This is a genomic window from Enterococcus sp. FDAARGOS_375 (assembly GCF_002393265.1).
Taxonomy (GTDB): Bacteria; Bacillota; Bacilli; order Lactobacillales; family Enterococcaceae; genus Enterococcus_D; species Enterococcus_D innesii.
The window spans coordinates 1,348,186-1,405,856 of record NZ_CP023515.1 but is presented as its reverse complement, the minus strand read 5'-3'; the positions used below and the strand labels follow the sequence as shown (position 1 = coordinate 1,405,856).

Here is a 57,671-nt window from a genome sequence, read left to right as displayed (position 1 = left end):
GTTGGAAATGGTGATGTCTAGTGTTGATCTAGCCGACCGTCTGATAATGGAAGAGATAGCAGAAGATAAGATCATTGTAGAAACCAACAAAGCTTTTTTACCAATCGATAAACGCAATAATGTCTATCAGGCCGCCAGTATTTTAAAAAAACGCTATGGTATCAAAAAAGGCATCCGCATTCGCATCACCAAGAATATCCCGGTGGCAGCTGGGTTAGGTGGTGGCAGTACGGATTGTGCGGCAGCGTTGCGGGGGATGGTTCGTCTTTGGGACTTGGATCTTTCCATGGCAGAGCTGATCGATATTGGTATGGAAGTTGGTACTGATGTTCCCTATTGTCTGTATGGGACCACTGCTCATATTGCAGGAAAGGGGGAGCTAGTGACGCCGCTGCGGCCGATGCCGCAATGTTGGGTCATCTTAGTCAAACCTCGTCTGAGTGTTTCAACGGGGAAAATCTTTCAAGAAGTCGAGCTAGACCAACTGCACCATCCAGATATCGCAGCATTGTCTGCCGCCGTCTTAGCCGAAGACTACTCGGCTATGATCGCTGCCATGGGCAATAGCCTAGAAGCCATCACGATCCCAAAATATCCGATCGTCCAACAGATCAAAGATCGCATGATGAAATATGGTGCCGATGTTGCCTTGATGACCGGCAGCGGACCGACTGTTTTTGCTCTTTGTCAAAAATATTCACGGGCACAGCGGGTCTACAATGCCTTAAAAGGGTTCTGTGACGAGGTTTATCTTGTACGTACATTGAAATGAAGGAGTCAAGGACACAGGCAGGAAGTGCCTGTGTTTTTTCGTTCCTTCGATAAAAATCAGTCATATAGCGAAGAAAAAGGCAGCTGAGGTAGGGAGGAAGCATCTAGAAGCTGCCCTACACAAAAGTCCCCGACGAAAAAAAGGCGTCGGGGTCTGATTCTTTACCTAAAGCAAAGGCTATTCTTTTTGGTGCTGCTTCTTTGCGGATTTTTTCTTTTTGTCTTCTTCATACAATGGTTTGTCGATCGTTTTGCGGATTTCTTCGGTTTGCTGCGATGCAGGATCTTCTGGTAAATCAACTCGATTCAGCAGTTCACTGTTGTTTACAGTTGGCGGCACAGTCACAAATTCATTCATCTTCGTTTCCTCCAAGTGCTTTTAGCTTATTATCCTACATACTCTCTAATTTTTCAAGCTGACACAGTAGGGGCGCATGGCGAATGGTGTAAAATATAACTAAGTTTCTGAGAGAAGAATCCGCTTCAAATGAACGTTTTCTCCTATGTTTTCCGATTTATCTCGAAATAAAAGTTTTAAATCGTAAAACGTACGATTTGTCTTGACGAACCAGAAATCATTTGATAGAGTAACTTTTGCTAACAAAACGGAGTTGTTCCGTTTTAAAATAAAAAGAAGAGCCAGCAAATGGAAGGGGAAATCCCGATGAAAAAAATCTTACTTACTACAGCACTCCTTTTAGGGGGTGTGCTTCTTGGCGCTTGCGGGCAGCAAGAAGCAACAAGTCAATCGAGTGACACCGAGAAGCTGTCGATCGTCACGACGTTTTATCCAATGTACGAATTTACGAAAGAAGTTGTAGGCGATGCAGCAGAGGTCTCCTTGTTGATCCCTGCAGGAACCGAGCCTCATGACTATGAGCCAAGTGCCAAAGATATGACAAAAATCATGGATGCAGATGCCTTTGTCTACAATAGTCCTGAGCTAGAAACTTGGGTTGCTAGTTTGACGGATTCCGTCGATCCTGAGCAAACAGCAGTGATTGAAGCGGCCAAAAACATTCAGTTGGTGGAAGGCACAGAGGAAGAGGATCATGACGCGCATGATCACGAAAGCGAAGACAGCCATGAAGGCCATGATCATACGTATGACCCTCATGTTTGGACTGACCCAGTCTTAGCGATCCAAGAAGTAGAAACGATTCGCGATGACCTGATTGCGAAGTTTCCTGAGCAAAAGGCAACCTTCACGGAAAATGCGGCTGCCTATATCGAAAAACTTTCTGCTTTAGATGAAGCCTACCAAGCGGCGTTAAAGGATGCGACTCAGCGGACCTTCGTTACGCAGCACGCAGCCTTTGGCTATTTGGCACGGCAGTATAATTTAGTCGAAGAATCGATTTCGGGCATTTCACCCGATCAAGAACCAACACCAAGTCGTTTGGCTGAGCTGAAAGAATATGTAGAAGAAAAGCAAGTCAAAGTTATCTATTTTGAAGAAAACGCGTCATCGAAGGTGGCTGAGACCTTAGCCTCTGAAACAGGAGTGGAGCTGGCGGTCTTGAATCCATTAGAAAGCTTGACGCAAGCGCAGATGGATAACGGCGAAACATACCTGTCTGTAATGGAAGACAATTTGGCAGCATTACAAAAAAGTATTCACTAAGGAGGCGCCTGCGTGCGTTATATCGATGTAAAAGATTTGACCTTTTATTATGACGATGAGCCCGTCTTGGAAGACATTTCCTACTTTGTTGAAGACGGCGAATTCGTGATTTTGACCGGCGAAAATGGGGCGGCAAAATCTACTTTGATCAAAGCAACCCTTGGTTTGTTGAAACCTTCTAAAGGAGCAGTCACCTTGGCGACCAAGAATGCCGCTGGTGAAAAATTAAGCATCGGCTACATTCCTCAGCAGATTGCTTCCTTTAATGTGGGATTTCCCAGCACCGTTTTGGAATTGGTCCAATCAGGCCGCTACCCAAGAGACCGCTGGTTCAAGCGCTTGACGAAACGAGACCATGAACATGTCCGCCGTGCATTAGATGCCGTCGGGATGTGGGACGTGCGTCATAAACGGATCGGTGAGTTGTCCGGTGGCCAAAAACAGCGGATCAGCTTGGCACGGGTCTTTGCCACGGATCCTGATTTATTTATTTTAGATGAGCCGACCACGGGGATGGATGAACAATCCCGCAATCTGTTTTATGAGCTGCTGCGACACAATGCTCATGACCATGGCAAGTCGATTTTGATGATCACCCATGATCACGAAGATATCAAAGAATATGCGGACCGTCAGATCCGTTTAGTGCGGAAGGAGGATTCACCATGGCGCTGCTTTCATATGAATTCATGAGAAGAGCTTTTCTTGCGGCGATTTTTATTGCCGGTATCGCCCCGATGCTGGGGGTCTTTCTGGTGATTCGACGACAGTCATTGATGGCTGATACGCTGTCCCATGTCTCTTTAGCAGGGGTGGCACTAGGCTTCTTTCTAAATCTAAATCCCAGTTTGACGACGCTATTGATCGTAGTCATTGCCGCAATCATTTTGGAATACTTGCGAACACTGTACCGCAGTTATTCAGAGATCTCGATCGCCATTTTGATGTCCGGTGGCTTAGCGTTAGCCCTCGTCTTGATGAACCTTAGCGGGGGGAGCTCCGCAACGAGTATCCAATCGTATTTGTTTGGTTCAATTGTTACGATCACACAAGAACAAGTCTGGATCTTAGGCTTTTTGTTTTTAGTCGTTTTTGCTTTATTTTTCTTATTCAAACGGCCCATGTACATTTTGACCTTTGATGAAGATACCGCCCATGTCGATGGCTTGCCTGTGCGAGTGATGTCGATGCTCTTTAATGTCTTGACGGGGGTGGCAATCGCCATGATGATCCCGATTGCGGGCGCATTGCTGATCTCTGCGATCATGGTTTTACCAGCTGCCATCAGTATGCGTTTAGGCAAAAGCTTCAACGCGGTGATTTTGATCAGTGTCGTGATCGGCATGATTGGGATGATGTCTGGTTTGACCAGTTCCTTTTATTTGGACACACCACCGGGAGCGACGATCACGCTGGTTTTTATCGCTCTTTTCTTAGTGATCAATTTGATCAAACGCATCGTGATCCTCGTGCAACGAAAACAGCGCCTCAAATAAAGGGCTTTATGAAAAAGAAACGAAGAATTTTCGTTTCTTTTTTTTTAACTCTAATCAAAACCGAACAATATAAGCAATATTTCAGATAATGCTCGCATTTATCCCGAAAAAGCCTTATAATAAGGCGAATAAACTAAAGGAGTTGTCCGGTGTGAAAATACGTCGAAGTGAACGACTGATCGATATGACACATTACTTGTTGAATCATCCCCATGAATTGATTTCATTGTCCTTCTTTTCTAAACGATATGCCTCTGCAAAATCATCGATTAGCGAAGATTTATCTATTATCAAAAAGACCTTTAAAGAACGAGGAACAGGCATTCTTGATACCGTGCCAGGCGCTGCTGGCGGTGTTTTTTTTGTGCCTGAAATTTCTGAAGAAGAAGCGTATGCGTACGTTGAAGGGCTGGCAAAACGCTTGTCTGAGCAAGACCGTTTGTTGCCTGGCGGCTATGTCTATCTATCTGACTTATTGGGCGAACCGGAATTGCTGCGCCAAGTCGGCCGCATCATCGCTTCCAAATATTTAGGCGAACAAATCGATGCGGTGATGACCGTTGCTACTAAAGGAGTTCCGATCGCTCAAGCAGTCTCTTACTACTTGAATGTTCCCTTCGTGATCGTGCGTCGTGATTCCAAGATCACTGAAGGCTCGACCGTGAGTGTCAATTATGTCTCTGGTTCTTCAGAGCGCATCGAAAAAATGGAATTATCCAAACGCAGCTTAAAGCGCGGCTCTAGAGTATTGGTGGTTGATGACTTTATGAAAGGCGGCGGCACGGTCAATGGGATGAAGAGCTTGATTGAAGAATTTGAGGCCGAATTAGTCGGTATTACGGTTTTTGCCGAAACGAAATTCAAAGGCAAGCGGGCCATCAGCGATTACAGCTCTCTGCTTTATGTTGAAGATGTCGATACCCAGACCAAAACGATCTCGGTAGTACCGGGAAATTATTTTGAGAAAAAAGCCTGATTTTTGTGGCTCTTAGACTGGCGCAAGCAGCTGTTTTTAAAACGGCGGCTGCCAGTCTTTTTTTGATTGGTCTAGGTGGCGATTCCTTAAATCGTTGAAATTTACAAGTACTTGGGCTAAACTGTTTATAGGAAATTCAATGAATAAAAATCCTTCAGATTGATAGGAGTGGAATACGTGGACGCACGTTTTGCAATAATTTTAGCGGCTGGAAAAGGCACGCGCATGAAATCGAAGTTATATAAAGTGTTACATCCGGTTTGCGGTAAGCCAATGGTGGAGCACATCATGAACCGAGTGGTGGAAACAAATCCTGAAGAGATCGTGACGATCGTTGGTCACGGGGCGGAAATGGTCAAAGAGCAGCTGGGGGATCGCACCAACTATGCCTTACAAGCCGAACAATTGGGTACTGGCCATGCTGTCGTTCAAGCCGAATCATTTTTAAAAGGCAAAAAAGGGACGACCTTAGTGATCAGTGGGGATACACCGTTATTGACGACGGAAACCTTGAATAACTTGTTCGATTACCACCAAGGGAAAAATGCGTCGGCGACGATCTTAACGGCGCAAGCGGCAGACCCAACAGGCTATGGCCGAATCGTGCGGGATCGTGTCGGTATCGTGGAGAAAATCGTTGAGCAAAAAGATGCGTCGATCGAAGAAGCGCTGATCCAAGAAATCAATACAGGCACGTATTGCTTCGACAATGAATTGCTATTTGACGCCTTGGCAAAATTAGATACGGACAATGCCCAAGGGGAGTACTACTTGACTGATATTATCGAGATCTTAAAGGAAGACGGCAAAATCATCGCTGCTTATCAAACCGAAGATTTTCATGAATCATTAGGAGTCAATGACCGCATCGCCTTAGCCGAAGCCAATCGCTTGATGCGTCAGCGGATCAACCGTCAGCACATGCAAAACGGCGTGACCTTGATCGACCCTGCAACGACTTATATCGACGAAGGCGTTGTGATCGGTTCAGATACCTTGATCGAAGCCGGTGTGATTATCAAAGGGCAGACGACGATCGGAGAAGATTGTGTCATTACGGCAGCTTCTGAAATTGAAGACAGCAAGATCGGCAACCAAGTGACGATCAAGGCATCGACGATCGAGGAGAGCATCATCCATGATGGCGCCGATGTCGGTCCCAATGCCCATCTTCGTCCCCATGCGGAAATTTTGGCCCATGCCCATATCGGGAACTTTGTGGAAATCAAAAATGCGACGATTGGTGAAGGCACCAAAGTCGGACACTTGTCTTATGTTGGCGATGCGACCTTAGGCAAAAACATCAATGTCGGCTGCGGCGTAGTCTTTGTTAATTATGACGGCAAGAGCAAATTCAAAACGACTGTCGGCGACAATTGCTTTATCGGCTCTGGCTCCAATCTAGTTGCGCCATTGACCATCGAAGAGGAAACGATGATCGCTGCTGGCTCAACGATCACCAAAGATGTTCCTAAACACAGTATGGCGATTGCCCGCGCCCGTCAGGAAAATAAAGCGGATTACGCGAAAAAGTTACCTTATCTAAATTAGAAATAGCGAAATGACTTGATTTCTTAAGGAAAAATGACTACTATTTATTAGGAAGAAGATTCTAGTAAAAGGAGTCATTTTTTTCTAGATGAACGCAAAGAAAGTGGAGGTTCTCATGTCAAATCATTATTTTGATCCAAGATTGAAGATTTTTTCTCTGAACTCAAATCGTCCTTTGGCGGAAAAAATCGCAGCTGCAGTAGGTGTTGAATTAGGTAAGTGTTCAGTCAAACAATTTAGCGATGGTGAAATCCAAGTGAATATTGAAGAAAGTATTCGTGGTGCCCACGTCTACGTGATTCAATCAACCAGCAGCCCTGTAAACGATAACCTAATGGAATTGCTGATCATGATCGATGCTTTGAAGCGCGCCAGTGCGAAGACGATCAATGTAGTAATGCCTTATTATGGTTATGCAAGACAAGACCGCAAAGCGCGATCAAGAGAACCAATCACCGCAAAACTTGTAGCAAACATGATCGAAAAAGCCGGTGCGAACCGTATGGTTACACTGGATTTGCATGCTTCACAGATTCAAGGGTTCTTTGATATCCCCGTTGACCACTTGATGGGTGCACCATTGATCGCCAACTACTTCTTGGAAAGAGGCATTCAAGGCGATGACGTCGTCGTCGTTTCACCAGACCACGGGGGCGTGACTCGTGCCCGCAAATTAGCTGAGTTTCTTAAGTCACCAATCGCGATCATCGACAAACGTCGTCCGAAAGCCAACGTAGCGGAAGTCATGAATATCATTGGTCATGTTGAAGGCAAAACTTGTGTCTTGATCGACGATATGATCGATACTGCGGGTACCATCACATTGGCTGCGAATGCGTTGAAACAAGCAGGTGCCAAAAGTGTTTACGCCTCATGTACTCACCCTGTCTTGTCAGGACCTGCCTTGGAACGAATCGAAGATTCGGCCATTGAGCATCTAGTTGTGACAGATTCGATTCACTTGCCAGAAGACCGCAAGTCGAAAAAAATCGATGAGATCAGTGTCGGTGCCTTGATGGGCGAAGCGATTAAACGAATCCATGAGAACAAACCAGTAAGTCCACTGTTTGAATCAAAATTATCAATTTAATCATGCCTCATAAGCATGAGAACAACAGCCAATGGTCGGTCTTTAACCCCTCATTGGTTGTTTTTTTCTGAGGAGTTTCAGGATGTTTTTAGAAAAAACGATCGCAGTCATGTTTCTTTTCACCAATTTATGGTATTCTTGAAAGTGACTTGCGAAACGCAAGCAAAAAATAAAATAGAATCTAATCACAAAGGGGAGTCTGCAAAGGCTGAGAATGAGAGTACTCTAAACCCTTCGTACCTGTTTCGATCATGCGAACGTAGGAATTGTGACGAGTTGAAGTGTCCAACACTTCTCCTTTGTGAATTGTGATGATTCTAAAGGAGGAGTTTTTTTTGAAACGAAAAATGTCGCTGCAGGTCTGGACGGAAGGAACGATGATCGCTGCTATCGGGGTCGTCTTGTCGTATATCCCGATCCAGACAGCCAATTCCAGTATCGACTTGTCTCTAGGGCTCGTGCCCTTGGTCTTGTATTCGTATCGTCGCGGGGTGCTGCCGGGAATGACGGCGGGATTTATGTGGGGCTTGCTGAATATTTTGATTGGTAGTGCGATGCGTAACTTTATCACCGTTCCACAGATCATCTTTGAATATCCCTTTGCCTTTGCTTTTGGTGGGATGGGCGGCTTGTTTGCTAATAAAATCCAGCAAGCGATCCGTCAAAACAGCAAAACCGTTACGTGGTATGTCGTCTTAGGGGGCATCGTGGCGGTGATCAGCCGTTGGTTTTGGCATTATTGGGCAGGGGTTTTTGTCTGGGGAATGTACGCACCAGAAGGACAAAGCCCGTATCTGTATTCCTTGATCTTCAATGGAACATCGGTCATCATCAATATCGTTTATGTAGGGGTCGTCCTAGGTCTCTTAGTCAAGGCCGCTCCAAAATTATTTGTGCCTAAAGCTTAGTTTTAGAAATGAAATCATAAAAAATGTCTTGATGCTCTTTGAAAAAGAGAAGCATCAAGACATTTTTTTGTCGAAAAAGCCAAAAGCCAGATCTTCTTGATCAATTTCCAACGACCAGTTTTTTTTGCTGGCTGAGTAGCGCAAAACTGCAATTTGATCTAACTCTTTTTGATTGACTAGCGTGTTTTTTAAGCCAGCATCTTCTGACAGATAGATCGGGATCGTATAAGTTTTATCGATCAGTTGCTCTTGTGTCAGACAGAAGACGATGCCTTCTTGCATGATTCCCCGTAATTCTTTCAGCAAATTAAAGTCGAGCTTTTCCACCGGTGTCGCTTTTTTAAAAAAGGAGAGACGATCATTGATTTTTTCTAAGACGATACGGGTGATCCGATCCGCCAAGATCCGGTAATATTCATCTAAATAGCGATAATAAACGCGGGAACGTGCATCTTTTAAGTCAAAGAAAACAAAGTTATTTTGCAGTTTGTAAAAGAAAGGGGAGTGGAGGTGTGTCTTCATGTGGCCAAAATATAACAATTCGGAGATCTCTAAAGGCGTCAATTCTTTGACCATCTCGTAATCATTAAAATCGATCCACTTCATTTCTTCGGCAATGCGACCTTTGTTGATCTGCTGAAAAAACAGTTGGACATCTTCCATTCCACGGATGACTTTTAAGCCCGTATGACCGTCGAATTCGCCGAAATCACTGGAAGGATCAAGCAAGAGCAGATTCTTGGGCTGATGGACAATGCTCTTGTTAAAATCTTGGGGGGCAAGCCCGCGGGTCAAGACGGCATTGCTGGTTGTATCAATATGTACGTAAATCGTGTTAGACATGCCGATCGATCCCTCCTATCTACTAAGTTCATTCTACAACAAAGCGCTGAAAATTGCTTGTATCTTTTCGTTTAAAGTTATATTACAAAATAACAGAAAAAACAATTTTTAAGTTCCCTTTTTCGACAAAAAAAGGCAAATCTTGTCTTTTCGTAAAAAAAATTGCCCAAATTGGCGTCTTTATGAGGATTTTGGTATGATAAAAGAAGAAACTAATGGAGACGAGAACCTATGAGAAAAAAGAAAAGTAGACTTTCCAATTGGCTGAGCAATCTCTTTTTGCTTTTGCTGTTATTGATTGGTTTAGCATTGATTTTTAATAATCAAATCAAAAATTATTTTATTAAACAAACAGGTGAAGCATACGCATTCGGAACCATTGATCGTAGTGATGTGGAAAAAAACATGGAAGCGGAAGCGACCTTTGATTTTGATGCCGTGGAGCCGGCAAGTTCAGAAGCAGTCTTACGGGCGCAGCTGAGCAACAAAGCTTTGCCAGTGATCGGCGGCGTGGCGGTTCCCAGTGTGGGGATCAATCTGCCGATTTTTAAAGGCTTGGCCAACGAGGCCTTGCTGTATGGTGCTGGTACGTTAAGTCCCACCCAAAAAATGGGGGAAGGCAATTACGCGTTAGCTAGCCATCGCGCCCAATCACCAGAGCTTTTGTTTACACCATTGGATGATGTCGCCATCGGGGCGGCTATCTATGTGACCGATCTGGAAAATATTTACACGTATACCGCGACTTCTTCTGTGCGGGTCGATCCGACCGATGTCTATTTGCTTGACGAAGTAGAAGGCCGCAAAATGATCACGCTGATCACCTGTGGGGAAATGGGCGGTGTCACCCGTCGTGTGATCCAAGGTGATCTGGAATCTGTAACGCCGGTCGACGAAGCAACGGATGAGATGTTGGCGGCATTCAACATGGCACAACGAACATTTTAATCAAAAGAATAGCTCGAGTGGTACGGCAGCTGGCGTGTCATTCGTCTATTCTTTTTTGCTTAAGGAGGCGTCTTGATGAAAGTGAAAAAACTGACTTCGATCGATTTTCTTGCACAAAGGGCAGGGTTTCAAGAAAGCCGACTGGTCTTTTCCTTTTTTGAGTCGCACTCAAAAGCGCGACGAGCCTTTCTTGCCGACATGTCGCAGAAGGGCTGGCAGATCGACAGCCGTTATGGCCGCTTTTACCTTGCCGGGCAGTTTGATTTTGACCAAAAGACACTGACTATCACCAATCTGCTGGTGGAAGCAGCCGCTGAGTTTACTTGGAAACAACTGCTAGCTGTGACAGAAAGCTTTGCCCGCAGTCGTTTTGTAGCAGCCGTCTTGTGGCAGCTCCCTCATCGGACCCCCTTGGCTGAGTGGTTTATCCAGCAAGGGTATCAGGTGCTCCCTCAAGGGTATCAAAGAGTGCTAGCATATCAGACGGCGCTGGTTTTAGGCGGTGGCGGTGCTCATGGGGCGTATCAAATCGGGGTTTGGCAAGCGCTGCAAGAACGGGGCATCACCTTTGAATGGATCACGGGAACTTCCGTTGGTGCGTTGAATGGCGCCTTGATTTTAATGAACGATGTGGAAGCGGCCGTCGATTTATGGGCAAATATCTCCAGCGAGCAAGTATTGCACTATCCGCTTGCTTCGGTACGAGCCCAAACACTGCGGGATTTAATGAATCAAGCCAACTCGCTGGTCCGCGAAGCGGTCAAAAGCAACGGCGCCAGTACCGAACCCTTGGCAAAGCTTTTGCAAAAGACCTTTGATCAAGAAAAATTCAGCCAAACTGCTTGTCATTTGCTGATCTGTACGACTCGTCTGCCCGACTTCAAGGAGACGGTCTATGCCTTTGATCCATCCGCAGTTGAGGAAAATCTGCATTGGTTGTTGGCATCCGCCTCATTTTATCCAGCGATGCAGGCGCAAAAAATTAATGATGCTTATTATATCGATGGAGGCTATCGCAACAACCTGCCCATCGATGTCGCTCTCCAGCAAGGGGCAACGGAATGTATCACCGTGGATGTCCAAGGACCTGGCATCAATAAAAGGACGGTTTTGACGGAAGAAACTGCGCAACTTTCGTTAGGGTCTCCTTGGTCCTTAGGCAGCTTTTTGGTTTTTGATGCCCAGCGTTCGCTGGATAATATGACCTTAGGCTATTTGGAAACCTTGAAAGTGTTCGGCAAATACCAAGGCCATTGGTATACCTTTGAAAAGACGGTTGATTTTCAGCCGTTATGGCGGGGCTTTTTGAAAGAGCTACGCCAGACAGACCCGTTGCTTTATCAGGAACTAAAGAAAAAAGAATTTTGGAAAAAAATGCGTAAATTCTATCAACAGGATGTGCCATTTGAGCAGTGGGGGCGTATACTGATAGAGTGTTCCGCGAAAGTATTGTATCTGGCGCCTACGGTGATTTATGAGCAGGAAACGATCCTAACGGCTTTAGCTGAAAAAATTGCGCTAAAGGCAGTGGAAGAAGCCGATGCCTGGTCGATCACCGAGTGGCTGAGTTATTATCGCGACCGTTTTTTTGTCTTGTCCGAGCAAAACCGCTTTTTCTTTTTTTATCGGACGCAGCAATTGAATCTGCCCGCCCTTCAGCTGATTCGTCGGCGTTACCCGCTGACTGCTTTGATGGCAGCGTATAGTCACTATCTTTTGAAAGGAGCAGAAAATGGATAAATTTTCGTATGAAATCGTTGAAGAGATCGCCGTGCTTTCGGAAAATCAAAGAGGCTGGCGCAAAGAATTGAATTTGGTGAGCTGGAATGGGCGTCCGCCAAAATTTGATCTGAGAGATTGGGGCCCAGAGCACGAGAAGATGGGCAAAGGCGTGACCTTATCCAATGAAGAATTTGCAGAACTTAAAAAAGCCTTGCTTTCCATGTAAGAAAGCAAAAGGGTGAGGAGTGATCAAATGAAAAGTATGACTGGTTTTGGCAAAGGCAGTGCAGAAACGCCAGATGTGCAGATCGAAATTGAGATCAAAAGTGTCAATCAGCGCTTTTTGGACCTGCAGCTGCGAATGCCCAAACAATTGAATCCTCTAGAAGGTGCTTTACGGCAGTCGATCAAGCAGACCCTCCAGCGAGGACGAATCGAATTGTATGTTACTTTAAAAGAAAAAACCGCACATACGAAACAGATCGAGATCCAATGGGACCTGCTGGAACGTTTCATGCAGGAGATCGATACCGAAGCCAAAGACCGTTTTGACCTAGCAGAGCTGCCAAAAGCAGCATTGCTGGAACAATTCCTGCTCCATGAGGCCTTCCTAACGATCTCTGATCAAGAGCCAGAAGAAAGCACCTTAGCCGATGGCGTGATGGAAGCATTAGATCAAGCGCTGGCAGCGATCGATCAAAGCCGCTGGGTGGAAGGGCAAGGCATTCTGCAGATCTTGCAAGAAAACCAGCGACAGCTGCAGGAAAAGCTGACAGAACTCAAACAATTCGTGACCCTCTATGAGGCGGACTACCAAGAACGCTTTGAAAAGAAACTGACTGCCTATCTAGGGGAAGAAGTCGATCGCGATCGTTTACTGACAGAGTTGGCGATTTTATTGGAACGCGGCGATATCCACGAAGAACTGGATCGTTTAAGTATCCATTTAACGACGATGACGGAGCTGCTGGCAGCCGAGACACCGATAGGTCGAGAGCTGGATTTCTTGATCCAAGAGATGAACCGGGAAGTCAATACGATTGGCTCAAAATCGAGTCCGATCCAAATCAAAAACGGTGTCGTCCAAATGAAGACGATCATTGAAAAAATCAGAGAACAAGTTCAAAACATCGAGTAGGAGGAATGAACCAATGAAATATTACGATATCACCTTTCACGAACTAAGCGGAAAAAATGTCATCAAGCGCAGTATTCCCTCTGATAAAGAGAATTTCTCTGCGTGGGAAGATGCCTGCGTAGCCATCGAGCCGGATTTTCTTCATCTACTAGTTGATGGTGTAGCTGTTTCTTTGAATCGTCGGTACATCGTGCGTATCGATTGCCAAGAAGTGACGGATCCTACCGAAAAAGCGATCACTGCCAAAGACGAATTGGCAGGGGTCATCAATACCTTAAGCAACATGGGCTTTTAAGAAAGCAGCCGAAGTGTAGACTAGCAATTTCATGAAATTCCCATTATAATAAAGTAGTTCTTGAAAGTTGCTGAAAAAAAGTGCAAAATAGACGTTAAGCAAATGTCAGTGAAAGGACGTCATTATGTCAGAGCGAGGATTACTTATAGTTTTATCAGGACCTTCCGGAGTAGGGAAAGGGACCGTGCGCAAAGCAATTTTTGAGAGTGACGACAACGATTTTCAATATTCCGTTTCAATGACCACTCGTCAAAAACGCGAGGGGGAAGTGGAAGGGGTCGATTACTATTTCCGCACGCGGGAAGAATTTGAAGCCTTGATCGAAGCCGGTGAAATGCTGGAATACGCCGAATATGTCGGCAATTATTATGGCACCCCATTATCTTATGTCCAACAGACATTGGATCAAGGAAAAGATGTGTTTTTAGAGATCGAAGTGCAAGGGGCAAAACAAGTAAAAGACAAAGTTCCCGATGGTGTGTTTATTTTTCTGACGCCACCTGATCTGGCAGAATTACGCTCTCGTATTACAGGAAGAGGAACCGACTCTGCCGAAGTGATCGATGAACGGATGCGTGTCGCCCGTGAAGAAATCGAAATGATGGCTTTGTATGATTATGCCGTTGTCAATGATGAAGTACCTAAGGCAGTCCAACGAATTCGCGAAATTATTTCAAGTGAACATTTTCGCGTTGACCGAGTGATCGGAACCTATATCAAAATGTTAGAGGAGCTGTAAGAAATATGATGTTAAAACCTTCAATCGATTCTTTGTTGGATCGTGTCAATTCAAAATATTCATTAGTGATCTTAGCAAGCAAACGGGCGCATGAACTTGATGCCGGTGCGCAAGCAACACTAGAAAACTTTGATTCAGTGAAAAGTGTGGGTCAAGCACTTGAAGAAATCGAAGCGGAATTAGTCGTTAATGATCCGCATCCAGAAATCAAGCGGGCCCGCTTGAAAATGGAACAAGAAGAGCGCAAAGCGCAAAAAGACCAAGAACAAAAAGAATTAGAAGCGCGTATCCGCGACGAACAAAAGCTATAGACAAAAGCAAGCTAGAGCACGCCTGTGTTCTGGCTTTTTCTTTTGAATGGTGATGGTTAAATTTTTGTAAGGGGTACAGACAAACCCCCACCCATTTAGTAAAATAGAACCTAAAAGGAGGAGAAGAAATGGCGTACATAGCAGAAGTGATCGTGGATGTTCCCACGATGCAGACCGATCAGCCTTTTACCTATCTGATCCCATCAGAATTACAAGCCGCCATTGAGACAGGGATGCGGGTCGAAGTGCCATTTGGCAAGGGCGACCGCCATATCCAAGGGTTCGTCGTCGGCCTTTCAGAAGTTGCCGAACCGCAGCAGACCTTAAAACCAATCGTTCGTTTGTTGGATTTGTCGCCTGTCGTCAATGAAGAACTTCTCCAATTAGCCGACTACATGAAGGAAACGACCTTTGCCTTTAAGATTACTTGCTTGCAGACGATGCTGCCTAGTGTGATGAAAGCCGAGTACCAAAAGCAGATCGTTTTGCTGGAAGGAAATCATCCCATCAAAGAATATTTTCCCGAAAACGGCATCCTCAGCTGGCAAGACGCCGAAAGTGCAGGGCTGCTGCCGCAGTTGAAGCCTTTGCGGGAAGCCGCAGTAGTTGAATTGCAGTATCTCGTGAAAAATAAAAACAAAGCGAAAATGACCCGTTACATTGAACGCAAGATCGAGCCAGCAGAAATCTCCGCCGTCCAGCAACAGCTGCGCAAAGGGGCCAAACGCAAGCTGGAAATCTTACAGATTTTGACAGAGGAAGCCCGCTTGCCGGTTTCCTTTTTTACCGAACAAGGGATTTCCACCGCGGCTTTGAACCAAGCGCAAGAAGCTGGCTGGCTGACCTTTACGGAAGTTGAAGCCTACCGTGATCCTTACAAAGACCGTCAATTTCAAAAAACGGTCCCCCTTGAATTAAATGAAGAACAGGCAGCTGCAGTAGCGCAAATCACTGCTTGTGCGGATAACCAAGAGGCACAGACTTTTTTACTGGAAGGGATCACCGGCAGTGGAAAAACAGAAGTCTATCTACAAGCGATCGCCCAATTGCTGAAACAAGGCAAAACCGCGATCATGCTCGTACCGGAGATCGCTTTGACCCCGCAAATGGTCGAACGCTTTAAAAGCCGTCTCGGCGACGCAGTGGCTGTTTTACACAGCGGCTTGTCCCAAGGTGAAAAATACGATGAATGGCGTAAGATCGAACGTGGGGAGGCGCAGGTGGTGGTTGGCGCCCGTTCGGCGATTTTTGCTCCGTTGAAAAACATCGGGGTCATCATCGTCGATGAGGAGCACGAAGCCTCCTACAAGCAAGAGGAAGCCCCTCGTTACCATGCGAGAGATTTAGCGATTTGGCGCAGTCAGTACCATCACTGTCCAGTGGTGTTAGGCAGTGCGACGCCATCATTAGAATCTCGTGCTCGGGCCCAAAAAGAAGTTTACCGCTTATTGAAACTGAATCAACGGGCAAAAACCAGTGCGCAATTACCGCAGATCGAAGTCGTGGATATGCGTACCGAATTTGCCAACAAAAAGTATCAAACCTTTTCTCGTCCGTTACAGGAAAAAATCACAGACCGATTGGCCCGCAAAGAACAGATCGTCTTGCTGCTGAATCGGCGCGGCTACTCTTCCTTCGTGATGTGCCGCGATTGCGGGTATGTTTTGCCTTGTCCAAATTGCGACATCTCCTTGACGCTGCATATGGATACCAAAACGATGCGCTGTCATTATTGCGGGCATGAAGAACACATCCCCCATCGTTGCCCCAACTGCAATGCAGACAAGATCCGTTATTACGGAACGGGCACGCAAAAAGTGGAAGAAGAGTTGAAGGAACTGTTTCCTGAAGCGCGGGTCTTACGGATGGATGTCGATACCACCCGAAAAAAAGGCGCCCATGAAAAAATCTTGACCTTGTTTGGGGAGAAAAAAGCGGATATTTTGTTAGGGACTCAAATGATCGCCAAAGGCTTGGATTTTCCTGATATCACACTGGTAGGGGTCTTGAATGCCGATACCGCCTTGAATTTGCCAGATTTTCGTTCGAGTGAACGGACGTTCCAGCTGCTGACTCAGGTCAGTGGTCGGGCAGGTCGGGCGGAAAAAACCGGCGAAGTGGTGATCCAAACATTCAACCCTGAGCACTATGCCATCCAGTTGGCGCAGTCGCAAGACTACGAAGATTTCTATCAAAAAGAGATGTGGATGCGGCACCAAAGCGGTTATCCACCGTACTATTTCACCGTCAAAATCACCTGCAGCCATCCCGAAGAGCAAGTCGCCGCTCAGAAGATGTTTGCGATCGCGCGGGATCTGCAGCAGGAGCTGTCACCGCAAAGTATTTTGTTGGGGCCGGCACCAAGTGCGATTTTGCGGGTGAAAAACCGTTATTACTACCAATTGATCATTAAATACAAAAATGAACCGCAGCTACCTGCTTTGTTGACCCGTCTGTTGGATCAAAGTCAAATCGATCAGCGCAAAGGATTGTACGTGTCGATTGACCAAGAGCCGTTGAATTTTATTTAGAGGAGAAAATATGCGTTATCCTATTATTATTACCCCCGATGAACGTCTTCGTCGGCAAGCAAAACCCGTCAAAGTAATTACCGATGAGCTCGTTCAGCTACTAGACGACCTTTATGAAACGATGGTTGCCCACGATGGGATCGGTATTGCCGCACCGCAAGTCGGCAAAAACCTGCAAGTGGCGATCGTGGAAGTCGAAGAAGACGATCGCTTTGAAATGATCAACCCTGAGATCATCGCTTCTTCTGGTGAATCCCTGGATGTGGAAGGCTGCTTGAGTATTCCTCACACCTTCGGGACCGTCAAACGAGCAGACGAGATCACTGTCCGCTATTTCGATCGAGAAGGAGAAGAAATGGAAGTGGAAGCATTCGGTTACTTGGCGCGGGCGATGCAGCATGAGATCGATCATTTAAATGGCGTGCTGTTTGTCGACAAGCTCGTCGAACGCATTCCTGAAGAAGACTTAGAAAAGTATATGGAGGAACATGAAAATGACTAAAATCGTCTTTATGGGTACCCCGGCGTTTTCCGTCCCAATTTTAGAAGGCTTGCTTGAAGCCGGCTATGAAGTGGCAGCAGTCGTGACCCAGCCGGATCGTCCCGTCGGTCGCAAAAAAACCATCACTCCGACACCCGTCAAAGAAGCGGCGTTGAAGCATGGCTTGTTGGTTTTACAACCAGAAAAAATCAGTGGGTCACCAGAAATGGAGCAGATTCAAGCTTTAGCACCCGATCTGCTGATCACGGCAGCTTTCGGCCAATTTTTACCTAGTGCTTTACTAGAAGTACCGAAGTATGGCGCTATCAACGTTCATGCGTCCCTACTGCCGAAATACCGGGGCGGGGCACCTGTGCATTATGCCATCATGGAAGGGGAGCAAGAAACGGGTGTAACCATCATGGAAATGATCAAAAAAATGGATGCTGGCGGTATTTTTGCTCAAGCTCGTTTGCCGATCACGGCACAAGATGATGTGGGGACAATGTTTGATAAGTTGAGCCTATTAGGCAAAGACTTGCTGCTGGAAACTGTGCCGAAAATCTTGTCAGGAGAGCTGCAGCCAGTTCCGCAAGAAGAAGCGAAAGTAACCTTCTCGCCGAATATCAGCCGTGAACAAGAAGCCATCGACTGGCAGAAAACGGCGGTGCAAATCGACGCCCAAGTCCGAGGCATGCGGCCATGGCCAATCGCTTTTACGACACAAAACGGCAACCGCTGGAAGCTTTGGCAAGTAACACCGCTGGAGCAAACGACGACAGCCCAGCCAGGAACGATCATTGAACGGACGAAAAAAACGTTGCTGATCGCTTGTGGTGAAGGCACGGTATTGGCTATCGATGAATTGCAGCCAGCTGGAAAAGGCCGACAAGACATTGCCGCATTCTTAAACGGCAGTGGACAACAGATTCAAAAAGGAGATCAGGTAGGTACCTATGAAGCGTAATCTTGTAGACATACAATATACAGTGCGCTTTGTGGCCCTAGAAGCGTTGTTACGAATCGAAAAAGGCGGCGCTTATTCCAATCTACTGCTGCGGGAATTGATGAATCAAGGGCGTTTAAATGACAAAGACGGTCGCTTATTGACTGAATTGGTGTACGGCACCATCAGTCGTCAGCTTTTATTGGATTATTATTTGGACCGGTTTATTAAAAATGCCCGCAAAGTCGATCCGTGGGTCAAAACGCTGCTGCGGCTTTCCTTGTATCAGATGCTGTATCTCGATAAAGTACCCGCCCATGCCATCATTCATGAAGCCGTGGATATCGCGAAAGCCAAAGGCAATCCGGGAACCGGTAAATTCGTCAATGGGGTGCTGCGCACGATCCAACGACAAGGAGTGCCAGACTTGGCATTGATCAAAGACCCAATGGAACGTCTAGCAACGGAAATCAGTTTGCCCCTGTGGCTAACGAAGAAACTAGTCAAACAAATTGGGATCGAAGAAACCAGTGAGCTGGGCTATGCCCTATTTGAACCCAATCATGCCAGTGGTCGTATCGATCTGCAGCGCATCTCGCAAGCAGCAGCGATCGAGCGGCTGCAAGAAGAAGGCATCGACGCACGGCCAAGTGAGCTTTCCCCCTATGGGGTTGTGGCTGACAAAGGCTTTATGGCGGGCTCTTCCCTCTACAAAGAAGGCTTACTGACGATCCAAGATGAAAGTTCGATGCTGGTTGCCCCCGTTTTACAAGTAGCTCGGGACCATCAAGTATTGGATGCCTGCGCCGCACCAGGAGGCAAAACGACCCATATCGCTGCCTTCTTGTCTGCCGCAGAGGGCGGCAAAGTGACAGCACTGGATATCCATGCCCATAAGGTTAAGCTGATTCAGCAAAATGCCCAACGTTTAGGCGTAGAAGCAGTTGTGGAAACCCGCGTGATGGATGCGCGGGAGACGGCTCAAACCTTTGCACCCGAACAATTTGATCGCATCTTAGTGGATGCCCCTTGTTCTGGACTAGGATTGATGCGCCGTAAGCCAGACATCAAATACAGCAAGACGGAAGCCGATTTCCAACGCTTGCCGCAGATTCAGCGAGAGATTTTGGAAAGTGCCGCCCCAACCTTGAAAAAATCGGGTATAATGGTCTACAGCACATGTACGATTCTAGCGGAAGAAAATCAACAAGTCGTGGCAGCGTTTCTCGCTGACCATCCTGAATTTGAGCAAATGCCTCTTGCGGTAGGACCGCTGGCAGCTGAAGCTGTTCAAGAGGATATGTTGACGATCTATCCGCAAGATTTTATGACAGATGGCTTTTTTATCAGTTGTCTACGCAAAAAGTAACGAGGTGAAAGAAATTGGAGATTCGTTTTCAAACAGATGTCGGCAAACGTCGCAACACAAACCAAGATTTTGCAGCAACCTATGTAAATAAAGCCAATGTGACATTGGCCTTGCTTGCCGATGGCATGGGGGGCCACCGGGCCGGAGATGTCGCTAGCCGTCAAGCAGTCAGTGAGATCGGCACCGCTTGGGAACAGACAGAACTGACAGATAGTGAAAAAACTGCCCAATGGCTGATCCAAAAAATCCAAGCGGAAAGCCAAGTGATTTTCCAAAAAGGACAAGAACAAGAAGAACTTAGCGGCATGGGCACCACGATCATTGCTGTGGCCTTATTAGGCGACCAGTTTACGATCGCCAATGTCGGGGACAGCCGTGCCTATCTTTTACGCAATCAAGTGCTGACCCAAATCACAGAGGACCATTCACTGGTCAATGAATTGGTGAAGTCAGGACAAATCACAGCAGAAATGGCCTTGAATCATCCTCGCAAAAACGTTTTGACCCGCTCGATCGGTATGCCAAGCGAAGTCGAAGTCGATGTGGCGATCCACTTTATTGCAGACGGGGATTATTTGCTGCTGTGTTCAGACGGATTGACCAACATGGTCTCAGATGAAGAGATCACAGCAACGATCCAAGAAACCCCTGAGCTGGAAGAAGCAGTGCAATCATTGATCGATCAAGCCAACGAACGCGGCGGTGTCGACAATATCACGGTATTATTGATTAAAGTTGGAGGAGAGCGCCCATGATCGAAATTGGGAAGAAGATAAACGGCCGATATAAAATCATCGGCAATATCGGCAGCGGCGGAATGGCAAATGTGTTTTTGGCGCATGACTTGATCTTAGACCGTGAAGTGGCAATCAAAGTGCTTCGTTTTGACTTCCAAAACGACCAAAGTGCGATTCGGCGCTTTCAACGAGAAGCCTTGGCGGCGACTGAGCTGGTTCATCCCAACATCGTAACCGTTTATGATGTCGGTGAAGAAGACGGCATGCAGTTTTTGGTGATGGAATATGTCAAAGGAATGGATCTCAAGCGCTATATCCAAACGCACTATCCCGTACCTTATTTGCAGATCGTTGATATCATCCAACAAATCTTATCAGCGGTGGCATTGGCCCATCAGCACCGCATCATTCACCGGGACCTAAAGCCCCAGAATGTGCTGATCAATGAAGACGGCGTGGTGAAAATCACCGATTTTGGGATCGCGATCGCCCTATCCGAAACGTCGATCACCCAAACCAACTCGATGCTAGGTTCGGTGCATTATCTGTCACCAGAACAAGCACGAGGCAGTATGGCCACCAATCAATCAGATATTTATGCGATTGGGATCATCCTCTATGAAATTTTAACCGGCAAAGTACCCTTTGATGGCGAATCAGCCGTAACGATCGCCTTGAAACACTTCCAAGATGAGATCCCGTCGATTCGGATCTATGACAAAAATGTTCCGCAATCGTTGGAAAACGTCGTGTTGAAGGCGACCGCCAAAGAACCGGCGGATCGTTACAAGACCGCCGATGAAATGCGGGCGGATCTCGATACCGTGCTGTCTCCTGAACGGCTCAATGAACCGAGATGGGAACCTCATGCCCTGATGGATGAAACGAGAGTGCTGACCCCTGTGGAAGCAGCCCAAGTCGAAACGCCGCCAGTGGAAGAACCCGTGGCAGAAACGGCTGCGGATCAAGCTGAAGAAGCGGCGCAGCCGAAAAAGAAAAAACGCAAGCGCTGGCTACTGCTGCCAATCATTATGGTGATCGCACTGCTAGGGATAGGCAGTTACTTCCTATTCGGCGGTGGTCGGGGAGATGTGGCAATTCCTGAAGTCAGTGGTCAGACAGAAGCCGCCGCTCGGGCCGAACTGGAAGCCGCCGGTTTGAAAGTGGCAGACGAGGTGGAAGAAATCGAAGATGATGAAGTCGAAGCAGGCAATGTCGTCAAAACCGATCCCCCAGAAGGCAATGAAGTCAAAAAGAATTCCGTCGTGACTCTCTACATCAGTAGTGGAACGAAGAAAATCACCCTTGATGACTATGAAGGTCGTTCCTTTGATGATGTCAAAAAAGAGTTGATCGATTTGGGCTTTGATGAAGACAGAATCAAAGAAGAGCTAGAGTCGTCAGATGATGTCGATGAAGGGGATATTATCAGTCAATCACCAGCAGCAGGGCGGGAAGTTTCCCCAGCAGAAGACGAAATCACCTTTAAGGTCAGCTCCGGACCAGATAGCTTCGCAATGGACAACTATTATGGCATGACAGAGGCAGATGCACGAGCAGCATTGACTTCTCGCGGTGTCGACCGATCACAGATCGAAGTGAACTATCAATCTAGCAGTCAACCATCAGGCACGATCATCGCCCAAGCACCCGCAACAGGTGAAACGGTGGTGACTTCTCAAACGACCATCACTTTGACGGTCAGCAGTGGGCAGGAAATGGTCAATGTACCGAGAATCGTTGGCAAAAGCCAAGCCGATGCAGAAGCAGACTTGAATGAAGCGGGATTGGACTCAACTTTTGAGGAAGAGGACGGCTATAATGACTCGGTACCAGCTGGACATGTTGTCCGTGTCTCTCCAGGTGCTGGAACCTCCGTCGAAGTTGGCTCTACTGTAACGGTCACGATCTCTAGAGGACCTGAACCAGATGATTCGTCCTCATCGACGCCAAGCAGTAGTTCAGATGATTCCTCTGATTCAAGCGCTACGAGTGAAAGTAGCTCAGAAAGTGATTAGAAACTAGCTAAAACCAAATACTTTAACCAAGCAGCCTACGGGGACCAAAGAATTTTCTTTTTGTTCCCCATCTAGCTGCTTGTTTTTGTTTCTAAACCTTATAGTGAGGCACAGGTGTCTTTAAAATTTCCTTTAGTCCGGCCATTTGTGCAAGCGTACATCTTTCCAAGGATTCAAAAATTGGGTATAATGAAGGTCAGAATTAGTCAAGGGAGGGAATGAATTGAGTCATCACAATACTTCCGATTTGATTGAAGCATATTTGAAGAAAATTCTTGAAGACAGTGAAACCATTGAGATTCGTCGCGCAGAAATGGCAAATTTGTTCAACTGCGTGCCCTCACAAATAAATTACGTGATCAATACCCGCTTTACCGTTCAAAGAGGCTATGCGGTTGAAAGCAAACGCGGCGGGGGCGGCTATATTCGGATCGAGAAAGTCAAAATCACGGACAGCCACCACTACTTAAAAGAAATGAATCAATTATTCGATGAAACCATCTCGGAAAAAGATGCATATGCAATAATCCAGAAACTTTATGAGGAAGGAATCCTGTCCAAGCGAGAAGGCAATTTATTGTTGACCGTCATCGCGAAAGCAGTTCTAGGACGTTCTCCTTATGAAAATAGAACACGAGCTGATTTGCTCCATGCAATTCTAGAACGATTAAGTTACGAAGACAGGAAGTGAAAGAGATGGATGAATTATTCACCCAACGCGCGAAAGCCGTTTTGGCTATCGCCCAAGAAGAAGCAAAATACTTTAAGCACCAAGCAGTAGGTTCTGAACACATTCTATTGGCATTGGTCATTGAACAAAACGGGATCGCCGGCAAAACCTTGCGGGAAATGAATATCACAGAAAACGATATTCGTGAAGAAATCGAACATTTAACAGGGTACGGCACCGTTCGTCAATACCCAGAAAACGCCTATCTCGCGTATTCGCCACGAGCAAAACATACATTTGCTTATGCAGGGGATGAAGCCAAACGCTTAGGGGCACCACAAATTGGTACTGAACATCTATTATTAGGCTTATTAAGAGACGAAGACATTTTGGCTTCACGAATCATGCTGAATCTCGGCTTGAGTCTCGCGAAAATGCGTCAGCTTTTGAAGAAAAAAATGGGCTTCAATGAAAGCAAAACCAACGGAAGTGCTGGTCGTCGTCGTCCAGCCCAAGCCAAAGCGCAGCAAGGAACACCGACCTTGGATTCCTTAGCCCGTGATTTGACCAAATTAGCCCGTGAAAAACGCCTAGATCCTGTTGTCGGGCGTGCCAAAGAAGTCAAGCGGTTGATCCAGATCCTTAGCCGTCGGACCAAAAACAACCCTGTTCTCGTGGGGGAACCTGGTGTTGGGAAAACCGCGATCGCCGAAGGCTTAGCCCAAAAAATCATCAATGGGGAAGTCCCAGAAGACATGCAAAACAAACGCTTGATGATGCTGGACATGGGGGCTTTAGTTGCCGGAACGAAATACCGTGGGGAATTTGAGGACCGAATGAAAAAAATCATCGATGAGATCTATCAAGATGGTCAAATCATCTTATTCATTGATGAATTGCATACACTGATTGGGGCCGGCGGAGCCGAAGGGGCGATTGATGCCTCGAATATTCTGAAACCAGCCTTAGCCCGTGGAGAATTGCAAACCATCGGTGCCACAACGCTAGATGAGTACCAAAAATACATTGAAAAAGATTCTGCGTTAGAACGCCGTTTTGCTCGGGTGCAAGTCGACGAACCAACACCAGAAGAAGCGGAAGAAATTTTACGAGGATTGCGTCCTCGTTATGAAGAACATCATGGGGTGGAAATTTCTGATGATGCGTTACACGCCGCTGTGCAATTGTCCGTGCGCTACATCAATTCGCGCCAATTACCAGATAAAGCCATCGATTTGATGGATGAATCAGCTGCCAAAGTGCGTCTAGACAAAACCGATGAAAGTTCGGAGTTGGCAGATCTGCAAAACGAGATCGCCAACTTGATTGAAGAAAAAGAAGCCGCTATTCGTCAGCAAGATTTTGAAGCAGCAGCTCGTCTACGGATCAAGGAAAAGAAATTGACCCAACAGCTGACGGAAGTAGCGTTTATGGAAGTCAAAGAAGCCTCAGGCTATGCCGATAGTGTTACTGCAGAAGATGTTGCCACGGTCGTTTCCCAATGGACCGGCGTACCTTTGCAACAGATGGAGAAAAAAGAAAGCGAACGCTTGTTGGATCTTGAAAAGATCTTGCATCAACGGGTAGTTGGCCAAGAAGAAGCGGTCAAAGCAGTCGCTCGTTCGATCCGCCGCGCCCGCAGTGGGTTGAAAGATCCGAATCGCCCAATCGGTTCCTTCATGTTCTTAGGTCCGACTGGTGTCGGGAAAACCGAGCTTGCCAAAGCCTTAGCAGAAGCGATGTTTGGTAGTGAAGATGCCTTGGTTCGTGTCGATATGTCCGAATTTATGGAAAAATACAGCACGAGCCGTTTGATCGGTTCACCGCCAGGCTATGTCGGCTATGATGAAGGTGGGCAATTGACGGAAAAAATCCGTTCAAAACCTTACTCCGTCATCTTATTGGACGAGGTGGAAAAAGCCCATCCCGATGTCTTCAATATCCTCTTGCAAGTGCTGGATGATGGCCATTTGACGGATGCCAAAGGTCGGAAGGTCGATTTCCGTAACACGATTTTGATCATGACCTCTAATATCGGTGCCCAACAAATCCGCGAAGAAAAAAGCGTTGGTTTTAATGTCACTGATTTAACGAAAGATCACCAAGCGATGCAAAAACGGATCTTAGAAGAGCTGAAAAAAGCCTTCCGTCCAGAGTTCTTGAACCGTGTGGATGAAACAGTAGTCTTCCAATCCTTAGGTGAAGGGGAGATCCACGAGATCGTGAAGATCATGAGCAAAGCGATCATCAAACGATTAGGCAACCAAGACATCCAATTGAAGATCACGCCATCTGCCATCGATGTGATCGGTAAAGCTGGTTTTGATCCAGAATATGGGGCACGGCCGATTCGTCGGGCGTTGCAAAAAGAAGTCGAAGACCGTTTAAGTGAAGCACTCCTATCAGGACAAATTCATTTAGGTGACAAAGTGACGATCGGTGCTTCCAAAGGATCGATCACCCTCAATGTCAAAGAGGGACAAGCACGTGTCTTGCAACAAGTTTAAGTCGAGCCAATAACGGCAGCGGCGTTTCTATGGTCGAGCAATCGGCATCCATAGGAACGTCGCTTTTTTGTCTTGCTATGTCTAGTAGTGATCAATAAATCTCCATTGATTATGATTGGTTATTCACAAAAAAATATCCTTCTAAACAGCTTTATGTCAACGGTTGATTAATGAGAAAAGCGCTATTCGTGAAAAAAAGAGTAACGAGACCTCTTGGAAAGAACCCTGCTGTGTGATACTATGAATGAGTTGAAAAAAGGAGGAGTATTATGGTTGAGATTATCGCCACGGTGGAATCGATCGAGCAAGCACAGCAGCTCATCCCTTATGTTGATACATTGTTTTTTGGAGAAGAGACATTCGGGCTGCGCCTACCGGCCTCTTTTTCTCGTGAAGAGCAAATCAGACTGATCGACATGGCCCACGAAGCTGGAAAGAAAGTGACGATCGCAGTCAATGGCATCATGCATCCAGAAAAAATGAAGCGGATTCCAGAATACCTAGCATTTCTGAAGACCAATCAAGCCGATCAAATCGCTCTCGGAGATCCTGGGATCATTTACCGCATGAAGCAAAATCCAGAATGTGCCTTGCCATTTATCTATGCAGGGGAAACCTTAGTAACGAGCGCTCGTCAAATCAATTTTTGGGGACAAAAAGGAGCAAAGGCAGCCGTTTTAGCGCGAGAAGTTCCTTTCGAGGAAATGAAAATCATGGCCCCGCAACTAAATATTCCTGTGGAAGTATTGGTTTATGGTGCGACCTGCATTCACCAATCGAAGCGTCCGCTTTTACAAAATTATTATAACTATACCCAACAATCGGAAGAAAAGAACCACGACCGTGGGTTGTTTTTATCCGAACCGAAAAAAGAAGAAACCCACTATTCCATTTATGAAGATAGCCATGGCACGCACATTTTTGCCAATAACGACATTAATTTGATGCTGCAGCTGGCGGAATTAGCCGCAACAGGCTTTCAAACCTGGAAGCTGGACGGAATCTATACACGAGGGGCTGCCTTTGTGGCAATTGCTAAACTGTTTGCCCAAGCCAAGAGCCTTGTGGAAAGTGGGAAGTGGCAAGCAGAGCAAGCAGCTGTGCTCAGTGAACAAGTTGCCCAACTTCATCCAGCAGAACGTGGGTTAGACACTGGATTTTATGGCATCGATCCTGACGATATCAAGTAAGGAGCAAGAACAAATGACCGTTAAACAAGCATTGAAACGACCAGAAGTGTTAGCACCAGCTGGTACGTTAGAAAAATTAAAAACAGCGATCCACTATGGCGCTGACGCTGTCTATATCGGCGGCAATGCCTATGGTCTACGGAGTCGCGCGGGAAACTTTACCTATGAAGAAATGGCGGAAGGGGTGGCTTTTGCCAAAGCCCACAACGCAAAAGTCTATGTAGCAGCCAACATGGTGACTCATGAGGGCAATCAAGAAGGTGCAGGGGAATTCTTTCGGGAATTGCGAGATGTCGGTATTTCGGCCGTGATCGTTTCTGATCCCGCATTGATCCAGATCTGCGCAACAGAAGCGCCAGGTCTACCGATCCATTTGTCCACCCAAGCTAGTGCCACGAACTATGAAACATTGGAATTTTGGCGGGAAGAAGGCCTAGAACGGGTCGTCCTCGCCCGAGAAGTGTCGATGGAGGAAGTCGCTGAGATCCGCAAAAATACTAGCGTGGAGATCGAAGCCTTTATTCATGGCGCCATGTGTATTTCGTATTCTGGCCGTTGTACTTTGTCCAATCATATGTCGATGCGAGACGCCAATCGCGGTGGCTGTTCGCAATCTTGCCGTTGGAAATATGATCTGTTCGACATGCCCTTTGCAACGGAACGAAACAGTTTGACTAAAAACGGGACAGTGGAAGAAGAGTTTTCCATGAGTGCTGTGGATATGTCGATGATCGAACATATCCCTGATCTGATTGAAAACGGCGTGGATAGTTTCAAAATCGAAGGCCGCATGAAATCGATCCACTATGTTTCAACTGTGGCGAACGTTTATAAAGCAGCCGTGGACAGTTACATGGCCGATCCAGAGAACTATGTCTGCAAACAAGAATGGATCGATGAATTGTGGAAAGTTGCGCAGCGCGAGCTTGCGTCAGGCTTTTACTACGATACCCCGAGTGAAAATGAGCAGTTGTTTGGTCCACGTCGGAAAATTCCGCAATACAAATTTATTGGGGAAGTCATGGCGTATGATCCGGCAACGAAAACAGCTACGATTCGGCAACGGAACCACTTTTCCGTCGGCGATGAAATCGAATTTTACGGTCCCGGATTCCATCACTTTCACCAAACCGTCGAAGTCATGTATAATGAAGACGGTGAATCCATCGATCGTGCACCAAATCCTATGATGCTGCTGACGATGCCGGTCAAAGAACCGGTGGAAGTCGGAGACATGATTCGGAAGAAAAAATAAGGTCGAGAGTTTCTCTCGGCTTTTTTTGTTGAATCAATCCAGCCAAAAAGGATCGATGAGAACATAGACAATCTCAAGGAGGAAACAACAAATATGGAAACATACGACTACATAGTAATTGGCGGCGGCAGCGGCGGGATCGCCTCAGCCAATCGTGCAGGGATGCACGGCGCCAAAGTATTATTGATCGAAGGCAATGAATTAGGTGGCACCTGTGTCAATGTCGGTTGTGTACCGAAAAAAGTCATGTGGCAAGCCAGTGAGATGTTAGAAATGATCAAACGGGACGCAACTAGCTACGGCATTTATCCACATGTGGATAAATTTAATTTTACTGAACTTGTGGATAACCGTGAAAAATACATTGATTTTTTACACACAGCCTATCAAAAAGGCTTAGACAGCAATAATGTAGAAGTTATTCACGGTTATGCACAGTTTGTGGATAACCACACGATTACCGTCAATGGGGAAAACTACCATGCAGCAAACATTTTGATCGCCACCGGTGGAAAACCTAGCGCGATGAATATTCCCGGCGGTGAGTACGCCATTGACTCGAATGGTTTTTTTGCGCTGCGAGAAGCACCAAAGCGTATGGTCGTCTTAGGGGCAGGCTACATCGCAGCCGAAATCAGCGGTGTCAGCCAACAGCTGGGCAGCCAAGTGGCTTGGGCGTACCGCAAAGAGCGGCCATTACGAACCTTTGACAAGATGCTTGCGGATAATCTCGTGGAGATGTACCAAGAATCAGGGATCGAAACTTATGCAGGCTACGTGGCCTCTCGTATCATTAAAGAAGGTGACGAGTATATCGTTCACTTTGAAAATGGCGAAACCTTGACCGGCGATTGCGTCCTTTTTGCTGGTGGTCGCGTGCCGAATACGGATAAGTTAGGCCTAGAAAACACCGATGTCCAATTGGATGAAAAAGGGTTTATCATTGTGGACAAATATCAAACTACTACGGCTGACTCGATTTTTGCAGTGGGCGATGTCATTGGAAAATTGGATTTGACCCCGGTTGCGATCGCCGCCGGTCGTCGCTTGTCTGAACGCTTGTTCAACGGTCAAAGCGATGCGTACTTGGATTATAATTTAGTACCGACGGTCATCTTTACGCATCCACCGATTGCCACGATTGGTTTATCCGAAGAAGCAGCCTTGGAAAAATACGGCCAAGAGCAGATAAAGGTGTATCGTTCGCGCTTTACACCGATGTACTTTGCTTTAAATGAGTATCGCCAAAAGTGTGAGATGAAATTGGTGTGCTTAGGAGAAGAAGAAAAAATCATCGGTCTGCACGGCATCGGGATCGGTGTCGATGAAATGCTGCAAGGCTTCGCTGTAGCCATCAAAATGGGTGCTACGAAAGCAGACTTTGATCAAACCGTTGCCATTCATCCGACGGGGTCAGAAGAATTTGTGACGATGCGTTAAAAGAAAAAAAGCCTCAACGGACAGATGATTTGTCCGTTGAGGCTTTTTTTGCGTATAAAATTCTATCTATCAACTAAAAAGCCCCCAAAGGTAGATCAAAAATCTAATCTTGGGGACTTATTTCAGTATGATTCCAGCTGCTAGGCTTTTGCTAGATCCTTGATCAGTTCTGACGCCCAAGGATCTGAGCAGTGATCTGGTAAAGATACGTTTTGGTTTCGTCTTTGGTCTCAGGTAATTTCTGGATCGCCTGCAAAGCTTTTTTCGTGTAGTCGGCTGCGAGTTTCTTGGCTTCGTCAATCCCGGCACTTTCTTGGACGATCCGATAGACTTCATGGGTATCCGCCTCAGTCATGGCGGCTTGTTTTTCCAGCAGTGGCAACAGTTGTTGGCGGTCATTTTTCAATGCCATCAACAGCGGCAAAGAATAGACGCCTTGCCGAACATCTTCCAATACTGGTTTTCCTAAGGCAGTCGCGTCTTGGCTGTAATCCAAGACATCATCCATGATTTGAAACGCAAGGCCAATGGCTTCGCCGATCTCACGGGCTTGATTGGCAAAGCGCAAGGAAGTGCCGCTTTCATAAGCCCCAATAAAGCAGCTTAAAGCAAACAATTCAGCGGTTTTGCCACGAATGTTTTCTAAGTAATCCTCGACAGTGACGGACAAATCATATCGTTTGCTCATTTGCCCTAATTCGCCGGCCAGAATTTTTTCCATACTGCGGGAATTAATCTGCAAGCTTTTCATGGAGCTGGCATAATCCGCCATCAATTTAAAGCAGCAGACGAAGAGGTAATCACCAGCATAGACAGCGACATCGTTGCCAAATTCGGAACGAATGGTCGGCAGCTTGCGGCGAGTGTCCGCATGATCGACGATATCGTCGTGGATCAGCGAGGCAGTGTGGAGCATCTCGATCGAAGCCGCCAATGCGACGGCTTTCTCGCGATCTTTGTCACTGCCATAAGCAGAAAAGAGCAGCTGATAAGCAGGACGCAGCAGTTTCCCACCTGAATGGATCATGGACAGGATCGCTTGTTCGACCTCTTTGTTTTTTAGTTTTAATGATTTTTCCATCAATTGCAAGGAGGCAGATAAGTCAGCTTGCAGTGCTGGATACTCTTGCCACATGGAATGAAGTTTCATAATTAACTCCTTTATTCTGAATCCGAGCGCCATTTGACTTTGGTCTGGCGTTCATAATCAATTTGAAAACGGCGCAGTGTTTCGACACGGCGCAGCAAGTAGTTGGCGGCGATCCCGATAGCGATCCCGGACAAGATCCCAAAGAAAGACAGGACCGGCAAGTAGAGCATCACGCTCCAGGATTGAGCGATCCATGAGGCGGTGATCAACTGTCCGACGTTGTGCAAGAAACCGCCAGCCGCACTAATGCCGATGATACTGACACGTTTAGGCCCCAACTGTTTCACCAAAGACATCCCAAAGTAGCTCAGTAAGGAACCACTCATACTATATAAGAAGGTTGAAACCGTTCCTCCTAGTAACGTCGTTAAAATCAGTCTTAGCCAAATCAAGAGAAAACTGTCTTTTTTCGGCATGGTGAACAAAGCAATAATGGTAATTAAATTTGCCAAACCTAGTTTCGCACCAGGCGCAAAGGCAAATGGATAAGGGATCATATTTTCAACTAAACCAATCACGACCCCTTGGGCGACCAGCAGTGAGATGAAAATTATTCGTTGTAATCGACTCATAAGCAAACGATCAATAGATTAGATCGTCGGTCTCACTCCCATCTGCGGCTTGGATTTCGATCACTAATTTATGAGGTAGACAGACGATGGTTTCCCCATTTTTACTGGCCCAGCCACGGCGCACACAAATCTGGTCGCCGCAATCAGCTTCCTTGATTCGGATCCGATCGCCTTCGATCTCCAGTAAATTGGTATCTCCGTCTTCATCTTCATAAAGATAGGTGTATGCTTTTTGACCTTCAACTAAGTCAAAACGTTTGATTTCTGTCCCATCGACCCGTAAGACGGCTTCTTTGTCCGCCGTTTGCGTCTGGCCAAAAATAAAAAGCGGTAAAAAAGAGCTGAGGATCAAAACAAGTATGATGACGCCATCCCATGGTTTTAAATGGGCATCGCGGATAAATTCTTTTAGTTTCATCAAAAAAGACTCCTGTTCTTTCATGTGATGTGTCTCATTCTAGCATAAGAAGACAAGATTCTACTAGCTGAATCCTCAATAATCCACCGATTTCTGTGCAAGGACGATCAAGAAAAAGTTCTGTACTTGGAAAGAGACCAAGACACTGATTGAAAATCAGAATGTCTTAGTCTCATGAAGTCGTACAGGTATTCTATTTTGCTGGCTTATTTATTGCCATATAAGGAGCGAGGGGTACCGTACCACCATTTTCCAAGGGTACGTTGCAACCATGGGATTACCCAACGGTCTAAACCGACTGCGCGTCCTGAACCGTTCATCAAGGCAAATGCAACTGGAATGAACCAGATGTTTACCCAGTAGAACATACCAGACATACAGAAAGTTAACACCAAAACGATAGTTGTTGCGTTTACTAACCAAGTGAAGAGACCAGCCATCAATGCAAGAGCTAAAGCAATTTCAAAGAAGACCATGAATTTTTGGAAGAACATGGCAACGTCGTTGTTTGGCATAATAAATTGCATAACTTTTGTGAACCAGTCAGGTGATTTTTCAATCACGATCATTGGTTGCTCACCGTAAGCATAGCTCAAACCGAAGTGTGCGGCTTGTGTCGCTGCATCGGCTGCTTCACCGGCACCACTAGCGGCACTTGCTGCATCGGCTGCTTCACTAGCACCACTGGCTGCATCAGCGACTGTTTGATATTCCCAAGTCCAAGGGAATACGCTGTTGCCTTGGAACCAAGAACCTTCACCGAACCAAGTACCAGGTTTGAAGACTTCCCCGTTCGTACCCAAAATTTTCTTGAAGGCTTCAACGAACCAGACAAGACCATAGAAAATACGAAGCGGAACACTCCACAAGACGTTACCGTAACGAGACGTGTGACCACGGGCTACTGTCCGGTCATCTTTGATGTGGAAGATTTCATGCATCAAGTATTGGAACATGTAGTAACCAGAACGAATATCAAAGAAGTATTTCAAGTTAACGATGTGTTTCATAATGATCGCTAAGAAACCGCTCAGGTGAATCTTATTGAATAAGTTCGCCACGCCCCATTTGGCACCGATGGAAACCATAAATCCTTGGTAGTTTCCTTTGAATTTATGTTTTTCGCCACCTTTGATGGCTGAAACGATATTCGTTGCTGCAGTGTGACCTGTTTGTTCAGCTGCTTGCACGATTTGTGGTGTTGGTGTGTTCGGGAATTCTTCGAAGTAAACCAAGTCACCAATAATATAGATGTTTTTGTCTTCGTAGCCTTTTGCTTCCATATACTCATTGGCAACTAGACGGAACCCACGAGCAGTTTCTAAACCGAAATCAGCAGCATCGCTAGTTCCTTTGACACCAGCAGTCCAGATCAATGTGTGGGTTGGGATCGTTGAACCATCTTTTAGTTTGATGTGGTCAGGTGCCACTTCAACGATTGGTGCATTCAAGACAAGATCAACATTGTTTTTCTTCAAGTAACGTTCTGCTTTCGCTGCATCGTTACGATCAAGCATGTTTAAGATCGTTGGCATTGCTTCAACGACTTTCAAGCTGATTTCACTTGGGTCCAATTTATAATCGGAAGCTAAACGATCTTTCCAATCGATCAGTTCACCGATCATTTCGATCCCGGTAAATCCAGAACCACAAACGACAAAGGTAAACATTGCTTTGCGTAATGCTGCATCTGGTTCGATCGCTGCTTTTGCGACAGTTTTTTCAATGTGTTCGCGAATACGGACAGCATCGTCAAATGACCATAAAGTAAAGCCGTTTTCTTTAACGCCAGGTGTACCGAAGTCATTCGGTTCGCCACCCATCCCTAAGATCAAGTAGTCAAATGAATAGCTACCTAATTTTGTTTGGACAGTTTTATTTTCTTTATCGATCCCAGTTACTGTATCGGTTACTAAACGAACATTTTTCTTGCGTGAGAACAAGCGCTGCAAGTCATATTGAATTGCGGTAGGTTCTACACGTCCTCCAGCGACTTCATGCAGTTCAGTCATCATCGTATGATAAGAGTGACGGTCGATCAATGTTATCTCAACATCATTGTCTTTTTTCAATTTCTTTGCCATGTACTTCGTAGCAGAAACGCCTGCATAACCGGCACCGACAACGACAATGTTTTTCTTTGCCATTGCAAATCTCTCCTTAATAAAAATAATCTATGATAATAATTACACAATCGTTCCTATTATATAGACAAATGGTTCATTTGTCTAACGATTCTGATGAAAAAAACGCATATTTCCTGAAATTCGTGAAAACTTGCGAAAATCAAAAAATAAGTCATTTTTTCCAGAAAAAGCGGAAAGGAAGCGGTTGACATATCGTAAATTTACTTTACAATGTTAGATGTATCACAAACTTTTTTGTGGGGAAAATAAACAAGTAAAAGGTGGATAATTATGAAAGCAAAGAAATTGATTGTAGGTATGGCGGTATTTTCATTCGCAGCATTATTGTTAGGGGGTTGCGGAGCGGACAACAACAATACAGCTTCTTCGTCAACTAGTGAAAGTACATCACAAACTTCTGCAAGCGATTCAGCATCAACAGAAAGCACGGAAGCAACCGTCGTTGCAGGCGAGCCAATGCAAGATGGGACATATCGTTTAGAAGAAAAGAACTATAAAAACGACTACCGTGTTACCTTTGAGATCACAGTCAAAGATGGCAAAATCGTTGAATCAAAATATGACAACGTCAATGCGGATGGCGAATCAAAAACAGAAAACACTGAATACAATGAAACGATGAAAGAAAAAGCAGGTATCAGCCCAGAAGAGTTTATTCCTAAATTCAATGAAGAGTTAGTTGCCGCACAAAGCCCTTCTTCAATCGAAGTAGTTTCTGGCGCGACTCATTCCTTTGATTCCTTCCAAAACTATGCACAACAATTGATTCAAGCGGCGCAAGCAGGAAACACGGAAACCATTGAAATCGACAATGGAGCCGACTTGAAAGACGGAACCTATACATTAGAAGAAAAGAACTACTCAAATGGTTACCGCGTAGTCTTCTCAATGACTGTGGCTGACGGCAAAATCTCTGAATCAAACTACGACTACCTAAACGAAGCCGGCGAGTCGAAAAAAGATGATGCATCATACAACGAAAACATGGAAGCTAAATCTGGTACAAGTCCAGAAGAATTCATTCCAAACTTCAATGAAGCTTTTGTTTCTGCAGTCAATGCTGAAGATGGTTCTGTGGCAGACATGGATGTAGTTTCTGGTGCAACCCACAGCTTCCACAGCTTTGTTATCTATGCACAACAATTGTTGAATGCCGCTGAAAAAGGTGACCAAACAACAATCGAAGTGGATAACTTCGTTACTGAATAACCACAACTTTTTTGAATGAAGAGGACAGCATTCGCTTTGAGTGCTGTCTTTTTTTCGTGGGCAGCAAGGTCATAAAAGCAAGTTCGTGCAAAAGGAAGCAATCTGGCAGGAAGTTTTTTTTAAAAGAACTGTTTTTTACAAAGAAGAAAAAGTTCGATTAAGGATTCCTAAAATACGTTGCGGAATCACGGAATGCCCCTTTTCATTCTGCTAAAAAAAGGCTATTATATGAAGGTTGAAGACAATAGAAAAGAGGAAAATCATGAAAAAGAAAGTAACGTTTTTTCTGATGTTTGTTTTTTTAGGCACAATGTTGGCAGCTTGTGGCAGTGATCAGGAAGCAACGACGCTGCGAGAAGAACCATATTTTCAAGAAGAATTTTTATTAGGCACTTATACTCGGATTCGCATTTATGATGAAGGCAAAGAGGACGCCATGAAGCCGGCCTTTGACCGCATCAGAGAGTTAGGCGATAAAATCACCATCAACCAAGCAGGGTCAGAGATCGATGAGATCAATGCGCAAGCTGGTATTAAGCCGGTAAAGGTTTCGGATGACATCTATTATTTGTTGAAAGAAGCCTATGATTATAGTGTGAAATCAGAAGGCGGCTTTAATATGGCCATCGGTGCCATCACCCAATTATGGCGAATCGGCTTTGATGATGCCCGCAAGCCAGAGCAATCTGAGATCGATGAAGCATTGAAACATATCAATTATGAACAAGTCGAGTTTAACGATGAAGATCAAACCGTTTATTTAAAAGACAAGGACATGATCCTTGACCTTGGGGCGATCGCTAAAGGCTACATCACGGATGAAGTAGTCAAAGTGCTGAAGGACAATGGCGTGACTTCCGCGATCGTCGATTTGGGCGGGAATGTCTATGTGTTAGGTCATAGTAACCGCGGCACAGATGAGCCATGGAATGTCGGAATCCAAGACCCGAACAAATCTCGCGGCTCGATTATCGGCAGTATCAAAGAAACCAATAAAACAGTAGTTACTTCAGGGATCTACGAACGTTATTTAGAAGTAGACGGCAAAACGTACCATCATATTTTCGATTCTGAGACTGGCTATCCTTACGACAGCGATGTGGCAAGTGTAACTGTCATCACCGACAAATCCATCGATGGCGATGGGTTAACTACGGTGGCATTTGATAAAGGGGTCAAGGAAGGCTTAGCCTATATCGAACAACATACCGAAGAGGGTACCGATGCGATCTTTATCACAAAAGAAGACAAAGTGTATGTAACCGACGGTATCAAAGATACCTTTGAACTTTCAGAGGAATCAGGCTACACGATGGGTGATCGTGCGGATTTAGAATAGGAGGAGTGAAAGATGTCTCTTTCAGTGTTTTTAGAAGTAGTGGAGATCCGTACCAAAGTGGCCAGTGTCTTCCCCTTCATTATGGGTGTGTTGTTCTCGTTGGTGTATTTTCATGAATTTCATCCTTTGAATACCGCAATCTTTTTTCTGGGGATGCTGCTGTTTGATTTGACGACGACGTCCATCAACAATTATATGGATTTCAAAAAAGCCAAATCAGAAACCTACAAATACCAGCACAATGTGATCGGGCGTGAAAACATCTCAGAAGCTACTGTTCGCAATCTGATTTTTGCGATGCTGGCAGGAACCTTACTGATCGGTCTTTACTTGACCTTTGTTACCGGCTGGCTGCTGCTAGTGATGGGGCTGGTGGTTTGTTTTATCGGGGTCTTTTATACCTTTGGCCCCATTCCGTTATCGCGGATGCCTTTAGGCGAAGTGTTCAGCGGCGTAACGATGGGATTAGGGATTTTTGCCATCACGATCTATATCAATACCATTGATCAAAAAGTGTTTTATCTGGCACTGGATTTTGCGAACGGAACCTTTGGCTTAGTGGGGAACCTCTGGGCCGTGTGTGCCATCGTGTTGGCATCCTTACCATTGATTTTCACAATTGCTGACATCATGTTAGCCAATAACTTACGGGATCTGGAAGCCGACATCGAAAACCATCGCTACACGCTGGTGTACTACATCGGTCGCGAAGCAGGTATCCGTCTGTTTCAAGGCATGATGTTGGCGTCTTATGCCGCTATTTTATTGGGCCTCTTGTTTGGACTCTTTCAATGGCCGATTTTGCTCGTGTTTCTGACACTACCGAAAATCCGCCAAAACTTGAAGGAGCATCAAGCCAGCCTGCCCCACCCACGTAGCTTCGGCTATTCGATTAAGAACATGATTTTATTCAACAGCAGCTATGCCTTAGGCTTGCTTTTCTGTCTGTTGTGGCAATTGCTTTAAAAAAAAGATCGACCTGCTCTTGAAAGAGCAGGTCGATCTTTTTTATGTGGGGAATGAAATAGCGCATAAAAACTGTAGAAAAGACATGATAAAAGAACGAGCATGATACTTATTATGAAAAGATGAGGCTCGCTTTTTCTGCGAAATTGATCGTAGCAGTAAAGTTTGTTTGAGAGCTGCCTAGGTTGCTTTTTATTTAACCCCTCGGAATAAGCAGGTCTGTTTATGGAGTGTTTGTGTTTACGCTTGCTGTGACTGGTTACCTACGAAAGCAGCCTCAATACCGCTCCAAACTGATTTCTCCAGAAGAAAGCAACTTGCGCTCCGTCGCTGTTTCCACCACCAATTCACCGGTGTTGGTAATGTCTTTGGCAATCCCTTCATAGGTCACCCCTTGTTGCGTAAATTGAACGGTGCGGCCCAAAACGAAGGATTTCTGCCGATAGCGGGCCATATAATCCATGTCAGGCAGCTGCGCCAACAATTGGAAGAAACGACGCCAAATTTCTTGGATCAACGTGACTCGAGAAAAGGTCGGATACTCTTCACCAGGAAAGAGTGAGGTCGCTTTTTCCCGAATCTCTGCTGGAAACTGCTGTTGTGGAATTGAAAAACTGATACCGATACCGATCACAACCGAAGTAATGCGGCCTGTTTCAAAGTCACTGGTTGCTTCAGACAAAATACCGCAGATTTTTTTTCCATCTAAGTACAGATCGTTGACCCACTTAATGGCCGTTTCCTTCATTAGAAGAGCGTCGATGGCTTCGGCGACTGCCACCGCCGCCAAAACGGTATATTGTGGCAATTCTTGAAACGCTTGGTTTGGTTTTAAAAGCAAGCTCATATAGATCCCTTGTTTTTTCGGTGAGAAAAACGGTCGTTCGAAGCGGCCGTGACCGCCTGTTTGTGTTTCGGTCAAAAAAAGGGCGGGGGTTGCCAGTACACTGTCCAAAGCGGCGATCTTGGCTTCTTTCATGGTGGATTCAACAGCTTCCTTGATTTGAATCGTGGGAATCATCGGCAAGGCTGCCGCAAGTGCTGCTTGATCGTAGCGATCATCCGAGACAAAGCGATAGCCGTTGGCCAAGTGTTCGAAATGATAGCCTTCTTTCTCGAGTTCTTTAATGGCTTTCCAGACTGCTGTACGAGAGATCGACAAAGCTTGGGCTAGTTTTTCTCCGGACAGTACAGTATCTTCTTTTTGTAATAAGGTCAGTATTTTTTCTTTTGTCGTCATAAGGATATCCTTCCTAATGTTTCACGTGTAACGTTTTCGTTAGCATAGCAAGAAATCGGCAAAAAGCAAAGTAGTTTCTTACGAAAAACAGTCCCCACCAGCCTTGTTTTTTTCTTTAGAAAATCTTAGGAAATGGGTGCGCCAGAAAAGCATTGTAACTTCCAATGAAAACTTGACAGGAAAGTGCTTCATCTGTATAATAAGGAGTTGCAAAAACTATCTGAACGAAAAAAGCAGAAACGAAATATTGTCCGTTTCGGCTTAGGAATAAGGAAACAAAAGTAGAAAATGCCCAATGCATCCGTTCTATTTTTGGTTTTTTTTTGCCTAAAAGCCGCAAAAAATGCTTTCTGTAACCTATATTTAATATTTGTTACAGTTTTGTAAATAATCGGATAGCCTTTTTGAAAGACTTTATGAAGAGGTGAAGAGCTTGGCTGGACACGTAGTAAAATACGGAAAGCATCGCGAACGTAGAAGTTTCGCACGGATCAGTGAAGTATTAGAATTACCGAATTTGATTGAAATTCAAACCGACTCTTACCAATGGTTCCTAGATGAGGGCCTAAGAGAAATGTTTGAAGATATTTTGCCAATCGAAGGATTCAACGGTAACTTGTCCCTAGAATTTGTGGATTATGAATTGAAAGAACCAAAGTATACAGTAGAAGAAGCACGTGCCCATGATGCAAACTATTCGGCACCATTACATGTTACTTTGCGTTTGACGAACCGTGAAACTGGGGAAATCAAATCCCAAGAAGTATTCTTTGGTGATTTCCCATTAATGACTGAACAAGGAACCTTTATCATCAACGGGGCAGAACGGGTTATCGTTTCTCAGTTGGTCCGCTCTCCGGGTGTATATTTCCATGGCAAAGTCGATAAAAACGGCAAAGAAGGCTTTGGTTCAACTGTTATCCCTAACCGCGGTGCGTGGTTAGAAATGGAAACTGATGCCAAAGATATCTCTTACGTACGGATTGACCGTACCCGTAAAATTCCTTTGACGGTCTTAGTCCGTGCCCTAGGGTTTGGTTCTGATGACACGATCTTTGAAATTTTCGGCGACAGTGAATCATTGCGCAACACGATCGAAAAAGACTTGCATAAAAACGCAAGCGATTCTCGTACCGAAGAAGGATTGAAAGATGTTTACGAACGTCTTCGTCCAGGCGAGCCAAAAACAGCAGACAGCTCACGCAGCTTGCTGAACGCACGTTTCTTTGATCCAAAACGTTACGACTTAGCAAATGTTGGTCGTTACAAAGTAAACAAAAAATTAGACTTGAAAACACGTCTATTGAATTTGACCTTAGCAGAAACCTTGGTTGACCCTGAAACAGGCGAGATCATTGTTGAAAAAGGCACTGTTTTGACTCACCAAGTCATGGAAACATTAGGCGCATTTATCGATAATGGCCTAAACAGTGTAACGTACTATCCATCAGAAGATGGGGTCGTTACTGAACCAATGACGGTCCAAGTCATCAAAGTCTTTTCACCAAAAGATCCAGAACAAGAAGTCAACGTGATCGGTAATGGCTATCCAGATACTGCCACACGTACCGTTCGTCCAGCAGACATCATTGCTTCAATGAGCTACTTCTTCAACTTGATGGAAGGCATCGGCAATGTCGATGACATCGACCACTTAGGAAACCGTCGGATTCGTTCTGTTGGTGAATTATTGCAAAACCAATTCCGGATCGGGCTTGCTCGGATGGAACGTGTCGTGCGTGAACGGATGTCGATCCAAGACACCGAAACCTTGACACCGCAACAATTGATCAATATTCGTCCAGTTGTCGCAAGTATCAAAGAATTCTTTGGTTCTTCTCAGTTGTCACAGTTCATGGACCAAACAAACCCACTGGGTGAGTTGACCCATAAACGTCGTCTATCTGCCTTAGGACCTGGTGGTTTGACCCGTGACCGTGCTGGCTATGAAGTCCGAGACGTTCACTATTCCCACTATGGCCGTATGTGTCCGATCGAAACGCCTGAGGGACCAAACATCGGGTTGATCAACAGCTTGGCCTCTTATGCCAAAGTCAACAAGTATGGCTTCATTGAAACACCATACCGTCGAGTTGACCGCGAAACAGGCCGTGTTACAGACAAGATCGATTACTTGACTGCCGATACCGAAGACCACTACGTTGTGGCCCAAGCAAACAGCTTGTTAAATGAAGACGGCTCTTTCGTAAATGACGTTGTTATGGCACGTGCTACTTCTGAAAACTTGGAAGTATCGATCGATAAAGTCGACTACATGGACGTATCACCAAAACAAGTAGTCGCAGTCGCAACTGCATGTATTCCTTTCTTGGAAAACGATGACTCCAACCGTGCCTTGATGGGTGCCAACATGCAGCGGCAAGCTGTACCATTGATCAATCCGAAAGCACCTTGGGTTGGTACTGGTATGGAATACAAATCAGCACATGACTCAGGAGCTGCTTTGTTATGTAAACATGATGGGATCGTAGAATACGTGGATGCAGCCGAAGTGCGCGTTCGTCGTGACAATGGCGCATTAGACGTTTATTCTGTTACCAAATTCCGTCGTTCAAACTCAGGAACCAGCTACAACCAACGTCCATTAGTGGCACTTGGTGAAAAAGTGGAAAAAGGCGATATCTTAGCAGATGGCCCATCTATGGAACAAGGTGAAATGGCATTAGGACAAAACGTCTTAGTCGCATTCATGACTTGGGAAGGGTACAACTATGAAGATGCCATCATCATGAGCCGTCGTTTGGTGAAAGATGATGTTTACACTTCTGTCCATATTGAAGAATATGAATCCGAAGCCCGCGACACGAAATTAGGACCTGAAGAAATCACTCGCGAAATCCCGAACGTTGGGGAAGACGCGTTGAAAGACCTAGACGAAATGGGGATTATCCGCATTGGTGCGGAGGTCAAAGATGGCGATCTGCTTGTTGGGAAAGTCACTCCAAAAGGGGTAACGGAACTTTCAGCAGAAGAGCGTTTGTTACACGCAATCTTTGGTGAAAAAGCCCGCGAAGTGCGTGACACTTCTCTACGCGTGCCTCACGGCGGCGGCGGAATCGTCCACGATGTCAAAATCTTTACCCGCGAAGCTGGCGATGAATTGTCACCAGGTGTGAACATGCTGGTTCGCGTTTATATCGTTCAAAAACGGAAAATCCATGAAGGGGATAAAATGGCCGGACGTCACGGAAACAAAGGGGTCGTTTCTCGCATTATGCCAGAAGAAGACATGCCTTTCTTACCAGATGGCACACCAGTCGATATCATGCTGAACCCATTAGGGGTACCTTCTCGGATGAACATTGGACAAGTATTAGAGTTACACTTAGGAATGGCTGCGCGTCAACTAGGCATTCACGTGGCAACACCAGTCTTTGATGGTGCCAGCGATGAAGATGTTTGGGCAACGGTTGCTGAAGCAGGAATGGCCAGCGATGCCAAAACAGTGCTTTACGACGGACGTACCGGCGAACCATTTGATGGCCGCATCTCCGTTGGTGTCATGTACATGATCAAATTGGCCCACATGGTCGATGATAAATTGCATGCCCGTTCCATTGGACCTTACTCATTGGTTACTCAACAACCATTGGGAGGAAAAGCCCAATTTGGTGGACAACGTTTCGGAGAGATGGAAGTTTGGGCACTGGAAGCATACGGTGCTGCTTACACCTTGCAAGAAATCTTGACCTACAAATCAGATGACGTGGTTGGTCGTGTGAAAACATACGAAGCGATCGTCAAAGGGGAACCAATTCCAAAACCAGGTGTACCAGAATCATTCCGCGTATTAGTAAAAGAATTGCAATCACTGGGTCTAGACATGCGTGTCCTAGATATTGATGATGCAGAGATCGAACTACGTGATATGGATGATGACGATGATGATTTGATCACCGTTGATGCCTTAACAAAATTTGCGGAGCAACAAACAGCCCGCGAATTAGAACAAAAAGCACAAACAGAAGCTAAAAATGCCGCCGACGCGTTGAACCAACAAATCGAGACAGCAGAAGATCGCTTGCAATAATAGACGGCCCTCGCTATTTCCGCCACTAGCGGAAATAGCCCCCGTTCTATCGGATATGTCCATGAAATGAAATGGAGGGAACCTTTTTTGATCGATGTAAATAAATTCGAAAGTATGCAAATCGGTTTGGCTTCTCCTGAAAAAATCAGAAGCTGGTCTTATGGTGAAGTAAAAAAACCAGAAACCATTAACTACCGTACGTTAAAACCTGAACGCGAAGGGTTGTTTGACGAGCGTATTTTCGGTCCAACCAAAGACTGGGAATGTGCTTGCGGCAAATACAAACGGATCCGCTATAAAGGCATCGTTTGTGACCGTTGCGGCGTGGAAGTAACACGTTCAAAAGTGCGTCGTGAACGCATGGGACACATTGAACTAGCAGCACCAGTATCACACATTTGGTACTTCAAAGGCATTCCTTCACGGATGGGTCTTGTTTTAGACATGAGCCCACGTGCATTGGAAGAAATCATCTACTTTGCTTCTTACGTAGTGATTGAACCAGGAAACACCAGCCTTGAGAAAAAACAACTATTGACTGAACGGGAATACCGTGAAAAACGTGACCAATACGGTCAAGAATTTTCAGCAGCGATGGGTGCCGAAGCCATTAAACAATTATTAGATGGCGTTGATCTTGAAGGCGAAGTTGCTGAATTGAAAGAAGAATTGAAAAACGCAACTGGTCAAAAACGGACGCGTGCGATCCGCCGTTTGGATATCTTAGAAGCATTCCGTGCTTCAGGAAACAAACCAAGCTGGATGGTCATGGATGTTATCCCAGTTATCCCGCCTGATTTGCGCCCAATGGTGCAATTAGAAGGTGGACGTTTTGCCACAAGTGACTTGAACGACTTGTATCGTCGTGTAATCAACCGTAACAACCGTTTGAAACGCTTGTTAGACTTGAATGCACCAAACATCATCGTTCAAAATGAAAAACGGATGCTGCAAGAAGCAGTTGATGCCTTGATCGATAACGGTCGTCGCGGCCGTCCAGTCGCAGGGCCAGGGAACCGCCCATTGAAATCTCTTTCTCACATGTTGAAAGGGAAACAAGGTCGTTTCCGTCAAAACTTGCTAGGAAAACGGGTCGACTACTCAGGTCGTTCAGTTATCGTCGTTGGTCCATTCCTTAAAATGTATCAATGTGGTCTGCCAAAAGAAATGGCGATCGAATTGTTCAAACCATTCGTGATGCGGGAGCTTGTTTCTCGTGAAATCGCGTCAAACATCAAAAATGCCAAACGCAAAATCGAACGTCAAGAAGACGAAGTTTGGGATGTTTTAGAAGATGTCATCAAAGAACATCCAGTGCTATTGAACCGGGCACCTACGCTTCACAGATTAGGTATCCAAGCATTTGAACCAGTCTTAGTTGAAGGCCGTGCCATTCGTTTGCACCCACTTGTTTGTGAAGCCTACAATGCCGATTTCGATGGAGACCAAATGGCCGTTCACGTACCATTGAACGAAGAAGCGCAAGCAGAAGCACGTATGCTGATGTTAGCAGCCCAAAACATTTTGAATCCAAAAGACGGAAAACCAGTTGTAACACCATCTCAGGATATGGTCCTAGGGAACTACTACTTGACGATGGAAGAAGAAGGCCGTGAAGGGGAAGGCATGATCTTCCGTGACATGGACGAAGCAGTTACGGCATGGCGCAATGGCTACGTGCATTTACACACACGGATCGCCATCAATCCAAACACTTTAGGGGACAAACCATTCACGTCTGAACAAAAACAACGTTTGATGGTAACAACGGTAGGTAAAGTGATCTTCAACTCGATCATGCCGCCAGAATTCCCATTCTTGAACGAACCGACTGACTACAACTTGACGGTTCAAACACCAGACAAGTACTTTATTGAAGCTGGTACAGATGTGCCTGCTTTCATCAAAGAACAAGAGCTTGTGGGCCCATTCAAGAAGAAAAACTTAGGAAACATCATTTCAGAAGTCTTCAAACGTTTCCGCATCACTGAAACGTCACGCATGCTTGACCGCATGAAAGACTTAGGATACAGCCATTCAACAATGGCAGGTATCACCGTTGGTATCGCTGATATCATGAACTTGCACGAAAAACATGACATCATCGACAATGCCCACAAACAAGTAGAAACGATCACGAAACAATTCCGTCGTGGTTTGATTACCGATGACGAGCGTTATGAACGAGTTATTGGTGTTTGGAATGCAGCCAAAGATGAAATTCAGTTAAAACTGATGGAATCATTGGAAGCGAAAAACCCAATCTTCATGATGTCTGATTCCGGTGCCCGTGGTAACATCTCCAACTTTACTCAGCTTGCTGGGATGCGTGGATTGATGGCCGCGCCTAACGGACGAATCATGGAATTGCCGATCATCTCAAACTTCCGTGAAGGTCTATCTGTCTTGGAAATGTTTATCTCGACCCATGGTGCCCGTAAAGGGATGACCGATACCGCCTTGAAAACAGCCGATTCCGGTTACTTGACACGTCGTTTAGTTGACGTTGCCCAAGATGTCATCATCCGTGAAGACGATTGTGGTACTGACCGTGGTTTAGACATTCAAGCAATTCGCGAAGGAAACGAAATCATCGAATCCTTAGAAGAACGTTTGATTGGACGTTACACACGTAAATCAGTGATCCATCCTGAAACTGGCGAAGTCCTTCTAGGGGTCAATGAATTGATCACTGAAGATTTAGCTAAAGCCATCGTGGACGCTGGCATCGAAACAGTATCCATTCGCTCTGTCTTTACATGTAACACCAAACATGGTGTATGTAAACATTGTTATGGCCGCAACTTAGCCACTGGTTCTGAAGTTGAAGTTGGGGAAGCAGTCGGTACCATCGCTGCCCAATCAATCGGTGAACCTGGTACTCAGTTGACCATGCGTACCTTCCATACCGGCGGGGTTGCCGGAGACGATATCACGCAAGGTCTCCCTCGTGTCCAAGAAATCTTTGAAGCCCGTAATCCGAAAGGACAAGCGGTCATTACCGAAGTTACCGGAGAAGTCATCGATATCTCAGAAGACCCTTCAACTCGGACCAAAGAAGTGACCATCAAAGGGGAAACCGATACGCGTACGTATACCGTTCCTTATACTGCCCGGATGAAAGTAGCAGAAGGCGACTTTATCCATCGTGGTGCACCATTGACGGAAGGATCGATCGATCCAAAACAACTGTTACAAGTTCGCGATGTCTTGTCTGTTGAAAACTACCTATTACGGGAAGTTCAACGCGTTTACCGTATGCAAGGGGTAGAAATCGGCGACAAACATATCGAAGTAATGGTTCGTCAAATGCTGCGTAAAGTCCGCGTCATGGATCCAGGTGATTCAGGCATCTTGCCAGGAACATTGTTGGATATCGCCGACTTTAAAGACCGCAACTACGACACATTGGTATCCGGCGGCGTTCCTGCAACTAGCCGTCCAGTCCTATTAGGGATCACGAAAGCATCCTTGGAAACCAACAGCTTCTTGTCTGCTGCGTCCTTCCAAGAAACCACTCGTGTGTTGACCGATGCAGCGATCCGCGGCAAGAAAGATCCACTTCTTGGATTGAAAGAAAATGTTATCATCGGTAAGATCATCCCAGCTGGTACTGGTATGCCTCGTTACCGTGAAATGGAACCAAAAGAAGTAACAGTTGCCAGCGAAAATGTCTACAGCATCTCAGACATCGAAGCACAAATGGCTGCTGAAGACGCATTGAACAGCCAAAACTAATCAATGCCCAGCACCTGATTGACTCAGTGTGACGGAAAAGCTTGTCATTCTTCGGAATGGCAAGCTTTTTTGTTTAGAAAAAGGAAATGTCACGAAAAAGAATGCGCCCTTCTTCTATCCTAGAAAAAGGGCATGTGGGACGATTAATGAAAGCGTTATTTTTGAAATGTCCAAATCAGTGGACATCGATTAAGAAATACTCGAGCCAAAGAGGGCTATAGTAAAGATACGGAGGGAGACAGTATGAAGCTGAGCAAGAGAGAAACACGTTTGATTGAGCAGTTTATGACACAAGGAATGAATTTGACCGCTAATGAACTAGCCGAAGCTGCTAAGGTTTCAACAAAAACCATTTATCGGACGATCAAACGGATTAATGAGGCTGCTGGTTCAGAAATCATTCGGTCTGAAATCGGCAAAGGATTTTGTTTGGATTATGAAGCGTATCTCAAAGGGACGATTGAAAATCAAGAAACAGATCAAAATGATGAGCCGCTTGAACGGCGTCATGCGATTGCACTGCATTTATTGTTTAAATCACCGAAGCGTTTAATGATCAAAGAGCTGTTCGCCCCTTACTATTTGAGTGAAGCAGTGATAAGTAGTGATATCAATCGTCTTTCGGAATATTTTCAGTACTTTGAACTCCAGTTGATCCGATCCGATAAGAGAATTTCAGTGATTGGTACCGAAAAAAATATCCGTCGCTGTGTCAATGATCTCTTTACGAAGACCCATGTGTGGAATGAAGAAATGGTTACGCAAAAATATCCCATCAATGCCTTTGATATCAACTTTATTACCTCAATTCTTGAATTTATTGAGCGAAAACTCGCGAACAGTATTGCGTATCCTTACAATATGAATATTTTCTCGCATCTGTATATTCTGATTTTACGAATGAGAGAAGGAGAAATTGACCGCGAAGAATTTATTGAGGGCTTAGATGAGGAAGAACAGCATTTGATTGAACAGCACCAAGAGTTTTATCAAATTGCCCAACAAGTGATTGAAAAAATCAATGCCTATCTCGTGACGGTGCTGCCAGAAAGTGAGGTATTTTATCTCTACCAGTATTTAGTGTCTTCCAGAGTGGAAAACAAACCCTTGGCAATGACCAATCTGACAAAAGAAGCCAGCGAAATCACGGAGTTTTTTACTAAGCAGATGGAAAAAGCACTGGGTATTCAATTGAACCAGCAAACAGACAAGACCGATCTACTTTGCCATATTCAGCCGATGCTCTATCGGCTAAAGAATAAAATTATCGTGAAAAATGGCCTGTTAAGTGACATCCAACTGGAGTACCCAAGGATTTTTGAGCAAGTGGCACAAGTCAGCAAGGAAGTGGAGCAAACCTATGGAACGAATCCCATATCGGAAGACGAGATTGGTTTCTTGGTGCTGTATTTTGTGAAATTTAAAGTCATTCGTCGGCGCAGACAGCGAGTCTTAATCATGTGCAGCAGTGGTGTAGGGACTTCTGAGCTGCTGAAAGTCAAAGTCCAACGGGCATTTCCTGAACTGGATATCGTGGATGTGCTTTCCGCTCGTATGTACCGAAAGCATGCGCAAGACTACCAGAATATCGATTTGATCTTAACCACCATTAATTTGCCAGTAGAAACGCAGGTGCCGACGATTTTAGTCAATTCGGTATTTACCAAACAGGATGAAAAGCGAGTCAAACAACTATTAGGAGAGATGTAAAGATGAAAAACGAAAGCCAAACGATCCAAACGTTCAGCATCGCAGATGTAATCAATCCCAATCTTATCAAGATGGAAATGGAAGCGAATTCAAAAGAAGAAGCGATCACTGAACTGTCTGAACTTTTATACGAAAACCAGATAATTACCGATTTAGCAGGGTTCACCCAAGATGTCTTTGCCCGAGAAACGGAAGGAATGACCGGTATCGGACATGGCTTAGCAATCCCACATGGAAAGTCAGACAGTGTGAAAAAGACTTCCTTAGTGATCGGAAAAACCAAGCGTCCGCTTGAATGGGAGTCCATCGATGAAGCGCCCGTTCAAGTAATCATCTTGTTTGCAGTCAAAAATACCGATGCCAATACGATGCATATCAAACTGCTGCAAAAAGTAGCGATGCTACTAGCGGATGAATCGTTTATTGATCGTCTCGTTGCGTCAGGGACAAAGGATCAAATGATGGCCTTGCTTGCTAAAGATCCAATGGCAGAAAACTAAGAAAGGGGGAGAAGAGATGAAAATCGTTGGTGTAGCTGCTTGTACTTCAGGAATCGCTCATACGTATATCGCTAAGCAAAAAATCGAAACAGCTGCGAAAGAACTTGGTCATGAAGTCCATATCGAAACCCAAGGAACCATCGGAACAGAAAGTGAATTGACGGAAGCAGCTATTCAAGCAGCCGATGTTGTCATTATTGCGGCAGATATCAAAATCGGCGGCAGAGACCGTTTTGAAGGCAAGCGAATAGTAGAAATTCCCACTAGTATGGTGATCAAAGCGCCTAAGCGTTTGCTTGAAACGATTGAAGAAAAATTAAATCAGGGATGAATCAACGAATGTTTTAACGACTTAAATTCAAAGGGGGATGAAACAAATGATGAAACAGCTGCAGTTGAAAAAACATGCCTTAACCGCCATCTCGTATATGCTACCTGTCGTTGTAACAGCTGGGCTTTTAATCGCTATCGGAAATCTTGCCAACGGCACGGTCATTGAAAATTACGATGCTGCCTATACGATCCCGGATGCACTGGTCTCGCTGGGGGTTTTAGGGATGGGACTGCTGGCGCCGGTGATTGCTGCCGCGATCGCCTATTCCATTGCCGATCGTCCAGGAATCGCTCCTGGTCTTTTTATGGGACTGATTGCCAATGCGATTGGTGCAGGCTTTTTAGGGGGAATGTTAGGAGGCTATCTCGCAGGTTATCTGGTCTTATTCTTAGTAAAAAACCTTAAAGTACCACGTTGGGCACAAGGTCTGATGCCAATGATGATCGTACCGGTCTTGTCGACACTGATCGTTGGTGCTTTGATGTTCTTCGTCATCGGTGTACCGATCGTGTGGGCTACTGAGGCGTTGACTACCTTCTTAACGAATCTGCAAGGCTCGGGAAATTTCTTATTTGGCGCGATTGTCGGTGGTATGGCTGCCTTTGATTTTGGCGGCCCCGTCAACAAAGTCGCCTCGCTATTTGCTGATGGGCTATTACTGGAAGGCATTCAAGAACCCGAAGCCGTGAAAATTTTAGCCTCAATGGTGCCGCCATTTGGTGTTACGATCTCTTGGGTCCTCTCTCGTCTCTTACGCCGACCCAAATATTCTACGGAAGAAGAAGACAACATCAAGATCGCTTTTCCAATGGGTCTTTGTATGATCACAGAAGGGGTGATCCCGATCGCTGCCGTTGATCCGTTTCGCGTCATTTTTTCTTGTACGGTCGGAGCAGCCGTCGGCGGTGGTCTAAGTATGATTTGGGGTGTCGGTTCACCAGTACCATCCGGTGGGGTCTTCATCATTCCTGCCATGACGGATCCACTGAAATTTACCATTGCGCTACTGATTGGTTCTGCCATCACCGGTGTTTTGCTGTTTGCCTTGAAAAAGGCACCCGTTGAAACGCCGATCGTCGAAGAGGAAGAAGAGGTTGATTTTTCGTCGATTGAAATTTCTTAAGAGAAGGAGCGAAGAAAATGTATGTATCAATGAAAGAGATGCTGCAAAAAGCCAATCGAGAAAACTATGCGGTTATGGCGATCAATTGTTTTAACTTGGAAACCGCTAAAGCTGTAATCGATGCCGCTGCAGAATCACATGCACCCATTATAGTTGACTTGCTCCAAGACCATTTAAAGGCCCATCTGGATTATCGCTACTTAACCCAGCCGATCGTTCGAATGGCGGAAAATGTCAATGTGGAGGTTGCCATCAATCTGGATCATGGACAGGATATTGCCTTTGTCAAACAATGTCTCCACGAAGGGTTCTCAAGCGTTATGATGGATGCCTCTATGCATCCTTTAGAAAAAAATATCGCCATCACCAAAGAGATCGTGCAATTTGCGCAAGCCTATAATGCCAGTGTCGAAGCAGAAGTTGGGGACATGGGAGCAGTGGCTGGGGATCAGTATACTAGCGATGGGATGTATACCGATCCAGAGGAAGCCATCCATTTTATTCGAGCAACCGGGGTCGACTGTCTCGCTCTTTCTTACGGCTCCAGTCATGGGGATTATCCAGCAGGGTACCGCCCGGCATTTCGCTTTGATATCGTTCAAACCATCAAAGAAGCCACTGACCTGCCGCTGGTTTTGCATGGTGGCTCGGGAGCCGGCAGAGAAAATATCTTGCGTTCCGTGGCACTAGGAATCAATAAAATCAATGTAGGGGCTGATTTTATGAAAGCCCAAAGAAATGCCCTGCACCAACAGCTGGATGCTTATCCCGAGAGCGATTATCCGACCCTGATCCACCAAACCATCGAAGCAGGAAAAGCAGTCGTTAAAGAGTATATCGAATTATCTGGATCAAAAAACAAATCACTTTAAAAAAGAATGGAGCACACTTATATGTTGATCAATATGAAACAATTACTGACCGTTGCCAAAGAAAATCAATTTGCTGTTGGTGCCTTTAATGTCGCAGATAGCAACTTCTTACGCGTCGTTATCGAAGCAGCGGAAGAAAACGATGCACCAGCCATCATTGCGGTCCACCCAACAGAATTGGCCTTTACAAAGGATGAATTTTTCCACTATGCGGTTTCCAGAGCGAAAAACAGTTCTGTGCCAATCGTGATCCATATGGATCATGGCGACAGTCTGGCGAGTATTATGCGGGCGATCCATTGCGGGTTCAGCTCAGTGATGATCGATGGATCGTTGCTGCCTTTTGAAGAAAATATTGCTCTGACAAAACAGATTACCGAGATTTGCCATCCGATTGGGGTATCTGTCGAAGGCGAGCTGGGAACGATCGGCAATACGGGAACCTCCGTGGAAGGGGGCGTCTCCGAAGTGATTTATACTCGTCCAGAAGACGCACAAGAATTCATTGAGAAGACAGGCATTGATACACTAGCAGTTGCGATTGGAACTGCCCATGGTATTTATCCGAAAGATATCAAACCGGAATTAAAAATGGATGTCTTACAAGAAATCAAAAATCGTGTCGATATCCCATTGGTGTTGCATGGTGGATCGGCCAATCCCGATGAAGAAATCGCTCAGGCTGTGGCAATCGGTATCCAAAAAGTAAATATCTCCTCTGACTATAAATACGCCTTCTATAAAAAATGCCGCCAAATTTTAGCTGAAACAGAATTGTGGGATCCAAATGTCATTTACCCAGAATGTATTGAGGCAGCAAAAGCAGTGGTTACGCAAAAAATGACCCTCTTCAATGCAATTGGGAAAGCAGCTCTGTATCGCCAGCAAAACGTCCAGCCATGGCGTAGTGAACAAAATTAAACAGTAAATAAACAACAAAAAACACCCTCGGAAAATCGCTAAATTGCGGCTTTTCGAGGGTGTTTTTTGTTATTGCGCATTCTTTTCTTGTAGCTTACGAATCCCTTTTTCCTGAATCTGCTGCGCAATAAAAGCCAAGTCATTTGAAGTCAGATTGATATCCGCATAATGAAACACATTTTTTCTGCTTGAAGGTGTCAGATTGCCGATGATCAGATCATAGGTCTCGTCCAGCATAGTTAGAGAAAAAGAATCGAGGGGATTTAAGATCGTGATCGTTAGCTGATAGGGAATAAACTGTTGAATTTTCGTCTGGATAAATTCCGTATGGTAACTATTCGTATCATAGAACAAGGCTAAGTGAAAGTCAGCATTGGCGTCGATGATTTCTTTGGCAAAATTGGGAAAAGAAGTATGAAAAATATAAATCAGGTAATTGATCGTACTTGGTCGAATGATCGGTAAACTCGAATGGGTCAAAAGCTGAATGATGTCTTGGTTGACTGCTTGCTGAACAAAATCACAATTAGCAACAAAGCGGTCGAAGCGATCATCCAAAATGCAGTAAGGAACCTGCAGATTGATCCCAAGAAAATAGGAAAAGACGACGGCATCCAGCTTTTCTTCAAAATTGCTTTCACGGTAGTTGTATTTTCGAAACAATTGCTTCGTCAAATGATAAAATTCTTGTTTGGTTTTGTGAAAGACAGCGGGGTCTTGCCCAATGTGCGTCGTGACATAGCCAACCATTTTTTCTACATAGGCACGGGTGTAGCCAGTAAATTCACTCAAGTCGATTTTTTCTAAAAAATACTCGATATGATCCGCATTGGTTTCAGAGGCAGCAAAACGGTCACGCTTCGTATTGATATAGATGACAAAAGCGATCTTTTTGATATCGGAAAAATAGAGATTTAAGGGCGTCGCTGCTGCCATAATATGGGCGATTTTCAAAAATTCCTGTTCTTGATTGATGTTGGCGTCGATAAATTCATATTGGTATTTCTCCAAGAAGAAAATCAGAAAAAATTGGCGAATATTCTTTTCATTGCCTTTTAACTGGATAGGTTTGGTTGCGATAAAGAAATCAAAAGGAGCCAGAATCAAGTTGATCCTCTTAATTAAACGAATAATCGATGATTTGCTTAAATTTAATTCCAGCGCCAGCATATCATAACTGGTAAAACTGGAAGAAAACAATAATTCCAGTAATTGAAACGCAGAAGAACGGTTCAAAAAGTGGCTGTAAATATCCAAACGAGTAGCAAAGGGATGTAAGTGCAAGCGAACCGCTGAAAAATCATCAAATTGTAAGTCCAGAAACGAAAATTCATTGTCAATTTCTGCGATATAGGTTTTTGCTGAGGACATGGAGATAGAAAATTTCAGTGCTAAATCGTGAAGACTGGTGCCTTGATCGTCCAATAAATACTCAATCAGCTGTAGTTTCTTTTGTGAAGTGGATGATAACAATTTCCGTAACATATTTTCCTCCAAGCCTCCTTTTGACTAAATAGTATCATGTTTTTACATGTATTCAAAAAAATTACCTGTTGAATTTTTTTTGAATACATCACCACGTGATAATTTGGGAAAATAGAAGTGTGGGATAGTAGTAACACGTTTGATGCAAGTAGCAAAGACCTAAATCGTAGAATCATGGGGAGGGGGAAAAAAGCAGTTGTTTGTTGGGATATCTTGCTCACTGTTGAACAATTTTATTCGTGGAGCACTTCCGAAATCAATTGAATAAAAAAACTTTATACAAAAGGAATGAATAATCATGAAAAAGCCATTTTCTATCTATATATGTTTGCTGGTGTTGCTTGGTTCAATTGTTTGTGAACCAACGATCATATTGGCGGAAGCACTTAACGCAACCGATAGCACGCAACGGACGACAGAAACGCTAGCAAGTAGCGAAGCAGAGAGCGAAACGATCGATTCGGAAAAAGCACCGACGGACTCATCTGGGACAGAGGAAACACAACCTACGACTACTCAATCTACAGAAGCACCAACTACCGTCCCTAGCGAGAGTCAAGAAACCCAAGCATCTTCGACATTGAATCAAAACAGTATTCAACCGCGAGCACCAGATGCTGAGACGGAAACGGAAGCTTCGGCTACCGCGGAGAATCTTAGTGCCAACCTAAATGAACGGGGCGTGCAGCTATTTGATAATGTTCGGATCACTGACTTAAACGATCAACCCTTCACTGCCGAAAATCCACCGATGTATAACGGCAACATCAAAATCCATTTTGACTGGTCGTTAGCAGACACGGAAGAAATTCGCGCAGGCGATTATTATACGTATCAATTGCCAGACTATTTTGCCATTCATAATACCGTTAGCGGCGAATTGACTCGTTCTGGCGGACAATCGATCGGAACCTTTACCTTGGATCATGATGGTACATTGACTGTCACGTTTAATGAGGCCGCACAGACATTATCCAATCGTTCGGGGACCATTGATCTGATCACGGAATTAAGTGTGAGTACTGTTACTGAAGAAGTGACGATTCATACTGGGATCTACGATGAAGATGGTCATGAGATCATCATTACATTGCCGATTTATGAAGTCGATATCATTAAGACTGGTAATGTGACTTCCAGCGGTTCAGTGGTTTGGGAAATTATTTTTAACCAAACCAGTCGTGAATTGCACGATGTGGTGATCACCGATAAGATGCCTCAAGGCTTATCTTATAGTACCTCGACGGGCTATTTGTATGATGAAGCTACCGAAGAGTGGGTTCGTACCGATGGCTTATATACCTTTAACAGCGTCAACAACACGTTTACCTTCAATCAAACCGTCGATCAACCGGTCCGCATCGTCATCAATAGTGCGGTCACTGATCCAACGGCTTCTTCTTTCAAAAACACGGCAACAATCAACGGCAGTGATTTTACCGAGAAAAGCGCAGAAGCAACGGTGACCTATGATGAACAATCAGAATACAAACGGTTTAAAGGGTATGATCAAGAAACGAAACGTGCGTCATGGGAAATTTCCGTCACATTGGACAAAGACCAAGCCAAAGTTTTGGATCAGACCTATTCAGGAACGGATCCTGAAAAAGCCCTGCACTTTTTTGTGCCAGAGACTTTGGTGATCACAGACAAAGATGGTAACTCGATTCCAGCAGAAGATTGGTCCTTTGATGGGACGTACCAGCTGGACAAAGAGGGGGAAATCGTACGCTTTGGTATCACGTTTGCCCAAGCTGGTTACTACAAGATTCAATACGATACCCAGCTGTATGAATCGGTTTTAGCCGATACCCGTATTTACAACTACGCTTCGGTCCGCGACAATCAAAATACCTCGTTGACGGGCAGTGGGATCGTGACGCCAACCAAAACGATCGGTGTCGTGAAAACAGCTGGCACCAAAGATTATGAGACGAAGACTGTCGCATGGAAGATTGATGCCAATACGAATCAGCAAACAGTTAGCGACCTGATCATCGAAGACCGCTATCAATTGATCTCTGGGGCAAACAGCAGCGCACTGGCCTTATTGGCGGATACGCTGGTAGTGACGGCGAGCGGCGTGACCGAGCCTTTGGTTCTTGATACCGACTATACGCTGGAGCTGATCAAAGAAACGAAAACACTGACGGACGGCACAACGAAGGAACTTGAGACGGGTTTTCGCATCAAGCTGCAAGGGGCGTACCAAACGACTTCGGCAACGATCACTGTCAACTTCAAAACCAGCTTTGATATCGTGCAACAGGGTACGTTACCGGGCAGCTCTACCGGACGTTTTAATAATGCAGCGTTTGTCCATTATAAAGACGAAGCTGGCAATACGTTCACGGAAGCTTCTGAAACCAATACATGGATGGACACCAGTTGGTTAAAAAATGCCTTGAAATACGGCCTATTTATTGGTGAAGGCGAAGATGTCGCCACCGCGATTAAAACCGTATTTAATCGAGACCTAGGAACTATTTTTGATGAGCAGACAGCTTCAAGCGATCAAGTCTATTGGATGGGGCTATTCAATACGTACAAAGAAAAAATCAATAAAGATGCAACCATCACGGACCAGCTGCAAGAAGGCCAAACCTTGAAGGACTTGGCGCTTTACACGGTCACAGTAACTGGGTATACGACGCAAGTCAGAGCACTGAAAGAACAATTGGTGGAGAACGAGGATTACATCTACACCTATGATCCTGATACGAAGAAAGTTACGATCACCTTGCTGAAAGAAACGTCTGAAACACTGGCGGTCTTCTTGGCAACCGAAGCAGCTGAAGAGGTATTTACCTACAAAAATACCATCACATTGACGGACAATGACACAACCTTGACTGCCGATGGCCAAGTCGACAAGTCCGCGAAAACGGACTGGTTGATGAAAAACGGCAGCCAGAATGCCGAGAACAATCGGTTGCTCGATTGGGAAATCATGATCAACGCTGACAGTCGCAAAATCCACAATGCGGTAGTCACCGATACCATCAACTACAATCAGCACACCTTTTTACGCGATGCCGACGATAACGTGATCGTAGATGTGTATGAAGCGGTCTTAAACAATGGCACTTGGGAAAAAGGGGAAAAAGTCACCTTCATCAACGAAGACAATCCGAAAATCACCTCGGATGTGGTCGCAGGGACGCAATCGTTAGTGATCGCTTTTGAAGAAATGATTGATAAACCGTACTTTATCGTTTATCAAACACAGCTTGATCCCGGGATTTTGAACAATGAACGGGTGGCCAATAGTGTCAATTTGACGGGTAGTGAGATCGAAATTCACACAGTGACCAAAGAAGTTACCATCAAGTCGACAGACGGTAGCGGAACCTCTTCTGGGACAAACGGCTCCTTGACGATCGTGAAATACGATGCCGATGGCACGAAAGAACGAGGGATCGATGAAGAAGCAGTTTTCCAATTAAGCCGCAAAAATGCGCAAAACACCTATGAAGTCATCTTGTCGAATCTGGTGGTGAAAAACAATCAGATCATGGAAAACGGCAACGCCATTGATCGGATCGACAATCTGCGCTACGGCGATTACATGATCCAAGAAATCACCGCACCAGAAGGATACGAACGAGATGCGACTCAGTACACCTTCACTATTTCTGATGAGCAAGTCAATTATGTTTTTGAACTAGCCAATAAGCGAGAAATCAAAGAAACAACCCTTGCCTTGAATGTTCAGAAGCTGCTTGATGGACGCGAGTTGAAAGACGGCGAATTTACTTTCTACCTGGTGGATGAAGCTGGCTCTGTGATTTTAACGCAAACCAATGACGGTAACGGTCAAGTTACCTTTGACGCCATCACTTACAACGAGCCTGGCGAGTACCACTATACGATTCGGGAAAAAGCCGGCAACGATCCAACCATCACCTATACAGACAAAGAACTAAAGGTAACTGTGACCGTCACTGAAGAAGACAGCCAGTTAATTGCGAAAGCAGTCTATGAAGGCAATCAAGTCTTCGAAAATGATTATACGCCAAAAGCCGGTAGTGTCGTTTTGAATGCTGAGAAAGTACTGATTGGTCGTGATTTGAAAGCAGAAGAATTTGACTTCGAATTAGTCAATGAAGCAGAAACTGTACTTCAAACAAAAGCCAATGATGCCACGGGCAAGATCTACTTTGACGCTATTCCTTACGATAAAGCAGGTGAATACCGCTACACCATCCGTGAGAAAGCAGGAACTGACGGTACCATCACCTACGATGCAAAAGAACTTGCGGTAGTTGTGACCGTCACGGATGAAGACGGGCAGTTGACTGCAGTAGCGGAATATGAAGGCAATCAAGTCTTCGAAAACA

Annotated in this window: 46 protein-coding genes and 1 riboswitch (2 of these 47 only partly in view); of the genes, 38 read left to right on the top strand and 8 right to left on the bottom strand. The window is 45.3% G+C overall.

Going from position 1 to position 57,671, the window contains the following annotated elements; translation table 11 throughout:
- Positions 1-772, top strand: partial view of a 4-(cytidine 5'-diphospho)-2-C-methyl-D-erythritol kinase gene (gene ispE / locus CO692_RS07755; RefSeq protein ID WP_034878197.1) — the 3' portion only. The gene continues 80 nt to the left of window position 1, outside the view; only the last 772 of its 852 coding nucleotides appear in the window; its start codon lies off the left edge, out of view; the stop codon is at positions 770-772.
- A gap of 177 nt (positions 773-949) precedes the next feature.
- Here ispE and CO692_RS07750 read toward each other — a convergent pair whose 3' ends face one another.
- A complete protein-coding gene (locus CO692_RS07750) occupies positions 950-1,129 on the bottom strand; it encodes a hypothetical protein (protein ID WP_077454128.1) in 180 nt (59 codons plus the stop codon).
- A gap of 306 nt (positions 1,130-1,435) precedes the next feature.
- Here CO692_RS07750 and CO692_RS07745 point away from each other — a divergent pair, with 306 nt between their 5' ends.
- The 7 genes from CO692_RS07745 to thiT all read left to right on the top strand — a co-directional run bounded on the left by CO692_RS07745 (position 1,436) and on the right by thiT (position 8,416).
- Positions 1,436-2,395: a metal ABC transporter substrate-binding protein gene (locus CO692_RS07745; RefSeq protein WP_102136376.1), complete on the top strand. Its 960-nt coding sequence runs from the start codon at positions 1,436-1,438 to the stop codon at positions 2,393-2,395.
- 12 nt (positions 2,396-2,407) lie between these two features.
- A complete protein-coding gene (locus CO692_RS07740) occupies positions 2,408-3,088 on the top strand; it encodes a metal ABC transporter ATP-binding protein (RefSeq protein ID WP_005232967.1) in 681 nt (226 codons plus the stop codon).
- Positions 3,061-3,891, top strand: coding sequence for a metal ABC transporter permease (locus CO692_RS07735; RefSeq protein ID WP_096741983.1), 831 nt, complete (start codon positions 3,061-3,063; stop codon positions 3,889-3,891). Before CO692_RS07740 ends, CO692_RS07735 begins: the two co-directional genes overlap by 28 nt.
- 151 nt (positions 3,892-4,042) lie before the next feature.
- The gene (gene purR, locus CO692_RS07730) at positions 4,043-4,867 is read left to right on the top strand and encodes a pur operon repressor (RefSeq protein WP_008381701.1); all 825 of its coding nucleotides are present in this window, start codon (positions 4,043-4,045) and stop codon (positions 4,865-4,867) included.
- 177 nt (positions 4,868-5,044) lie between these two features.
- A complete protein-coding gene (gene glmU, locus CO692_RS07725; RefSeq protein ID WP_096741982.1) occupies positions 5,045-6,418 on the top strand; it encodes a bifunctional UDP-N-acetylglucosamine diphosphorylase/glucosamine-1-phosphate N-acetyltransferase GlmU in 1,374 nt (457 codons plus the stop codon).
- Between the two features lie 115 nt (positions 6,419-6,533).
- Positions 6,534-7,508, top strand: a complete 975-nt coding sequence (locus CO692_RS07720; RefSeq protein WP_005230276.1) for a ribose-phosphate diphosphokinase — start codon at positions 6,534-6,536, stop codon at positions 7,506-7,508.
- Positions 7,509-7,689: 181 nt separating this feature from the next.
- Positions 7,690-7,791, top strand: a riboswitch (TPP riboswitch).
- A 52-nt stretch (positions 7,792-7,843) separates the two neighbouring features.
- Positions 7,844-8,416, top strand: a complete 573-nt coding sequence (gene thiT / locus CO692_RS07715; protein WP_008381706.1) for an energy-coupled thiamine transporter ThiT — start codon at positions 7,844-7,846, stop codon at positions 8,414-8,416.
- Positions 8,417-8,470: 54 nt separating this feature from the next.
- Here the strand turns inward: thiT and CO692_RS07710 are convergent, their stop codons facing one another.
- Entirely contained in the window at positions 8,471-9,259 is a 789-nt protein-coding gene (locus CO692_RS07710) for a hypothetical protein (protein ID WP_096741981.1), read from the bottom strand.
- A 231-nt stretch (positions 9,260-9,490) separates the two neighbouring features.
- On the opposite strand from CO692_RS07710, the gene CO692_RS07705 reads away from it, so the two are divergent.
- The 18 genes from CO692_RS07705 (at position 9,491) to gor (ending at position 29,556) form a co-directional block, all read left to right on the top strand.
- Positions 9,491-10,207 (top strand): class A sortase, encoded by a 717-nt coding sequence (locus tag CO692_RS07705; RefSeq protein ID WP_096741980.1) that lies wholly within the window; start codon positions 9,491-9,493, stop codon positions 10,205-10,207.
- A gap of 75 nt (positions 10,208-10,282) precedes the next feature.
- A complete protein-coding gene (locus tag CO692_RS07700) occupies positions 10,283-11,947 on the top strand; it encodes a patatin-like phospholipase family protein (RefSeq protein WP_096741979.1) in 1,665 nt (554 codons plus the stop codon).
- Positions 11,940-12,155 (top strand): YdbC family protein, encoded by a 216-nt coding sequence (locus CO692_RS07695; RefSeq protein ID WP_005230288.1) that lies wholly within the window; start codon positions 11,940-11,942, stop codon positions 12,153-12,155. Before CO692_RS07700 ends, CO692_RS07695 begins: the two co-directional genes overlap by 8 nt.
- A 27-nt stretch (positions 12,156-12,182) precedes the next feature.
- Positions 12,183-13,067, top strand: a complete 885-nt coding sequence (locus CO692_RS07690) for a YicC/YloC family endoribonuclease (protein WP_096741978.1) — start codon at positions 12,183-12,185, stop codon at positions 13,065-13,067.
- A 13-nt stretch (positions 13,068-13,080) separates the two neighbouring features.
- A complete protein-coding gene (locus tag CO692_RS07685) occupies positions 13,081-13,362 on the top strand; it encodes a hypothetical protein (RefSeq protein WP_005230307.1) in 282 nt (93 codons plus the stop codon).
- A gap of 124 nt (positions 13,363-13,486) precedes the next feature.
- Positions 13,487-14,101, top strand: coding sequence for a guanylate kinase (gene gmk / locus CO692_RS07680; RefSeq protein WP_005230308.1), 615 nt, complete (start codon positions 13,487-13,489; stop codon positions 14,099-14,101).
- Between the two features lie 5 nt (positions 14,102-14,106).
- Positions 14,107-14,412 carry a DNA-directed RNA polymerase subunit omega gene (gene rpoZ / locus CO692_RS07675; protein ID WP_005232977.1) on the top strand — a complete coding sequence of 102 codons (306 nt, stop codon included), beginning with the start codon at positions 14,107-14,109 and terminating at the stop codon, positions 14,410-14,412.
- Between the two features lie 128 nt (positions 14,413-14,540).
- Positions 14,541-16,943, top strand: coding sequence for a primosomal protein N' (gene priA, locus CO692_RS07670; RefSeq protein WP_096741977.1), 2,403 nt, complete (start codon positions 14,541-14,543; stop codon positions 16,941-16,943).
- A 10-nt stretch (positions 16,944-16,953) separates the two neighbouring features.
- Entirely contained in the window at positions 16,954-17,445 is a 492-nt protein-coding gene (gene def / locus CO692_RS07665; protein WP_005230314.1) for a peptide deformylase, read from the top strand.
- Positions 17,438-18,391: a methionyl-tRNA formyltransferase gene (gene fmt / locus CO692_RS07660; RefSeq protein WP_096741976.1), complete on the top strand. Its 954-nt coding sequence runs from the start codon at positions 17,438-17,440 to the stop codon at positions 18,389-18,391. Before def ends, fmt begins: the two co-directional genes overlap by 8 nt.
- A complete protein-coding gene (rsmB, locus tag CO692_RS07655) occupies positions 18,381-19,739 on the top strand; it encodes a 16S rRNA (cytosine(967)-C(5))-methyltransferase RsmB (protein WP_096741975.1) in 1,359 nt (452 codons plus the stop codon). Before fmt ends, rsmB begins: the two co-directional genes overlap by 11 nt.
- Before the next feature lie 14 nt (positions 19,740-19,753).
- Entirely contained in the window at positions 19,754-20,494 is a 741-nt protein-coding gene (locus CO692_RS07650; RefSeq protein ID WP_077454136.1) for a Stp1/IreP family PP2C-type Ser/Thr phosphatase, read from the top strand.
- Positions 20,491-22,494, top strand: a complete 2,004-nt coding sequence (gene pknB / locus CO692_RS07645) for a Stk1 family PASTA domain-containing Ser/Thr kinase (protein ID WP_096741974.1) — start codon at positions 20,491-20,493, stop codon at positions 22,492-22,494. Before CO692_RS07650 ends, pknB begins: the two co-directional genes overlap by 4 nt.
- A gap of 223 nt (positions 22,495-22,717) precedes the next feature.
- On the top strand, positions 22,718-23,185 hold the full coding sequence (locus CO692_RS07640) for a CtsR family transcriptional regulator (RefSeq protein WP_005230319.1): 468 nt from the start codon (positions 22,718-22,720) through the stop codon (positions 23,183-23,185).
- Between the two features lie 5 nt (positions 23,186-23,190).
- Positions 23,191-25,671: an ATP-dependent Clp protease ATP-binding subunit gene (locus CO692_RS07635; protein ID WP_008381720.1), complete on the top strand. Its 2,481-nt coding sequence runs from the start codon at positions 23,191-23,193 to the stop codon at positions 25,669-25,671.
- Positions 25,672-25,940: 269 nt separating this feature from the next.
- The gene (locus tag CO692_RS07630) at positions 25,941-26,861 is read left to right on the top strand and encodes a peptidase U32 family protein (protein ID WP_096741973.1); all 921 of its coding nucleotides are present in this window, start codon (positions 25,941-25,943) and stop codon (positions 26,859-26,861) included.
- A gap of 13 nt (positions 26,862-26,874) precedes the next feature.
- Positions 26,875-28,116, top strand: a complete 1,242-nt coding sequence (locus CO692_RS07625) for a peptidase U32 family protein (RefSeq protein WP_008381725.1) — start codon at positions 26,875-26,877, stop codon at positions 28,114-28,116.
- A gap of 93 nt (positions 28,117-28,209) precedes the next feature.
- Positions 28,210-29,556: a glutathione-disulfide reductase gene (gene gor / locus CO692_RS07620; protein ID WP_096741972.1), complete on the top strand. Its 1,347-nt coding sequence runs from the start codon at positions 28,210-28,212 to the stop codon at positions 29,554-29,556.
- 163 nt (positions 29,557-29,719) lie between these two features.
- Here the strand turns inward: gor and CO692_RS07615 are convergent, their stop codons facing one another.
- The 4 genes from CO692_RS07615 to CO692_RS07600 all read right to left on the bottom strand — a co-directional run bounded on the left by CO692_RS07615 (position 29,720) and on the right by CO692_RS07600 (position 33,843).
- Positions 29,720-30,706, bottom strand: coding sequence for a polyprenyl synthetase family protein (locus CO692_RS07615; RefSeq protein ID WP_186366415.1), 987 nt, complete (start codon positions 30,704-30,706; stop codon positions 29,720-29,722).
- 11 nt (positions 30,707-30,717) lie between these two features.
- Complete coding sequence (locus CO692_RS07610) at positions 30,718-31,278, bottom strand: Gx transporter family protein (protein ID WP_005232987.1); 561 nt, start codon at positions 31,276-31,278, stop codon at positions 30,718-30,720.
- Between the two features lie 10 nt (positions 31,279-31,288).
- Positions 31,289-31,696, bottom strand: a complete 408-nt coding sequence (locus CO692_RS07605) for a NusG domain II-containing protein (protein ID WP_005230326.1) — start codon at positions 31,694-31,696, stop codon at positions 31,289-31,291.
- Between the two features lie 206 nt (positions 31,697-31,902).
- Positions 31,903-33,843, bottom strand: coding sequence for an NAD(P)/FAD-dependent oxidoreductase (locus CO692_RS07600; protein ID WP_096741970.1), 1,941 nt, complete (start codon positions 33,841-33,843; stop codon positions 31,903-31,905).
- A 270-nt stretch (positions 33,844-34,113) separates the two neighbouring features.
- Here CO692_RS07600 and pplA point away from each other — a divergent pair, with 270 nt between their 5' ends.
- The 3 genes from pplA to menA all read left to right on the top strand — a co-directional run bounded on the left by pplA (position 34,114) and on the right by menA (position 37,357).
- Positions 34,114-35,052: an extracellular electron transfer flavoprotein PplA gene (gene pplA, locus CO692_RS07595; protein ID WP_077454144.1), complete on the top strand. Its 939-nt coding sequence runs from the start codon at positions 34,114-34,116 to the stop codon at positions 35,050-35,052.
- A 262-nt stretch (positions 35,053-35,314) separates the two neighbouring features.
- Positions 35,315-36,391 carry an FAD:protein FMN transferase gene (locus CO692_RS07590; RefSeq protein ID WP_096741969.1) on the top strand — a complete coding sequence of 359 codons (1,077 nt, stop codon included), beginning with the start codon at positions 35,315-35,317 and terminating at the stop codon, positions 36,389-36,391.
- A gap of 12 nt (positions 36,392-36,403) precedes the next feature.
- Complete coding sequence (menA, locus tag CO692_RS07585; RefSeq protein ID WP_096741968.1) at positions 36,404-37,357, top strand: 1,4-dihydroxy-2-naphthoate polyprenyltransferase; 954 nt, start codon at positions 36,404-36,406, stop codon at positions 37,355-37,357.
- 277 nt (positions 37,358-37,634) lie between these two features.
- Here the strand turns inward: menA and CO692_RS07580 are convergent, their stop codons facing one another.
- The gene (locus tag CO692_RS07580) at positions 37,635-38,597 is read right to left on the bottom strand and encodes a biotin--[acetyl-CoA-carboxylase] ligase (RefSeq protein WP_096741967.1); all 963 of its coding nucleotides are present in this window, start codon (positions 38,595-38,597) and stop codon (positions 37,635-37,637) included.
- Between the two features lie 433 nt (positions 38,598-39,030).
- On the opposite strand from CO692_RS07580, the gene rpoB reads away from it, so the two are divergent.
- From rpoB to CO692_RS07535, 8 genes are all read left to right on the top strand, one after another.
- On the top strand, positions 39,031-42,648 hold the full coding sequence (rpoB, locus tag CO692_RS07570; protein WP_008381746.1) for a DNA-directed RNA polymerase subunit beta: 3,618 nt from the start codon (positions 39,031-39,033) through the stop codon (positions 42,646-42,648).
- 87 nt (positions 42,649-42,735) lie between these two features.
- A complete protein-coding gene (gene rpoC / locus CO692_RS07565; protein WP_096741965.1) occupies positions 42,736-46,386 on the top strand; it encodes a DNA-directed RNA polymerase subunit beta' in 3,651 nt (1,216 codons plus the stop codon).
- Positions 46,387-46,629: 243 nt separating this feature from the next.
- On the top strand, positions 46,630-48,096 hold the full coding sequence (locus tag CO692_RS07560; RefSeq protein WP_096741964.1) for a BglG family transcription antiterminator: 1,467 nt from the start codon (positions 46,630-46,632) through the stop codon (positions 48,094-48,096).
- Between the two features lie 2 nt (positions 48,097-48,098).
- Positions 48,099-48,596 (top strand): PTS sugar transporter subunit IIA, encoded by a 498-nt coding sequence (locus tag CO692_RS07555; protein WP_005230355.1) that lies wholly within the window; start codon positions 48,099-48,101, stop codon positions 48,594-48,596.
- Between the two features lie 16 nt (positions 48,597-48,612).
- The gene (locus CO692_RS07550; RefSeq protein WP_005230357.1) at positions 48,613-48,927 is read left to right on the top strand and encodes a PTS fructose transporter subunit IIB; all 315 of its coding nucleotides are present in this window, start codon (positions 48,613-48,615) and stop codon (positions 48,925-48,927) included.
- Between the two features lie 46 nt (positions 48,928-48,973).
- Complete coding sequence (locus CO692_RS07545; RefSeq protein WP_096741963.1) at positions 48,974-50,053, top strand: PTS fructose transporter subunit IIC; 1,080 nt, start codon at positions 48,974-48,976, stop codon at positions 50,051-50,053.
- Between the two features lie 17 nt (positions 50,054-50,070).
- A complete protein-coding gene (locus CO692_RS07540; protein ID WP_010748880.1) occupies positions 50,071-50,925 on the top strand; it encodes a class II fructose-bisphosphate aldolase in 855 nt (284 codons plus the stop codon).
- A 21-nt stretch (positions 50,926-50,946) separates the two neighbouring features.
- Positions 50,947-51,846, top strand: a complete 900-nt coding sequence (locus CO692_RS07535; protein ID WP_096741962.1) for a ketose-bisphosphate aldolase — start codon at positions 50,947-50,949, stop codon at positions 51,844-51,846.
- Between the two features lie 69 nt (positions 51,847-51,915).
- Here CO692_RS07535 and CO692_RS07530 read toward each other — a convergent pair whose 3' ends face one another.
- Positions 51,916-53,331, bottom strand: a complete 1,416-nt coding sequence (locus CO692_RS07530; RefSeq protein WP_096741961.1) for a helix-turn-helix domain-containing protein — start codon at positions 53,329-53,331, stop codon at positions 51,916-51,918.
- A gap of 298 nt (positions 53,332-53,629) precedes the next feature.
- On the opposite strand from CO692_RS07530, the gene CO692_RS07525 reads away from it, so the two are divergent.
- Positions 53,630-57,671, top strand: the 5' portion of a protein-coding gene (locus CO692_RS07525) for a Spy0128 family protein (RefSeq protein WP_096741960.1). Its footprint extends 2,153 nt past the window's final position; the window shows 4,042 of its 6,195 coding nt (coding positions 1-4,042); its start codon is at positions 53,630-53,632; its stop codon lies beyond the right edge, outside the window.

Coding starts and splice junctions, on each gene's coding strand:
- CO692_RS07605 (WP_005230326.1), bottom strand. CDS start 31,696: ATGAAACTAAAAGAATTTATCCGCGATGCCCATTTAAAACCATGGGAT.
- CO692_RS07625 (WP_008381725.1), top strand. CDS start 26,875: ATGACCGTTAAACAAGCATTGAAACGACCAGAAGTGTTAGCACCAGCT.
- fmt (WP_096741976.1), top strand. CDS start 17,438: ATGACTAAAATCGTCTTTATGGGTACCCCGGCGTTTTCCGTCCCAATT.
- CO692_RS07560 (WP_096741964.1), top strand. CDS start 46,630: ATGAAGCTGAGCAAGAGAGAAACACGTTTGATTGAGCAGTTTATGACA.
- CO692_RS07690 (WP_096741978.1), top strand. CDS start 12,183: ATGAAAAGTATGACTGGTTTTGGCAAAGGCAGTGCAGAAACGCCAGAT.
- CO692_RS07540 (WP_010748880.1), top strand. CDS start 50,071: ATGTATGTATCAATGAAAGAGATGCTGCAAAAAGCCAATCGAGAAAAC.
- CO692_RS07550 (WP_005230357.1), top strand. CDS start 48,613: ATGAAAATCGTTGGTGTAGCTGCTTGTACTTCAGGAATCGCTCATACG.
- CO692_RS07745 (WP_102136376.1), top strand. CDS start 1,436: ATGAAAAAAATCTTACTTACTACAGCACTCCTTTTAGGGGGTGTGCTT.
- CO692_RS07630 (WP_096741973.1), top strand. CDS start 25,941: ATGGTTGAGATTATCGCCACGGTGGAATCGATCGAGCAAGCACAGCAG.
- rpoZ (WP_005232977.1), top strand. CDS start 14,107: ATGATGTTAAAACCTTCAATCGATTCTTTGTTGGATCGTGTCAATTCA.
- menA (WP_096741968.1), top strand. CDS start 36,404: ATGTCTCTTTCAGTGTTTTTAGAAGTAGTGGAGATCCGTACCAAAGTG.
- CO692_RS07600 (WP_096741970.1), bottom strand. CDS start 33,843: ATGGCAAAGAAAAACATTGTCGTTGTCGGTGCCGGTTATGCAGGCGTT.
- CO692_RS07545 (WP_096741963.1), top strand. CDS start 48,974: ATGATGAAACAGCTGCAGTTGAAAAAACATGCCTTAACCGCCATCTCG.
- CO692_RS07710 (WP_096741981.1), bottom strand. CDS start 9,259: ATGTCTAACACGATTTACGTACATATTGATACAACCAGCAATGCCGTC.
- rsmB (WP_096741975.1), top strand. CDS start 18,381: ATGAAGCGTAATCTTGTAGACATACAATATACAGTGCGCTTTGTGGCC.
- CO692_RS07695 (WP_005230288.1), top strand. CDS start 11,940: ATGGATAAATTTTCGTATGAAATCGTTGAAGAGATCGCCGTGCTTTCG.
- CO692_RS07615 (WP_186366415.1), bottom strand. CDS start 30,706: ATGAAACTTCATTCCATGTGGCAAGAGTATCCAGCACTGCAAGCTGAC.
- CO692_RS07720 (WP_005230276.1), top strand. CDS start 6,534: ATGTCAAATCATTATTTTGATCCAAGATTGAAGATTTTTTCTCTGAAC.
- CO692_RS07610 (WP_005232987.1), bottom strand. CDS start 31,278: ATGAGTCGATTACAACGAATAATTTTCATCTCACTGCTGGTCGCCCAA.
- CO692_RS07750 (WP_077454128.1), bottom strand. CDS start 1,129: ATGAATGAATTTGTGACTGTGCCGCCAACTGTAAACAACAGTGAACTG.
- pplA (WP_077454144.1), top strand. CDS start 34,114: ATGAAAGCAAAGAAATTGATTGTAGGTATGGCGGTATTTTCATTCGCA.
- gmk (WP_005230308.1), top strand. CDS start 13,487: ATGTCAGAGCGAGGATTACTTATAGTTTTATCAGGACCTTCCGGAGTA.
- CO692_RS07530 (WP_096741961.1), bottom strand. CDS start 53,331: ATGTTACGGAAATTGTTATCATCCACTTCACAAAAGAAACTACAGCTG.
- CO692_RS07535 (WP_096741962.1), top strand. CDS start 50,947: ATGTTGATCAATATGAAACAATTACTGACCGTTGCCAAAGAAAATCAA.
- CO692_RS07700 (WP_096741979.1), top strand. CDS start 10,283: ATGAAAGTGAAAAAACTGACTTCGATCGATTTTCTTGCACAAAGGGCA.
- CO692_RS07705 (WP_096741980.1), top strand. CDS start 9,491: ATGAGAAAAAAGAAAAGTAGACTTTCCAATTGGCTGAGCAATCTCTTT.
- def (WP_005230314.1), top strand. CDS start 16,954: ATGCGTTATCCTATTATTATTACCCCCGATGAACGTCTTCGTCGGCAA.
- CO692_RS07735 (WP_096741983.1), top strand. CDS start 3,061: ATGGCGCTGCTTTCATATGAATTCATGAGAAGAGCTTTTCTTGCGGCG.
- CO692_RS07580 (WP_096741967.1), bottom strand. CDS start 38,597: ATGACGACAAAAGAAAAAATACTGACCTTATTACAAAAAGAAGATACT.
- pknB (WP_096741974.1), top strand. CDS start 20,491: ATGATCGAAATTGGGAAGAAGATAAACGGCCGATATAAAATCATCGGC.
- CO692_RS07685 (WP_005230307.1), top strand. CDS start 13,081: ATGAAATATTACGATATCACCTTTCACGAACTAAGCGGAAAAAATGTC.
- gor (WP_096741972.1), top strand. CDS start 28,210: ATGGAAACATACGACTACATAGTAATTGGCGGCGGCAGCGGCGGGATC.
- CO692_RS07635 (WP_008381720.1), top strand. CDS start 23,191: ATGGATGAATTATTCACCCAACGCGCGAAAGCCGTTTTGGCTATCGCC.
- priA (WP_096741977.1), top strand. CDS start 14,541: ATGGCGTACATAGCAGAAGTGATCGTGGATGTTCCCACGATGCAGACC.
- CO692_RS07590 (WP_096741969.1), top strand. CDS start 35,315: ATGAAAAAGAAAGTAACGTTTTTTCTGATGTTTGTTTTTTTAGGCACA.
- CO692_RS07555 (WP_005230355.1), top strand. CDS start 48,099: ATGAAAAACGAAAGCCAAACGATCCAAACGTTCAGCATCGCAGATGTA.